The 57,671-nt window shown below is 61.8% G+C and carries 40 protein-coding genes; 26 read left to right on the plus strand and 14 right to left on the minus strand.

Features of this window, described 5'->3' with window-relative positions; genetic code table 11:
* Positions 1–43 precede the first annotated feature (43 nt).
* Positions 44–868 (plus strand): PIG-L family deacetylase, encoded by an 825-nt coding sequence (locus tag K8U03_05675; protein MCE9604379.1) that lies wholly within the window; start codon positions 44–46, stop codon positions 866–868.
* A gap of 22 nt (positions 869–890) precedes the next feature.
* On the opposite strand, the gene rsmA is transcribed toward K8U03_05675, so the two are convergent.
* Together rsmA and xseA are read right to left on the minus strand one after the other, a co-directional pair.
* Positions 891–1,868 carry a 16S rRNA (adenine(1518)-N(6)/adenine(1519)-N(6))-dimethyltransferase RsmA gene (gene rsmA / locus K8U03_05680; GenBank protein MCE9604380.1) on the minus strand — a complete coding sequence of 326 codons (978 nt, stop codon included), beginning with the start codon at positions 1,866–1,868 and terminating at the stop codon, positions 891–893.
* A gap of 101 nt (positions 1,869–1,969) precedes the next feature.
* The gene (gene xseA, locus K8U03_05685) at positions 1,970–3,214 is read right to left on the minus strand and encodes an exodeoxyribonuclease VII large subunit (GenBank protein ID MCE9604381.1); all 1,245 of its coding nucleotides are present in this window, start codon (positions 3,212–3,214) and stop codon (positions 1,970–1,972) included.
* A 347-nt stretch (positions 3,215–3,561) separates the two neighbouring features.
* Here xseA and K8U03_05690 point away from each other — a divergent pair, with 347 nt between their 5' ends.
* Complete coding sequence (locus K8U03_05690; GenBank protein MCE9604382.1) at positions 3,562–3,783, plus strand: hypothetical protein; 222 nt, start codon at positions 3,562–3,564, stop codon at positions 3,781–3,783.
* Here K8U03_05690 and K8U03_05695 read toward each other — a convergent pair.
* On the minus strand, positions 3,780–4,331 hold the full coding sequence (locus K8U03_05695) for a hypothetical protein (GenBank protein ID MCE9604383.1): 552 nt from the start codon (positions 4,329–4,331) through the stop codon (positions 3,780–3,782). The genes K8U03_05690 and K8U03_05695 overlap by 4 nt on opposite strands.
* 590 nt (positions 4,332–4,921) lie before the next feature.
* Between K8U03_05695 and K8U03_05700 the strand changes: the two genes are divergently transcribed.
* The 6 genes from K8U03_05700 to K8U03_05725 all read left to right on the plus strand — a co-directional run bounded on the left by K8U03_05700 (position 4,922) and on the right by K8U03_05725 (position 12,047).
* Complete coding sequence (locus tag K8U03_05700; GenBank protein MCE9604384.1) at positions 4,922–5,830, plus strand: hypothetical protein; 909 nt, start codon at positions 4,922–4,924, stop codon at positions 5,828–5,830.
* A 59-nt stretch (positions 5,831–5,889) separates the two neighbouring features.
* Positions 5,890–6,162, plus strand: a complete 273-nt coding sequence (locus tag K8U03_05705) for a hypothetical protein (GenBank protein MCE9604385.1) — start codon at positions 5,890–5,892, stop codon at positions 6,160–6,162.
* 416 nt (positions 6,163–6,578) lie between these two features.
* The gene (gene holA / locus K8U03_05710) at positions 6,579–7,652 is read left to right on the plus strand and encodes a DNA polymerase III subunit delta (GenBank protein MCE9604386.1); all 1,074 of its coding nucleotides are present in this window, start codon (positions 6,579–6,581) and stop codon (positions 7,650–7,652) included.
* A gap of 240 nt (positions 7,653–7,892) precedes the next feature.
* Positions 7,893–9,593 carry a hypothetical protein gene (locus tag K8U03_05715; protein ID MCE9604387.1) on the plus strand — a complete coding sequence of 567 codons (1,701 nt, stop codon included), beginning with the start codon at positions 7,893–7,895 and terminating at the stop codon, positions 9,591–9,593.
* Between the two features lie 259 nt (positions 9,594–9,852).
* Complete coding sequence (locus K8U03_05720) at positions 9,853–11,085, plus strand: LL-diaminopimelate aminotransferase (GenBank protein MCE9604388.1); 1,233 nt, start codon at positions 9,853–9,855, stop codon at positions 11,083–11,085.
* A 41-nt stretch (positions 11,086–11,126) separates the two neighbouring features.
* Entirely contained in the window at positions 11,127–12,047 is a 921-nt protein-coding gene (locus K8U03_05725; GenBank protein MCE9604389.1) for a hypothetical protein, read from the plus strand.
* 6 nt (positions 12,048–12,053) lie between these two features.
* On the opposite strand, the gene pruA is transcribed toward K8U03_05725, so the two are convergent.
* Positions 12,054–15,131 (minus strand): L-glutamate gamma-semialdehyde dehydrogenase, encoded by a 3,078-nt coding sequence (pruA, locus tag K8U03_05730; protein MCE9604390.1) that lies wholly within the window; start codon positions 15,129–15,131, stop codon positions 12,054–12,056.
* A 248-nt stretch (positions 15,132–15,379) separates the two neighbouring features.
* Between pruA and K8U03_05735 the strand changes: the two genes are divergently transcribed.
* The 9 genes from K8U03_05735 (at position 15,380) to K8U03_05775 (ending at position 27,552) form a co-directional block, all read left to right on the plus strand.
* Positions 15,380–15,967 (plus strand): hypothetical protein, encoded by a 588-nt coding sequence (locus K8U03_05735; GenBank protein MCE9604391.1) that lies wholly within the window; start codon positions 15,380–15,382, stop codon positions 15,965–15,967.
* Positions 15,968–16,032: 65 nt separating this feature from the next.
* Positions 16,033–16,686, plus strand: a complete 654-nt coding sequence (locus K8U03_05740) for a hypothetical protein (protein MCE9604392.1) — start codon at positions 16,033–16,035, stop codon at positions 16,684–16,686.
* 20 nt (positions 16,687–16,706) lie between these two features.
* Positions 16,707–19,541 carry a DUF1549 and DUF1553 domain-containing protein gene (locus tag K8U03_05745; GenBank protein MCE9604393.1) on the plus strand — a complete coding sequence of 945 codons (2,835 nt, stop codon included), beginning with the start codon at positions 16,707–16,709 and terminating at the stop codon, positions 19,539–19,541.
* A 70-nt stretch (positions 19,542–19,611) separates the two neighbouring features.
* Positions 19,612–20,904, plus strand: a complete 1,293-nt coding sequence (locus tag K8U03_05750) for a DUF1501 domain-containing protein (protein MCE9604394.1) — start codon at positions 19,612–19,614, stop codon at positions 20,902–20,904.
* 440 nt (positions 20,905–21,344) lie between these two features.
* The gene (gene ilvB / locus K8U03_05755) at positions 21,345–23,114 is read left to right on the plus strand and encodes a biosynthetic-type acetolactate synthase large subunit (protein ID MCE9604395.1); all 1,770 of its coding nucleotides are present in this window, start codon (positions 21,345–21,347) and stop codon (positions 23,112–23,114) included.
* Positions 23,115–23,456: 342 nt separating this feature from the next.
* A complete protein-coding gene (locus K8U03_05760; protein ID MCE9604396.1) occupies positions 23,457–24,185 on the plus strand; it encodes a glycosyltransferase family 25 protein in 729 nt (242 codons plus the stop codon).
* A gap of 158 nt (positions 24,186–24,343) precedes the next feature.
* Positions 24,344–24,865, plus strand: a complete 522-nt coding sequence (locus K8U03_05765) for a MarR family transcriptional regulator (protein ID MCE9604397.1) — start codon at positions 24,344–24,346, stop codon at positions 24,863–24,865.
* Positions 24,866–24,923: 58 nt separating this feature from the next.
* Positions 24,924–26,213 carry a tryptophan 7-halogenase gene (locus K8U03_05770; protein MCE9604398.1) on the plus strand — a complete coding sequence of 430 codons (1,290 nt, stop codon included), beginning with the start codon at positions 24,924–24,926 and terminating at the stop codon, positions 26,211–26,213.
* Between the two features lie 28 nt (positions 26,214–26,241).
* Entirely contained in the window at positions 26,242–27,552 is a 1,311-nt protein-coding gene (locus tag K8U03_05775; GenBank protein ID MCE9604399.1) for a cation:proton antiporter, read from the plus strand.
* Positions 27,553–27,568: 16 nt separating this feature from the next.
* On the opposite strand, the gene K8U03_05780 is transcribed toward K8U03_05775, so the two are convergent.
* The 3 genes from K8U03_05780 to K8U03_05790 all read right to left on the minus strand — a co-directional run bounded on the left by K8U03_05780 (position 27,569) and on the right by K8U03_05790 (position 29,459).
* Positions 27,569–28,357, minus strand: a complete 789-nt coding sequence (locus tag K8U03_05780) for a hypothetical protein (GenBank protein MCE9604400.1) — start codon at positions 28,355–28,357, stop codon at positions 27,569–27,571.
* 377 nt (positions 28,358–28,734) lie between these two features.
* Positions 28,735–29,100: a hypothetical protein gene (locus K8U03_05785; GenBank protein MCE9604401.1), complete on the minus strand. Its 366-nt coding sequence runs from the start codon at positions 29,098–29,100 to the stop codon at positions 28,735–28,737.
* A 62-nt stretch (positions 29,101–29,162) separates the two neighbouring features.
* Positions 29,163–29,459: a hypothetical protein gene (locus tag K8U03_05790; GenBank protein MCE9604402.1), complete on the minus strand. Its 297-nt coding sequence runs from the start codon at positions 29,457–29,459 to the stop codon at positions 29,163–29,165.
* 552 nt (positions 29,460–30,011) lie between these two features.
* On the opposite strand from K8U03_05790, the gene K8U03_05795 reads away from it, so the two are divergent.
* From K8U03_05795 to K8U03_05820, 6 genes are all read left to right on the plus strand, one after another.
* The gene (locus K8U03_05795) at positions 30,012–32,003 is read left to right on the plus strand and encodes a DNA topoisomerase VI subunit B (GenBank protein ID MCE9604403.1); all 1,992 of its coding nucleotides are present in this window, start codon (positions 30,012–30,014) and stop codon (positions 32,001–32,003) included.
* 61 nt (positions 32,004–32,064) lie between these two features.
* A complete protein-coding gene (locus K8U03_05800) occupies positions 32,065–33,015 on the plus strand; it encodes a nucleotidyl transferase AbiEii/AbiGii toxin family protein (GenBank protein MCE9604404.1) in 951 nt (316 codons plus the stop codon).
* A gap of 43 nt (positions 33,016–33,058) precedes the next feature.
* Positions 33,059–34,255, plus strand: coding sequence for a DNA topoisomerase IV subunit A (locus tag K8U03_05805; GenBank protein ID MCE9604405.1), 1,197 nt, complete (start codon positions 33,059–33,061; stop codon positions 34,253–34,255).
* Positions 34,256–34,356: 101 nt separating this feature from the next.
* The gene (locus K8U03_05810; protein MCE9604406.1) at positions 34,357–35,403 is read left to right on the plus strand and encodes a prepilin peptidase; all 1,047 of its coding nucleotides are present in this window, start codon (positions 34,357–34,359) and stop codon (positions 35,401–35,403) included.
* 211 nt (positions 35,404–35,614) lie between these two features.
* Positions 35,615–36,331, plus strand: coding sequence for a sialate O-acetylesterase (locus tag K8U03_05815; protein MCE9604407.1), 717 nt, complete (start codon positions 35,615–35,617; stop codon positions 36,329–36,331).
* A gap of 97 nt (positions 36,332–36,428) precedes the next feature.
* On the plus strand, positions 36,429–37,712 hold the full coding sequence (locus K8U03_05820) for a PQQ-like beta-propeller repeat protein (protein MCE9604408.1): 1,284 nt from the start codon (positions 36,429–36,431) through the stop codon (positions 37,710–37,712).
* Between the two features lie 100 nt (positions 37,713–37,812).
* On the opposite strand, the gene K8U03_05825 is transcribed toward K8U03_05820, so the two are convergent.
* A complete protein-coding gene (locus K8U03_05825; GenBank protein ID MCE9604409.1) occupies positions 37,813–38,193 on the minus strand; it encodes a BON domain-containing protein in 381 nt (126 codons plus the stop codon).
* 589 nt (positions 38,194–38,782) lie between these two features.
* On the opposite strand from K8U03_05825, the gene K8U03_05830 reads away from it, so the two are divergent.
* Positions 38,783–40,852, plus strand: coding sequence for a heparinase II/III family protein (locus K8U03_05830; GenBank protein MCE9604410.1), 2,070 nt, complete (start codon positions 38,783–38,785; stop codon positions 40,850–40,852).
* Positions 40,853–40,875: 23 nt separating this feature from the next.
* Here the strand turns inward: K8U03_05830 and K8U03_05835 are convergent, their stop codons facing one another.
* On the minus strand, positions 40,876–42,552 hold the full coding sequence (locus K8U03_05835; protein ID MCE9604411.1) for a D-aminoacylase: 1,677 nt from the start codon (positions 42,550–42,552) through the stop codon (positions 40,876–40,878).
* A 191-nt stretch (positions 42,553–42,743) separates the two neighbouring features.
* Here K8U03_05835 and K8U03_05840 point away from each other — a divergent pair, with 191 nt between their 5' ends.
* Positions 42,744–44,297 carry a glycoside hydrolase family 5 protein gene (locus tag K8U03_05840; protein MCE9604412.1) on the plus strand — a complete coding sequence of 518 codons (1,554 nt, stop codon included), beginning with the start codon at positions 42,744–42,746 and terminating at the stop codon, positions 44,295–44,297.
* 51 nt (positions 44,298–44,348) lie between these two features.
* On the opposite strand, the gene K8U03_05845 is transcribed toward K8U03_05840, so the two are convergent.
* The 3 genes from K8U03_05845 to K8U03_05855 all read right to left on the minus strand — a co-directional run bounded on the left by K8U03_05845 (position 44,349) and on the right by K8U03_05855 (position 50,084).
* Positions 44,349–45,614 (minus strand): exo-alpha-sialidase, encoded by a 1,266-nt coding sequence (locus K8U03_05845; protein ID MCE9604413.1) that lies wholly within the window; start codon positions 45,612–45,614, stop codon positions 44,349–44,351.
* A 35-nt stretch (positions 45,615–45,649) separates the two neighbouring features.
* Positions 45,650–49,432: a DUF4838 domain-containing protein gene (locus K8U03_05850; GenBank protein ID MCE9604414.1), complete on the minus strand. Its 3,783-nt coding sequence runs from the start codon at positions 49,430–49,432 to the stop codon at positions 45,650–45,652.
* A 136-nt stretch (positions 49,433–49,568) separates the two neighbouring features.
* Positions 49,569–50,084 (minus strand): peptide chain release factor-like protein, encoded by a 516-nt coding sequence (locus K8U03_05855; GenBank protein MCE9604415.1) that lies wholly within the window; start codon positions 50,082–50,084, stop codon positions 49,569–49,571.
* Between the two features lie 255 nt (positions 50,085–50,339).
* Between K8U03_05855 and K8U03_05860 the strand changes: the two genes are divergently transcribed.
* The gene (locus K8U03_05860; protein ID MCE9604416.1) at positions 50,340–51,527 is read left to right on the plus strand and encodes a thioredoxin family protein; all 1,188 of its coding nucleotides are present in this window, start codon (positions 50,340–50,342) and stop codon (positions 51,525–51,527) included.
* 31 nt (positions 51,528–51,558) lie between these two features.
* Here K8U03_05860 and K8U03_05865 read toward each other — a convergent pair whose 3' ends face one another.
* The gene (locus K8U03_05865) at positions 51,559–55,788 is read right to left on the minus strand and encodes a tetratricopeptide repeat protein (protein ID MCE9604417.1); all 4,230 of its coding nucleotides are present in this window, start codon (positions 55,786–55,788) and stop codon (positions 51,559–51,561) included.
* Positions 55,789–55,830: 42 nt separating this feature from the next.
* On the minus strand, positions 55,831–57,504 hold the full coding sequence (locus tag K8U03_05870; GenBank protein MCE9604418.1) for a protein kinase: 1,674 nt from the start codon (positions 57,502–57,504) through the stop codon (positions 55,831–55,833).
* Positions 57,505–57,671: the final 167 nt, after the last annotated feature.

Here is a 57,671-nt window from a genome sequence, read left to right on the forward strand (position 1 = left end):
TGCCTCGAGCCGTTTTCTTTCCGTCCGCAGCACGAGCCCTTCCATGCCTGATGCTCCTCTCCGTCTCTTAGTCGTCGTAGCGCATCCCGATGACGCCGAGTTTCATAGCGGCGGCCTGATGACGTTGTACCGCTCGCTCGGACACGACGTGAAAATCGTGACCGTCACCAACGGCGACTCGGGCCATCACGAACAAACCGGTCCCGCGCTCACGGCGCGTCGCCGACTCGAAGCCGCGGCCGCTGCCAAAGTCATCGGCGCGACGAGCGAAGTCTGGGACTTTCCGGACGGCCGCTTGCAGCCGACGCTCGAAGTTCGCTTCCGTCTCATCGCCGAGATCCGCAGCTTCCAGCCCGATCTCGTTCTGACGCATCGCAACAACGATTACCATCCCGATCATCGAGCCGTCGGCGACGTCGTGCGCGACGCTTCGTATATGGTCACCGTTCCGAACATCGTTCCCGACGTTCCGATCGTGCGCAAAGATCCGGTCGTGGCATTCGTCCCGGACCGGTTCACGAAGCCGTATCCGTTGCAGGCCGATGTCATCGTCGACGTGACGCGGTGCTTCGAGAAGATCGTCGAGATGCTCGCTTGCCATCGTTCGCAGATGTTCGAGTGGCTGCCGTACAACCAAAACGAATTAGCGGAAGTCCCGCTCGGCGAAGCAGGTCGACGCCATTGGCTGCGCGACAAATACGTGGCCCGACTCCGACCGCAACTCGAACGCTATCGTAGCGAAGTGGTCGCCGCTTACGGTGCCGAGCGCAGCAAGAAGATCGAATGGATCGAGCCGTACGAGATCAGCGAATACGCCGCTCCGCTCACACCGGCGCTGCGCAAGAAGCTGTTCCCGTTCGTGCCGTAAACGAGACTAAGCAAGTCGTCGCTTAGTCGTCATCGCCGTCCGTGCTCGCGTCGCCGTCCGAGCCATCGCTTGCGGGTTCGCCGATTTGCCCGGTCGACCCGTGCTTGGCTTGCGCCCGCTGAAACGCTTCGGCAAGCCGCAGGATTTGTTCGACCGTCAACTCTTCAGCGCGGCTCGTTTCGCCGAAGCCCAGTTCGCGCAGCACCTCGTCGACCTCGGGCTTCGAGAGCGACTCCTTAAACGAGGCGACCAGCGACGAGCGCAGGAATTTGCGTCGGTGCATGAAGAGCGTGCGCGAGAAGCGATGGAAGTATGCGAGGTCGAAGATCTTCGCCCGTCGCGCTTCGTCGAGCGTGATCTGCAAGATCGCCGAATCGACTTTCGGCTGCGGCCAAAACACGCTCGGCGCCATGGTGCGCACGACCTCGGCGGTGCACTGGCTTTGCACCCACACGCTCAGTGCGCCGTAGTCTTTCGTCGAAGGGGCGGCGCAGATCCGTTCGGCGAGTTCTTTTTGAATCGTCACGGTCATCGTCGCCGGCACGAGCGAACCGGCCAACAGATTCGAGATCAGCGGTGTCGCGATGTTGTACGGCAAGTTCGCCACCAGCTTCAGCCGGCGGCGCGGGTCGACCGCGAGCTTCGCCCGCAATAAGTCGAGCACGTCTTCATCGACACGGTGCTTGCTCTCCAGCGCATCGCCGAGATGCAGCGTCACGTTCTCGCAATCGATCAACTCCTCGCTCGCCAATTGATGCATCTGCGGATCGACTTCCACGGTGACCACTTCGGCCACCTGCGGAGCGACGAGCGCCGTGAGTCCGCCGGTTCCCGTGCCGACTTCCAGCACGACATCGGTCGGCTCCAGCTTCGCGGTCGCGGCGATGATACCGAGCAGATTCAGATCGATAAGAAAGTTTTGCCCATGCTTCGACTTCGGCTTAATGCCGACCTCGGCCAAGCGTTTCGATAAGTAACTCAGTGTTTGGCGTTGAGACATGGGGAGAGCAGTGGTCGGTGGTCAGTGGTCAGTAAATGCAAGCCGGTTCAGCCGCGCCGCATCGTGATTCGCTTGCGGTTTCGCGGCATCTCCATCGTTCGTCAAGTCTCAACCTGCTCCACGCGGCTCAGCAATTCTCCGTCGGCGAGCCGCGTGCGAATCAACTCTCCCGGTTGCAGCTGCGCCGCGTCGCGCACCAGCGTCCCGTCAGCGGCGCGCTGCGTCACGCTATAGCCGCGCGCCAACACGCCCAACGGGCTCAACGATTCGAGCTTCCCTGCCCAACCATCGAGCTTGCCTCGTTGGATCTGGAGTCGGTGTTTCATCGCGCGACCCGAACGGAGTCCGAGCTCATCGAGCCGTTGTGCCCGATCTCGAATCCATTCCGTCGGCGCGCGAAAGACGCGGCGCTGACTGAGCTGCGTGAGTCGTTGTCGTGCGGCGACCGCTTTGTTTCGGAGCGCTGCGACGAGCCGCCGCTGCCGTTCATCGACCGCGGCTTGAATCGCTTGTTGCGAGGGAACGACCAGCTCGGCCGCTTCGCTCGGCGTCAGCGCGCGTACATCGGCCGCGAGAGCGCCGAGCGTCACGTCGATCTCGTGCCCGACCGCCGAGACGACCGGAATGCGCGAACCGGCCACGGCGCGAACGACCGCTTCTTCGTTGAAGCACCAGAGATCTTCGAGGCTTCCTCCTCCGCGACCGACGACCAGCACATCGACCCCGAGCGGCAACCGATTCACCTTCGCGATCGCCGCCGCGATTTCCGCCGCGGCCCCTTCTCCTTGCACACGCGTCGGCACGACGATCACATCGGCACCGTTCCAGCGTCGCCGCAAGACTTCGAGAAAGTCGCGCACCGCGGCTCCCGTCGGACTCGTCACGAAAGCGATCCGCCGCGGGAACGTCGGCAAAGGTCGCTTCCGTTCGTGGTCGAACAACCCTTCGGCCGCGAGCTTTTCTTTCAGCTTCCTCAGCGCCAGCTCCAGCGCCCCGATTCCCTTCGGCTCGAGCTTCGAGACGACTAGTTGATACGAGCCGCGCGGAGCATAGACATCGACCCCGCCGAAGCAGACGACTTCGAGTCCGTCGTGGAGATCGAATTTGAGTCGGGTCGCCGTCCCGCGCCACATCACCGCCCGAATCTGCGCCTGCTCGTCTTTCAGGGTGAAGTAGCAATGGCCCGACGACGGCCGCGAGAAGTTCGAGATCTCTCCCGAAACCCAAACGGCCGGAAAGCTCGTCTCGAGCAGGTCCTTCAAGTGCAGCGTCAATTCCCCGACGCTCCAAACCGCTTCCTGCGTCGGGTCTTCGGCGTCGATCGGTTCTTCGTAGGGCTGCGACATTCGCTCGATTCTATCAGTTCGACGGCCTTCTAAGTAGCAGGCACGTTCCACGTGCCGTCCGCCACACCGAACTTCGCGAAACGCCGCACGGCTCTTTTGCCGAACGACGCACGTGGCTACGGCACGTGGAACGTGCGGTAGTGTCCTAATTTGATTCCTGCCGCGTGCGGTTGCGCCTGATGATAGCGCGCGGAAAGACGAGCCGCAGGCAAGAGTTGCGAAAATTTCGCAGTGAAGCGGCATGTAGGTGAGTGAGGGTAAGAGGCCGGAGAAGTGGCGAGGGTTCGGCTTTCGAGATGAGCGAGCGGCATAGAGTGCTGCTCCTAACTACCTCGGAGGGCTGATCTATGACTGCCAACGTATTGCAGATTGCTGGCGACATTCGCGGGGATCGCGAAGACGTACTACGAGAGATTCGCCAAACGGAGTATCCAACTCGCGATCACTGGTTCGGCTTGCTACCGCCAGCAATGCGGGCCGCGTGGAGTGAAATGCCCGAGGAAAGCAAGATCGCGGCCTACGCCGTGGCCTGTCATGTCATGCCGTGGCTGGATCAGTTTCAGGACTAGATCAGATGCGGCAAGTCGAGCGGTTCTTGCGGCTTGATTGCCCAGCGACTCAACCGAACCAGGAAAATAAGCTCGTCGATACTGCGTAAGAAGAGCCCTCTCGCATCCGTTGGCTTCGTACTCCACTTGCGACCACTTATGACGGCATCGACGATCTTGAGTTTCCGGCACAGAGCGTCGATCACAGGGGAAGTGAATTCGATTTTTTTGGCTGGGTCGCCAAGGTCGACGCGGTGTGCGAATTTGTTTCGGATTTCACCGATGACTCGCAAATCCTTGGCTGTGGCCGAGCCAATTAGCCCTAGAGCCTCGGCAAAAATGATTTTCGTGCCCATTGATTGAAGCGCCCTAGCGAAGATCGCCTCGGATGAGTCGCCTGAGGCTACGCCGATCTTGGCCTCTAGTAAGCATCGCAACTCGTCATCGAGATCGGCCGTTGCCAATACGGCAGCCGCTCGATCACACGACGAATCCACTTCATCCCATACACGATGGGTTCTCGTTATCTCGTCACGTATTTTCTGCAATGCATCGGCTGGATTAGTCACGAACCTCTCCTTGGTATCAGCGTCCTGTTGCTGGTGACCATTCTGCCAAACCACCAAACAGACTGCACGGCCGCGCAATTCCTATTTTCGGATTGCGGCCCGCGTCTTGGTGGCGCAGCGGTCTTATAAACCGCCTTAGGACACGGCATTCTGCCGTTGGGTTCGATTCCCCTGCTTTCCGCTCGCCCTAATCCGGCTTAGATTCCCGCCTCGCGGCCCGACTCAATCGGTCGCGCATCCACTCCGCGAGCGGCACGTCAGCCGCATCCGCTGCGTTCTGGTATTCCTCGCGGTCGGCATCGGTCAATCGAATTTGAAATACTCGCCCTTTAGCCTCTCCGGCCGGCAGGGGCGGTCTGCCGATTTGCTTTTTCATGCTGAAATTGTAATTACATAAATCTTTTAAATCAAGCCGATTCCCGATTGACTCGATACTTAATGTAATTACAATAACTCACATAAGAAAAACCCCGTCGAAGCCTTGCAGGGCCGCGGCGGGGAAAGAACAAGTCCGGCGGCTAGCGCCAGAATGCCCTCGACAACAGCATTCTAGCATCGTTAGCCGCCCTTTCAACAAAGGGTTTCCGTATATGGCTAACGTCCTGAAACGTGAGCGGCAGCTAGCCGTTCTCAATCTCCTGGTCGAAGGTTCGAGCATCCGCGCCGCCGAGCGCATTACCGGCATCCATCGCGATACGATCTGCCGGCTCGCCGTGCGGTTCGGTGCGAAATGCCGCGAGTTCCTCGATGATCGCATGCGGAATTTATCGCTGCGGCATATCGAAGTCGACGAGCAATGGACGTTCGTCGGCAAGAAGCAATCACGGCTCACGACCGACGAGCGGGCCGAGCGCGGCAACATCGGCGATATGTACCTCTGGATCGGCGTCGACCAAGACACGAAGCTCGTGCCGACGTTTGCGCTAGGTAAGCGATCGGCCGACATGGCACGGCGATTCATGGTGGATCTAGCGAGCCGCTTGGTTCCGCACGACAACCCACACGCGAGCGATGCGCATGCGTTTAAGCCGGAAGGGTTTCGAGCGGTCACGCAATTGAGCACCGACGGATTCGCGGCCTATCCCGAGGCGGTCGATTTGGCTTTCGGCCCGTATGTGAAGTTCGGGACGATCGTCAAAGAGTACCGCAACGCGAACATGCACTACACGCCGAGCGAAATGGTCGGCACCGAGCGCCGAGGGGTATTCGGCATCGACGGCGGATCGGAGGCGAGTATATGCACTTCGCACATCGAGCGGTTCAACGCGACCACTCGATTGTTCTTGAAGCGATTCAACCGCCTAACGCTGTGCTTTAGCAAGAAGTTGGACGGCCTCGCGGCAGCCGTGGCGATGTACGTCGCTTATTACAACTTCTGCTGGCGCACACGGAAGCCGGGAACGACCGGAAAACGGCGACCGACCGCCGCGATGGCTGCGGGGCTGTCCGATCACACTTGGCGGTTTGCCGAGTTGTTCGAGGCTGTGAACGGAAACTGACGGTAGTCGCCAGTCGCAAACAGCGAATAGAATGCGACAAACCCCCAAAGGAGGCTGATATGGTAGAGCATCTGTTTCGCGTCCGGCTGAATGAACTAATAACCGTTCGCGTGGTCTGCATGAAATGCCGAGCGGCGATCGAGGTAAGCCCTGAAACGCTAAGCCTTCGAGGCGAGCAATGCCGTGGATGCGGTACCGTGCTGGTAGAGCAACGCGACAATCGGCTAGTAAACCTCGGCATGGCAATCCGCGAACTGACAAGCCCGCCCAAAGCGGGGCAACCAGAAACCTTTTACGTCGAATTCGCGGTGCCGATCAAAGACACCGTGTAGCGAGACGACTAAACTGAAAACCGCCCCGGGGATTACCTCGGGCGGTTTTTTCATGCGCTAACGCAGGGGCTTGAATGTCGAATCAAACATGGTGGCGAATCGTAGCGATTACCTGCACAGCTACGGTCTGCTTCACGGCTATTGCTTGCTGCCGGCTACTAAAGACCGAGCCGCCTAGATTCGAGCGACACGCATTGCGCACAACCGATGAAGCAGGATTCGGCATCTTGTTCGACAATCAGACCGGAAAAGCCCAACGACTGCACGCCGAACCGTTCATAAATTGATCGCACCATCCGCCAAAGAGTCTAATTCAAATTAGGACACTATCGAACGTGCCTGCTACTTTGCCGGAGCCCGTCGCTCACCTATAACGGAGTCTCGACCGGTTTTTTAGTCCCTGCTTCGAGTTGTCCGTGGCTGCCAAAGCTTCCGCCGAATCCGCTTCGACCGGCGCGCTCGACTTCCTCGCCGATTCCAACGGCGGCGACGTTCCGGCCGTCGTCGCGCTCTACGGCGACGAAGCGTTTCTCAAGCGGCTCGCTTTAGAACGGCTCAAGCAGCGCATCGGCGGAGCGGGCGAGGCCGAATACAGCGTCACCGAGCTCGCCGGTCCGCAAGCCGTGCCGCGCGACGTGTTCGACGAGCTCAGCACCTTGTCTCTCTTCGGCGGCGGCCGGCGCGTCGTCGTCATCGACGAGGCCGATAAGTTCGTCACCGACTATCGTCCGCAGCTCGAAGACTACGTCGCCAAGCCGTCGAAAGCCGGCGTCCTCATCCTCGACGTCGACACCTGGCCCTCGAACACGCGGCTTTACAAAGCGGTCGCCGCGTCGGGCCTGAACCTCGAATGCAAAGCGCCGACCGGTACGGCGCTCGTCAAATGGCTCGTCGCCTGGTCGAAGACCCGGCATCGGGCCAAGCTCGAAACCGACGCCGCCGAATCGCTGGTCGACTTGGTCGGCGCCGAGCTCGGCCTCTTAGATCAAGAGCTCGCGAAGCTCGCTTCGGCAGCCGGCGAGAAACCGATCGGCGTCGAACTCGTAGATCAGTACGTCGGCACGTGGCGCACGAAGACCGCTTGGGAAATGATTGATGCCGTCGTCGACGGACACGCTCCGACGGCGATCAAGCAACTCGACAAACTCATCGGAGCCGGCGAGCATCCCATCGCGCTCTTGGCGCAAATGGCTTCGACCTTCCGCCGCTTTGCGAGTGCCGTCCGCCTGCTCGAACAAGCGGAGCGCCGCAAGCAACGGGTCGTCGCACGACAGATCTTGGAGCAAGCCGGCTTCAAGTCGTTCGTGATGGAAAAAGCCGAACGCCAGTGGCGACAGCTCGGCCGAATCCGTGCCGGCAACTTGTATCAAATGCTGCTCGAAGCTGATCTCGCCCTGAAAGGCCGCGCGTCGCAACCGGCCCGAGCCCGGCTGGTGCTCGAGCAATTCATCGCCAAACTCTCGACCGCCGGCGACCCGCGCAAGAATTGAATTAACGTAGCAGGCACGTTCCACGTGCCGTAGCCACGCGCGTCGTTCGGTAAAAGAGTCGCGCGGCGTTTCGCGAAGTTTCGTGTGGCGGACGGCACGTGGAACGTGCCTGCTACGATTTCGCCGCCGCTGCTAGCTCTCCGGCCGAGCCATCTTGTCGCGGCGGCGGTTTTTTCGTACTCTCCCGCCCCTTCGCCGCCTCACATCGTTTCTTCACCGCACCTCCGGCTTCTCACTTCGATGAACGGACTCGCGCGCCGCCGAATCGCCGTCGTCGGGCTTTGCTTCTGCATCGCCGGCTGTGCCGCGCACCAACTTCCTCGCGATCCCTTCGGCACCGAGACGACCGACTCCACGTCGCCGGCGGCTACCGAAGCGAGCGCCTCCTCAGCATCGCCCCCGAACGAAAACAATGGCGCAGCGACAGCGAACACGACGCCCGTCAACAACGCATTAGAGTCGACCGTTGACCACGGTCCTCCGCCGACGAGCCCTTACGCGAAAAATTCCGCGACCGCCGCGAACACACCGACTCCGAACCGCGCCGCAACGCCAGTCGCGCCTAACTCCGCCACACCTTCAACGCCGCACCGGCCGGCATCTCCGGCGGTGGCCGACGATGCCGCCTCGCTCGCGAAGATCATGGCCGAGCTGCAAGCGATTGGCCCGCTCGATCCAGCGATTCAAAGTCGGTTGATGGACGACCTCCGGCAGACCGATCCCGCTCTCTGGCCGACCTTGATGCAAACCTTCAAGGCCGGCATCGCCTATCGACAACGAGCCACAGCGACGGCCGCCACGACCGCTCCGGCTGCGACTACAACGCCACCGACTCCGCCGGTATCGACGCCATCGGCACCGACGATCCCCGCTTCGGTCATTTCGCAACTTCGGAATGCCGACTCTCCTTCGCCGTTCGCCAACCTTCCGCTCGATGCGCTCGGCGGCGGAGGGATGACGCCGCGCAACGGCGGTTCGCCGGGCCTCGCCTTGCCGACGCAGACGATCTTGCAAGCCGCGATGGCCGAGGCGCAACGTCGCGATGAAGAACAGTCGCGCGTGCCGCCGAAGATCTCGGTCTCCGCCTCGCTCGTGAAATGCGATCCAGACGAAGCGGCCGCGAAGCCGTCGAAGGTCGAGCTCGTCGCACACACCGAGACTAAAACGGAAACGAAAAGCGATGCGCCGACTCCGACGAACCCCACGTCGCCGAATCCGCCGCCTGGGGATGCCGCTTGGCGCGAGTCGCTCGGGCTCGTCATCACCGGGCTCGAAACGCAAACGCGGGAAGCACCGCACAGCGCCGCGGAAGTCTCGCGGCATGCTTGGCTCCGCATGTTGTATCTCGCGGCCGGGCGACGCGAAGACGCGCTCAAGCCGATCCCGGGCATCGCCGCGGCCGAGCAAGATTTTTGGAGCGAGCAGATCTACGGCCTCGCCACCTATCTCGATACCGAGAAGCTGACCGATCCGGCCCGCCGTTCGGCCGAAGCGCGCAGCCACTTGGCGAAGGCCGAGAAGCGCCTTTCCGAAGCCAGCACGCTCGCCGTCCGGAGCCTCGCGTTTTGCACCGAGGTCTCCAGCTACGGGGTCTACGAGCGGTTCAAAGAGTACCGCTTCAAAGCCGGCCAGCCGTTGATCCTCTATTCCGAAGTCGAAAACTTTCGCAGCGAAGAATCGGCCAAAGGTTTTCACACGGCGCTGCGCAGCAGCTACCAGATTCTCGATCCGCAAGGCCGACGCGTCGCGGAAAACGACCTGGCGCTCACGGAAGAGTTTTGCCAAAACGAACGCCGCGACTATTTCATTCGCTACTTCCTCTCGGTGCCCGAGCGAATCTACGACGGCAAGTACACGCTGCAACTCACGATCGTCGACACGCTGAGCCAAAAGATCGGCCAATCGACGATCGACTTCACGGTGGGCGAAGAGAAGAAGTAAGAAGCAGCGCACAAAGTCGCAGCTTCCAACCACGCCGCTCCGTTCAATAGCCCCGGATGCATATCCGGGGCCGCACCGCACCGCAGCGGCTTTCCCCCCGCGATCGTGCGACTTCCCCGCGGGCATTCATCCGCGGCGATCGGCGTTTCCACGAGCCTGCCGGCGCTCACTCCTTGCAAGGCATCGGGCGTTTGCCTACGCTGATTGGTTCCGCCGAATCGCCGGCGTTTCTTCCTTCTTCCTCTCTCGACGACGAGCCATGACGGACCCTTATTTCCAAGCGCGTTTCGCGGATCGAATCGGCGGCCCCAACTACGGCAAGGGGACCGAAATCTATAAGTTCGAGAAGATCAAGCGCGCCAAACGCAAGGCACTGGCCGAGCATCCCGAGCGCTCGCTCGTCGACTTCGGAATCGGCGAGAACGACGAGATGGCGCCCGAGGGTGTGCGCCGTGTGCTGGCCGAAGAAGTGAACAAGCCGGAGAACCGCGGCTACGCCGACAACGGCATCGCCGCCTTCAAGGAAGCGGCCGCCGCGTTCATGCGCCGCAACTTCAACGTCATCCTCGATCCCGTCAAAGAGATCAACCACTGCATCGGCACGAAGACGGCGCTCGCCATGCTGCCGGCCGCGTTCATTAATCCGGGCGATGTCACGCTCATGACCGTGCCGGGCTATCCCGTCGCCGGCACGCACACGAAATACTACGGCGGCGAAGTCCATCGCTTGCCGCTCTTAGCGCAGAACAACTTCTTCCCGGACTTAGACGGCATCCCGGCCGACGTGCTCAAGCGCGCGAAGCTGCTCGTGCTCTGCTACCCGAACAGCCCGACCGGCAAGACGGCGACCGTCGACTTTTATAAAAAAGTCGTCGACTTTGCGCGGAAGCATCAGCTCGTCGTCATTCAAGACGCGGCACATAGCCTGCTCTCGTACGACGTGAAGCCCTTGAGCTTCTTGGAAGTGCCGGGGGCGCGCGAGGTCGGCGTCGAAATCCATTCGATGTCGAAGGGCTTCCACATGATCGGCTGGCGGATGGGCTTCGTCGCCGGCCACGAGCGGATCGTGCAAGCTTTCAGCGATGTGAAAGACAACAGCGATTCCGGCCAGTTCATCGCCGTGCAGAAAGCTGCGGCCGCCGCTTTGAACGACGACTCGATTCCGGTTCAGGTCCGCGCGAAGTATCGCCGGCGGTTAGTGAAGTTGGTCGAGCTCTTGAAGCGTTCCGGCTTCGAGTGCTCGATGCCCGGCGGAACCTACTTCCTCTACACGAAAGCGCCGCGCGGCTTGGCCGACGGCACGAAGTTCGACAACGCCGAAGCGGCCAGCCAGTATCTCATCACGGAGCATTCGATCGTCACGGTCCCGTGGGACGATGCCGGTCCTTACATCCGTTTCTCCGTCACCTACGAAGCGGCCGATGAAGCGGCGGAAGATGCCTTGATGCGCATTACCGAAGAGCGATTGACGCGCATGAAGCCTGTGTTTTAATCGGTTTCGGTAGCCCGAAGCGTCCGAGGAGGTCTTGGGTCATGGAATCGATATGCATTAAGCGAACGTTCGTCGGCGTCTGCTGCGTCGGCCTGCTGTTCGTCGCCGGTTGCCAAGAAAAAGAAGCTCCGATTCCGACGATCGCGCAAGACATCAATCGCGCGATGATGGAGCCCGACTCGGAAGAGAAGGTGCGCCGCCTGCTGGAACTTTCGGCTAAGGCGCGTGAGATTCATGACCTGCCCGCGACCCGCACGACGCTCGGCTACGCCGTGCAATCGGCAGCGACGATCGACGACCCGGTCTTGCGCGCCGAACTGCAAACGCTCGCGGGCAAGGAGCTCATGCGCGGGAAGTGGGAAAAGGAGGGGCAGAAGGCGATCTCGGCGGCGCGCATCTCCGCGGCGACGATTCCCGATCTCTCGAAGAAAGTTAGCGCGCTGACATCGCTGGCGATCGCGTTGCAGCAAATCGGCGACAACGTTTCGGCCGACACTTCGATTCGCGATGCAGAGAAAACGGTCGTCGGCATCGCGGAGCCGGAGCTGCGCGTGCCGTTGCTGGCCGCCTTGAGTGCGGCGTTCGTGAAGTTCGGCGACCCTGTGCAAGCCGAGAAACAACTGGGGGCGGCGCTGACGCTCGCCGGCACCATCCCGGATAGCGCGAAGCGAACGGCCGCCGAAAGCCAAGCGGCCGTGGCCTGTTACCGTAACGACCGGCCGATCGAAGGCCGAAAGTTCTTCGATGCCGCGATCGCGACGGCGGAAAAGATTCCCGATGCCGCGGCCAAGTCGACGGCGCTGATCGGCATCGCGGAGACGCTGTTGCCGTATCGGAAGCAGGTGCCGGTCGAGCTCCCTTTGAAAACGGCCATCGACGTCTCGAACACGATCGCCAGCGAATCGGTGAAGCAGACGATCCAGAAACGGCTCAACGCCGCGCTGAAGACGAACAACCCGTAGCCGGCGTCACTCGCCGAGCGCTTCGCTTGCCGCGCCGGTCGTCGAGGCCGGCGATTTCACGGGAGCGAAACCGCGCCGAAGCGTGTTCTCCGTGATCGTGCGCGGGAGCATGAACTGCAACAGATAGTCGCCGCCGCCGGCCTGGCTGCCGATGCCCGACATCTTGAAGCCGCCGAACGGCTGCCGCCCGACCATCGCACCGGTGATCGGTCGATTGAGATACAGATTGCCGACTAAGAACTCGCGCCGCGCGCGGCGCAAGTTGGCCGGGCTGCGCGAATACATGCCGCCGGTCAGCGCATAGTCGGTGCCGTTGGCGATGCGGAGCGCTTCGTCGAGATTCGCGGCTCGCAGCACCGCCAACACCGGGCCGAAGATCTCTTCTTGCGCGATCCGCGCAGTCGCCGGCACGTCGGCGAAGATATGCGGGCCGACGTAATACCCTTCGCTCGCCCAAGGACCGACCTCGACGGCGAGCGCCGTTCGTCCTTCTGCGGCTCCGAGCGCGAGATACTTTTCGATCCTCTGCCGCGACTCTTCATCGATCACCGGGCCGATGCTCGACGACGGATCTTCGGCCGGTCCGACCTTCAAGCTGCGAGCCGCTTCGACGAGCCGTTCGAGAAACGGCGCATAGGCCGCTTCGAGCACGATCGCGCGACTGCAAGCCGAGCACTTCTGACCTTGATAACCGAATGCGCTCTTCAAGACTCCGGCAACCGCTTCGTCGAGATCGGCGTCGTCGTCGACGATGATCGCGTTCTTGCCTCCCATCTCGGCGATGACGCGCTTGACGGAATTGCCTCCCGACGTCGAAATCTCTGCCGCGCGGCGATGGATCGCCAGCCCGACGGCGCGCGAACCGGTGAAGGCGATCAGCGCCGTGTCGGGATGTTCGACGAGCGCGGCGCCGGCCGTTTCGCCGAGGCCCGGCAGATAGTTGACGACTCCCGGCGGGAATCCGGCCTCGGTGAGAATCTCCATGAACTTCGCGGCGATCACGGGAGACTGTTCCGCCGGCTTCATCACGACGGTGTTGCCGGTCACAAGCGCCGCGGTGGTCATGCCGCAGAGAATAGCAAGCGGAAAGTTCCACGGCGCGATCACGACCGCGACCCCGCGCGGCACGTACACGAATTCGTTTTCTTCGCCGGCCAAGTCGACGCGATGCGCATCTCCTTCGATATGGAGCGCAACGCGGGCGTAGTATTCGCAGAAGTCGATCGCTTCGGCGATGTCGCCGTCGGCCTCACGCCACGGCTTGCCGCACTCGAACACTTCCCAAGCCGCGAGCTCGTAGCGCCGCTCGCGCATCCGAGCGGCGGCGGCTTTCAGCAACTCCGCGCGACGCTCGACGCCGAGCGCGTTCCAAGCCGGAAAGGCCCGCTTCGCGGCGGCGACGGCGAGCTGCGCTTCGCGCTTGCCGGCCGCGGTCGCGAGCCCGACCGTTTCGTGCATATGCGACGGATTGAACGACGGAATCAAGTCGTGCGTCTCGACTGGCTTGCCGTCGATCACCAACGGATAGTGGGCGCCAAGCTGCCGGCGGACGACGCCGAGCGCGTCGCGAAACCGCTCCCGCTCGGAAGCGATCGCGAAATCAAGCAGCGGCTCGTTGCGGAAGTCGTCGACGATCGCAGGGGCAGCGTCGGGAACGGTCGGAGCTCGGCCGTTCGCTTGGCCGTCGTGGTGCGCGTGGCGACCGTTGTGATCGAGAGGGTTCATCAGCAATACCTCGGTCGAGGCGTGATCGGTGAAAGCGCTTTTCAAAAACGAATCGTTCGACGTGTTTTCCAACAACCGACGGACGAGATAAGCCATACCGGGAATCAACTGCCCGAACGGCATATAGACCCGCAGCCGATAACCCAGCTCGGTGAAAACTTCCTTCTCGAGGTCCCCCATGCCGTAGAGCATTTGGAGCTCGATGTCGGTCGAGGGGATCCCGAGTTGCCGAGCCGCGGCGATGCCGTGGGCGAGCGAACGAACGTTGTGGCTACCGAGCGCCGTGCGCAAGGTCGGATGGTTGCGCAACAGGAAGCGAGCGCAGCGTTCGAAGTTCGCGTCGGATTCCCATTTCCGCTGGAAGACCGGAACCGGCCAGCCTTGCAAGCCGGCGAAGACCGTTTCGTAGTCCCAATAGGCCCCTTTGACGAGCCGAATCCAAACGCTCGTGCCGCGCTCGACGGCCCAATCGCGCAGGCCGATTAAGTCGTCGAGCGCGTCGCGGAGGTAGGCCTGAATGACGATCCCGACGTCGTCGCGGGCGCGGAACTCGTCTTCCATCAACACGGTGCGGAAGATGTGCAACGTCAGGTCTTTCGCGCGATACGATTCCATATCGACATGCACGAACGCGCCGTAGCGCTTCGCCGCGCGCAAGAGCTCGCGCAAGCGTCGGGCCACGCGCTCGGTCGTGCCGTCGAAATCGAGCGCGTCGAACTGGCTATCCAAGGCCGACAGCTTTACGGAGACGTTCACGCGCGGCAACGGGCCGGTCGTGGTCCGATCGCAGAGCGGCACCTCGGGCCAAGCGTTGATCGCGGGCGCGATGCCGGCCAAGAGCTCGAGATACGATTGCAGATAACGATCGGCTTCGCTTTCGCTCGTCACGGCTTCGCCAAGCAGGTCGAACGTGCAGGCCCGACCTTGCTTGCGCTCGCGCTTGGCCGCGGTGAGTAGCTCGGCCGTGGTGGTGCCGGCGATGAAACGTCGGGCGTTGCTCGCGGCATTGCGGCGGGCAGCCATCGCGACGGCGCGGCCGGTGACGCTCGTGGCCGAGGCCGCGGTGAGGCCGAGACGGACCGCGGTCGGCAGATGGTCGTCGACTTCGTGGAAGTATTCTTGCAGATGCCGCACGACCGACTCGCTCGTGCCGAGCATCGGGAGCACGTCGACGAAGCGAAACATCTGAACCTTGACCGATTCGTCGGCCATCGCCCAGGCCATGACCTTGTCGTCCCACCAGCGGCGGCTCAGCAGGTTCGGGCGGCTGCGCGAGAGATGCTCGAAGACGTAGCGGCCGACCTCTTGGGTCTGCGCTTCGATGTGAGCCAGCTCAGCGGTGGAAAAGTCGTCGACCACGGGCCCTCCCGTTGCGCCCTACCTGGAAGGCGGAACGCTGCGCAATACTACGCCGCCGGCGGGCCGGGTCAAGCGATTCGGCGCAGAGTTCGTTTTCGCAAGCTTTTATTTTCCAACTAGTTGCGTTGTTCACCGCGGGTTTGATGCCGCGAGAAAAAATAAAAGTGCAGTCGCCAAATAAAGGAGACTCCCGGCGCATCTATGTAGTTGCAGCCATGAATCACGCCGGGCCTTGCACAAGAACCGTTATGAATCGACCTACGGACGAACTGTTGTGGACCGCCTACCGCTATTCGGCGGGGGAACTCTCGGAAGCGGACTCGACCGAGTTCGAGACTCTGCTGGCCGACGATCAAACGGCGCGCGAAGCGCTGGCCATGGCCGTCGGCCTGGCGGAGACGATTCGCGCGGCGGAGCAAATGCCGGCTGCTCGGCCGGCTACTTCACTTTCACCGACCAGCATGCCGGCTTCCGTATCGCGCGCGGCATGGCAGCGGACAGCTGGTTGGGTCGCGGTCGCCGCGGCTGCTTCCGTGGCGCTGCTGTTCGCCTGGCAAGGTTTGCAGCACGAAGGAAACCCAGCTCAGCCGGCGAGACCGGTCGCCGAAGCCAACCCAGCCGACGACGAATCTCGGCTGCTGCTGGCAATGATCAACCGCCCGCAAGCCCAAGAAGCGATCGAGGAAGCGCTGGAGGAAGCTCCGTCGGCGCTTGTGCCGAGCGTGGCGCTCGACGACGGCGACGACTTGAGCGAGCTTGAACCATCAGCGACGCTCGACGAAGCGAATACTGCCCCCGATTGGTTGCTGGCGGCCGTTGCGGAATCGAAACAGTAATAGTTATGGAAGCGGTAATAGTGATGATGATGAATCGCAGCTACGCAGTCCGATCGGTTTCGACGATGCTCCTCATCGCCGTGTTCGCCTACGGTGCCGCTACGGCAGGGCCGAACCGGGCGGGTGCCGCACCACCCGTCGCGACGGCGACCGGCGCGGCTACCGCGAAAAACGGCAAGAACTTGCGCGCCGCGGCGGGGTTTACTCCCGAGCGGGAAGCGGCGGCGCTGACGTTCGTGCGGACGCATCATCCGGAACTGGCCGACTTGCTGGAGCGCTTAAAGGAGCGCCGGCCGCACGAATACGAAAAGGCGATTCGCGATCTGTTTCGCGTGAGCGAGCGATTGGCGGTGAGTCGCGAGGAGTTTCCGTTGCGATACGAATTGGAGTTGAAGCAATGGAAATTAACTTCGCGGATCCAAGTGCAGACGGCCCGACTGGCGATGGGACGGACTCCCGAACAAGAGCAAGAGTTGAAGCAACTTTTGGCCGAACAGCTTGCGGCGCATCGTGAGTTGCTCGCGTTGAATCTCGAACGGGCCACGGCCCGCGCGGCGGCCTTGTCGCAGGAATTGGCGGACCTCGACGGGCGGAAGCAAGCGATTCTCGACGCGAAGTTCGAGAAGGCGCTGAAGTCGACGGAGAAGAAAACGAACGTGAAGCCCGATTCGCAGACTGAAAAGACGACGACCGAAAAAACACCGGCCGACAAACAATAGTCCGACAAAGGAAGCCTGTTATGCAGCGCACTCTCTTTCTTCTCACCTGGACGATCGGCTCCGGCCTGCTCGCGCAAGCTCACGCCGAAACGATTCCCAATGCCCATGCTCAGGCCGAAGCGCCGCTGGTCGCTCCGGCCGATAGTCGCTTCGCCGCCGATTGCGAGGAGGTGCCGAGCTTGCAACGGCATGTGTTGCCGCTGATGGGGCGGCTCGGCTGCAACGGTCGGGCCTGCCACGGCTCATTCCAAGGCCAAGGTGGTTTCCGCCTGTCACTCTTCGGCTACGACTTCAAAACCGATTACGAAGCGCTCGTCAAAAGCAAAGTGCCGCGCGTCGACCCGAAGAACATCGCGGCCAGTATGATTCTCGCCAAGCCTTCGTCGGACGATAAAGACGAGCATGGCGGAGGGAAGCGGATCGAGGTCGGGAGTTGGCAATACCGCCTGATCGCGAACTGGATCAAAGCCGGAGCGCCGGCGGTCGACGAGGCGAAAGATCCGCAGTTCGTGCGAATGGAAGTGACGCCGACGGAGATCGTCTACGACAAAATCGGTGCAGCGACCCAGTTGCACGTCGTCGCACATTGGTCGGACGGCTCGCGCGAAGACGTGACGCCGCTCTGTCGTTTTCAAACGCAAGACGACGCCGTCGCGAAAGTCGATCCCGCCGGCAAGATCACCTGCGTCGGCAAGGGAGACACGCATGTCGTCGCCTTCTACGACAACGGCGTCGTGCCGGTCGGAGTCTTGCTGCCGGTGAGCGACCGGTCGGGCCCGGCCTATCCCGACGTCGCCGCGAAGACGCGGATCGATCAACTCGTCGTAACGAAGCTCCGCAAACTCGGCGTGGTGCCGTCGGAAGTTTGCTCCGACAGCGAGTTCCTGCGCCGCGCGAGCCTCGACATCACCGGCCAGCTGCCGTCGGCGGCGGAAGTCGAAGCGTTCGCCGCCGACACAGCGCCGAACAAGCGGGCGAAGAAGACGGACGAGCTCCTCGCTCGGCCCGCTTACGCCGCGTGGTGGAGCACGAAACTCAACGACATTCTCGGCAACAGCGAAAACCAACTTCGCAACGGCGCGCACTCGCGAGCAAGCGAGCTCTGGTATCGCTGGATCAACGGCCGCCTCGCCGACAACGCTCATTACGACGACATCGTCGAGGGGATCGTGCTGGCGACGGGCCGCAGCTCCGCAGGGCAAACCTTGGCGGAATATAGCGCCGAGATGTCGTCGTATGTCCGCAACGATAGTCCGGCCGACATCCACGAACGGGCCACGATGCCGTTTTACTGGATGCGGCAGAACATGCGCACCCCGAACGAGAAGGCGTTGTCGTTCAGCTATGCCTTTCTCGGCGTGCGGCTGCAATGCGCGGAATGCCACAAACATCCGTTCGACCAATGGAGCCAGTACGACTTCCAGCACTTCACGGCGTTCTTCAACCGCGTGAGCTCCGGCCTGAAGAATAAGCAGGAATACGAGCAGATGGTGGCCGCGCTGAAGCTCGAAGTCGATCCGAAAAAGGGAGGAGGACAAGTTCGCCAAACCCTCGACAAGCTGGCGATCGACGGCAAGGTCGTGCCGTTTCCCGAGGTCTTTATCCAAGACGCCAAAAACGGCAAAGCGCCGGGCAAGGAGAACAAAGGCAAGTTCGTCGCCGCCGGCCGCGTGATCACGCCGAAGGTGCTCGGCGGCGAAGAGATCGTCGACCGGACGTACGACGACCCGCGACAACCGCTGATGGATTGGTTGCGCCAGAAAGACAATCCTTACTTCGCAAAGTCGTTCGTCAATCGGGTCTGGGCGAACTACTTCAACGTCGGCATCGTCGAACCGGCCGACGACATGAACCTCGCCAACGCTCCGAGCAACAAGGAACTGCTCGACTACTTAGCCGCGGCGTTCGTCGAACACGATTACGACATCAAATGGCTCATGCGCGAGATCGTCGGGAGCGAGACCTACCAGCGCTCGTGGCACGTTAACGCCACGAACGAACTCGACCTGCGCAACTTCAGCCGGGCCGTGCCGCGGCGATTGCCCGCCGAAGTAGTCTACGATGCCGTCGTCAGTGCGACGGCCGGCGACGCCGAGTTGAGCGAGCGGAGCGGCGATCCGATCACGACCTGCGCGATCGGCCTGGGGCTCGGTTACACCACGCGCAACAACGGCGGCGGCAAAGGACGCTCCGCGAACTACGCCCTCAGCGTCTTCGGCAAACCGAAGCGCGAGACCCCGTGCGATTGCGAGCGCTCGAACGAGCCGTCGCTGCTGCAAACCGTGTTTCTCCGCAACGATCAGGAAATGTTCTCGCTGATTACCCGAAGGAACGGCTGGCTCGATCTCGCCGTCGGCAGTTCGACGAAACCGATGGTCGCCGAAGCCGCGGGCTCGGCATCGGAACCGATGAAGAAGATCGGCCGGGAGCTGGCTACACTCCGGGCCGAACAAGAGCGGCTCGCCGGCTTGTTGAAAGAAACCGGAGACAAGAAGCCAACCGCCGAGAAGCGGAAGAAGCTGGAACAAGAACAAGCTTGGAACGCGCTCCGGCTCGCCGAGCTGCGCAAGGCCCGCTTCGCCGGCGAGGCGGGGGGCAAGAACAAACCGGGCGCGAACGGCGGTGCATCCGGTGCGGTGGTCACGCAGGCGACTACAAAGGCAGCCACTCCGACGCCGAAGACCGACGCCGAGTTGATTCGCCAAGCGTACTTGCGCACGTTCAGCCGCGAACCTTCGGCCGCCGAACTGGCGAACGCCGCGACCTACGTGAAGGAATCGACCGACCAAGCCGCAGGAATGCGCGACCTCGTTTGGGCCTTGATGAACGCAAAGGAATTCGTCGTCAACCACTAAGACGAACCTCGCACGGCCAACCAAGAACCAAGAACTACGAACTACGAACCGAGAAACAAGGAATCTTCCCATGTCGTTGCATCGCTTTTGTGACGGAATGAAGCGTCGCGATTTCCTCAAAGTCGGCGCGCTCGGCACGGGCTTGAGCTTGGTCGATTACTTGCGCTGGGCGCAGGCCGGCGAAGTGCGACCGGAAGCGAAGGCCAAGGCCGCGATCTACATCCGGCTCGGCGGCGGGCCGACGCACTTGGACACGTTCGACATGAAGCCGGAAGCTCCGGTCGAATACCGCGGCAACCTCAAGCCGATCCAAACGAACGTCGCCGGGATGGAGATTTGCGAGAAGTTCCCCCTCTTGGCGAAGTGCGCCGACAAGTTCACCATCTTGCGCGGCGTGAGCCATACGCTGGCCGCGCACGAGCTCGGCTCGAAGTATCTGCTGACGGGCAATCGGCCGCTGCCGTCGATCGAGTTCCCCTCGATCGGCTCGGTCGTGAGCAAGGAGCTGGCGTCGCCGATCGATATGCCGCCGTTCGTCGCGATTCCCAACTCGCCGCAAGGGGGCGGCTTCCTCGGTCTGCAATACGGTCCCTTCTCGACGAACGCGCAGCCGAAGCTCGGCCTACCGTTCAATGTGCGCGGCATCGGCCTGCAAGGGGGCATGACGTTGTCGCAAGTCGATCGCCGCGAGAAGCTGCTCGCATCCGTCGACACGACGTTCCGCGAGATCGAAGCGAAGAGCGACGTCCTGAGCGGCCTTGATGAATTCTCCGAGCAAGCCTACGCGATGATCAGCTCGCGCCGCGCGCGCGATGCGTTCGACATGAGCCGCGAGAAGCCGGAAGTCTCGCAGCGTTTCGGCGAGGGAGAGGTGAACCAGAGCGCGCTCTTGGCGGTGCGGCTCATCGAAGCCGGCGCGCGGTTCGTCACCCTGACGACCGGCAGTTGGGACATGCACAACGATATCTACACGCGGCTCGACAAGAACCTGCCGATGGTCGATCAAAGCCTGTCGGCGTTGCTCACCACCTTAGAAGAGCGAGGCCTCTTGGAAACCACGGCCGTGATCATGACCGGCGAGTTCGGGCGGACGCCGAAAGTGAATGCCCGCGGCGGGCGCGACCATTGGCCGCGCGCGATGTTCGTCGTGATGGCCGGCGGCGGGATGAAGACCGGGCAAACGATCGGCGCGAGCGACGATAAAGGCCAAGGCCCGCTCCACGACGCGATCACGCCCGACGATGTCGCGGCCTCGCTCTTCCATAGCCTCGGGATCGACTCGCATAAGGAATATCAAACCAATACGGGCCGGCCGGTGATGATCTCGCGCGAGGGGAAGCTGATCTCGCAACTGTTCGCTTAAGAAACCGTTCGCTTAATCCGGGGGTCCGTGCCGAGCTCTGCGCCCTTTTCCGACACAGCCGGCATGCACCAAGCGCGAGTCGAGAGTTTCACGCTCTCGGCTCGTGCTTTTTTTTGCCAAACTTTCGCTGCCGCAAGCCGAACCGGTCGGCGGCGCGATGTGTCGTGTAGGCCGACCGGTTCGGCTGCGAACAAGCTGCAAAACGGTGATTCGCACGGTGCAATCCCTACAATCGATACGACCGGCAACAATCCGACGAACTCGGAACGCCTCGGCCGATCTAACCCAAGCTGCCGGCGTCGGTTAAATCTCCACCGAGCGCCGACAACCGGTTGTCAATTCGGGCCGTGCGGCTTATTGTAAATTGGTTACGACTTTGCGCCGGGGCCTGCTCGAAAGCCTCGGCCCGACACTTATTTCCTTCAGCGAGAACCCGACCCGTGGCCACGATCGCCAAACCTGCCGCCGCTACCGACCTCGTTTGCGGTGCCGACATCGTCGTGCAGTCGCTCATCAACCACGGCGTCGATGTGATCTTCGCTTATCCGGGGGGCGCGAGCATGCCCCTGCATCAGTCGCTCGTCAAATACAAAGACAAGATCCGCACGATCCTCCCGCGCCATGAGCAAGGGGGCGGGTTCGCCGCGCAAGGCTACACGCGCAGCACCGGCAAAGTCGGCGTCTGCATGGGCACGAGCGGCCCGGGAGCGACGAACCTCGTCACCGTGATCGCCGACGCGAAGCTCGACAGCATTCCGCTGGTGATTCTCACCGGCCAGGTGAAGACGCCGGTCATCGGCAGCGATGCGTTTCAAGAAACGCCGATCGTCGAAGTCTGCCGCGGCATCACGAAGCACCACTACCTCGTGACCGACATTAAAGACTTGGCCCGCGTGATGCGCGAGGCGTTCCACATCGCCACGAGCGGCCGGCCGGGCCCGGTGCTGGTCGACCTGCCGAAAGACGTGCAACAGTACGAGACGGTGCCCGACTACGACGCCCCGATGAACCTGCCGGGCTACCACATGGAAGACCGCCGGGCCTCGTCGGCGCAGCTCAAGGCCGTGGCCGAGCTGATCAAAGGGGCGAAGAAGCCGATGGTCTATGCCGGAGGCGGCATCATCGCCGGCGACGCCTCGACCGAACTCCGCGCGTTCGTGAAGAAGACCGGCATTCCGGTCACGATGACGTTGATGGGCCTCGGCACGTTCCCGGCCGACGATCCTCTTTGCTTCGACATGCTCGGCATGCACGGCAGCGTGTATGCCAACTACGCCGTCGAGCAGTGCGACCTGCTCCTCGCGTTCGGCGTTCGGTTCGACGACCGCGTGACGGGCAAGCTTGCCGAGTTTGCGAAGCATGCCAAGATCGTGCATATCGACATCGACCCTTCGGAGCTGCATAAGAACAAGCTCGCGCTGATCGGCATCATGAGCGACATCAAGTTCGCGCTCAAGGAACTGAACAAGATCGTCGAAGCCCCGTCCGACCTCAGCGGCTGGCTGGCGCAGCTCAACGAGTGGAAGAAGACCTATCCGTTTAAGTACGACAAAACTTATCCGGGCATCACGCAACAATACGCGATCAGCGAGCTCAATCGTCTGACGCGCGATCGCGACCCGATCGTCGCGGTCGGCGTCGGCCAGCATCAGATGTGGTCGGCCCAGTGGTTCAAGTTCAATAAGCCCCGCACTTGGCTTTCGAGCTCGGGCCTCGGCACGATGGGATTCGGCCTGCCCGCCGCGATGGGCGCGAAGGTCGCGAATCCGGATCGTCTCGTCATCGACATCGACGGCGACGGCAGCTTCCAGATGAACATCCAAGAGCTCGGCACCTGCTTCTGCGAAAACATTCCGGTGAAGGTGTTGTTGTTGAACAACCAGCATCTCGGCATGGTCGTGCAATGGGAAGACCGCTTCCACGACGCGACCCGCGCGCACACCTACCTCGGCCCGATCGACCACCCGGAAGCCTCCGGCGCGGGCGACGGCTACGGCAATCCGTTCCGCTATCCGAATTTCGTCGGCATCGCGAAGGCCTACGGCTGGGGCGCGAAGTACGTGAAAGAGAAAGCGGACCTGACCGCGGCGCTGCAAGAGATGATCGACTTCGACGGCCCTTACTTGCTCGACGTGCAAGTGCCGTACACGGAACACGTGTTGCCGATGATCCCGGGCGGCGGCACCGTGCGCGACATCATCAACGACTAAGCTCGTCGCGCGACTCACACTCCCGATCGAAACTCACGACTCCGCCTCCTCGCTTCTCCATAGAACGAGGAGGCGGATTTTTTTCGTAGAGGCGAAGCACCCGCGCAACCCTCTGCGCCGCGGTTCGCTTGCGGGTTCGCGAGCGAACCGCTGCGACCCCTAAGATCGTTACTTTCGCCAAACTCACTCCGTGGTCACCCGCTTTTTATTCCCTGAGCGGCGGAATCGCTGGACTCGGAGCGGCGGCATAGCAGGATTGAACGATCGGCCGCAGGTGCGTGCAACGTGCCCGATGCCGAGCGTTTCCGCCGGAACCAGACCCTATTCGGACTGCGCCTGCTCATGCTTATCGATTGCCCTGCCCAGCGGCTGCTCGCCGGCTTCGAACGGATCACGGTCGTGAACTTGCCCGATCGCACGGATCGGCGGCGCGAGATGGAGGAGCAGCTGCAGGCGGTCGGCGTCGAAGCGCACGACGCCCGGCTCCGCTTCTTCGCGGCGAAACGTCCGACCGAAAAAGGAGATTGGCCGAGCCTCGGCGCGCGGGGCTGTTTCCAAAGCCATCTCGAAATTCTGCGGCAAGCGCTCGACGACGGTCTCGGCAACGTGCTCGTCTTAGAAGACGACTGCGACTTCACGCCGCATCTTGAAGAACAACGCGAAGCCCTGCTCGGTGCGCTGGAGACCGCGAGTTGGGATCTCTGCTACCCGGGCCATCCGGAAGCGCTCGCCGATGCCGAAGCTGGCACCTGGGTCGCGCATGCCGGATCGTTTCAGCAATCGCATTGCTACGCCGTTCACGGTCGGGCCCTGCCGCGATTGGTCGAGTTCCTCGAAGCGATCACGCGCCGCGCCGAAGGGCATCCGCTCGGCGGCCCGCAACACTACGACGGCGCGTTGAATATGTTTCGCGCACAGAACCCGGACATCGTCACGCTGTTGGCAGCGCCGAGCTTGGCCCATCAGCGGAGCTCGAAGAGCGACATCTTCGAGCATTGGTACGACCGCGTACCGGGGGTGCGCCAGTTGTTCGCACTCCGCCGGCAATTAAAGAAGCGCCTCCGGGGCTAAGTGCCGGCCGTTCCTCCGCTGGCGGGTTCGCGAAACCGCCCGCGTTGCCCCGGAATCGTCCGAAGAAAATTGCATTTTCTCGAATAACACGTCGAAACAATACTTGTTCCAACAACAATTGTCTTGACGTCCTTTCGACCCGGCTTTATAGATAAGGCATGGCAGCCTCTTCTTCCGCAAACGTTCGTGCGACCCGCACGCCTCGCCGCGCTTCCAAGTTCGACTCGCTCGAACAGGAAGCCTATCTCCAGCTCTGGCGGACCTACGACCGTCTGAAGATGCTCGAAGATCGCCTCTTCGACGAGGTCGAGATCTCAGCGCAGCAATACAACACGCTCCGCCTGCTCCGCTCGGTGCGTCCCAAGACGATGCCGACCTCGGCCTTGGCGGTGCGGCTTGTGTCCCGCGCGCCCGACATGACCCGCCTGCTCGACAAGCTGGAAGAACGAGGCCTCGTGCGCCGCGAGCGCAAGGCCGCGAATCGGCGGGTCGTCGAAGTCGGCATCGCCGAATCCGGCGTGGCGCTGCTCGATGCCCTGGCCGAGCGAGTTCGTCGCTGCCACGCCGAGCAACTCGGCCACCTCGGCGCGAAGGCGCTCCGTGAGCTGATCGGCGTGCTGAAGGAAGTTCGCCGCCCGCATGAAGACGAGGCCAGCTTGTGGCCCGGCAATCAGCCTTAGATTTCACCCTCCCTACTCCGCTCTCGAACATTCTCCTCTCGCATTTGGAGCACGCCCCATGATCCAAACCGCCTCGTCCGCAGCTTCGACCTCCGACGCTTCTCGGCCGCATGTCATCGTCATCGGCGGCGGGCCTTCGGGCGCGACCGTCTCGACGCTCATAGCACAGCAGGGCTACCGCGTGCAACTGTTCGAGCGCGAGCGCTTCCCGCGCTACCACATCGGCGAGTCGCTGATTCCCGAGACGTTTTGGGTGCTCGAGCGCTTGAAGATGCTAGACAAGCTGCGCGCCAGCGCGTTCGTGAAGAAGTACAGCGTGCAGTTCGTCACGGACAAGGGGAAGCTGTCCGAGCCGTTCTACTTCATGGACAACAAGCCGCACGAATGCTCGCAGACGTGGCAAGTCTATCGTCAAGAGTTCGACTTGATGATGCTTCGTAATGCCGCCGAGCAAGGGGTCGACGTCCACGAAGGCGTTCGCGTGCTCGACGTAATCTACGAAGGAACGCGCGCCGTCGGCGTGAAGATCGTCGACGAAGGGGGCACTCATCGCGAAGTCCGCGCCGATGTCGTGATCGATGCGGCGGGCCAAAGCTGCCTGATTCAAGATCGCCTCGGCTTGCGCGAATGGGATCCGGTCCTCAAGAAAGCCGCCGTGTGGACCTATTGGAAAGGGGCCTATCGCGACCAAGGACGCGACGAAGGGGCGACCATCGTCATGCAGACGCAAGGCCGGCAGGGTTGGTTCTGGTATATCCCGTTGCACGACGACGTCCTGAGCGTCGGCGTCGTCGCTCCCTACGATTACCTCTTCACGAATCGCGAGTCGAAGGATTTGGAAAAAATCTACTTCGAAGAAGTCGCCCGTTGCCCGGGCCTGCAACCGCGCATCGCGAATGCGGAACGGGCCGCTCCGTTTCGCGCCGCGAAGGAATACTCGTATCGCTCGAAGGAAGTCGCCGGCGACGGTTGGGTGTTGGTCGGCGATGCGTTCGGGTTTCTCGATCCGCTCTACTCCTCGGGCGTGTTGCTCGCGCTCAAGTCGGGGGCGCTCGCAGCCGACGCCGTGTGCGAAGGGCTCGCGAAGGGAGACACCTCGGCTGCGCAACTCGGCAAGTGGGGGCCCGGATTCATCGAAGGGATGGAGCGGATGCGCCGGCTGGTGTGCGAGTTCTACGACGGCTTTAGTTTCGGACGGTTCGTGAAAAAACATCCCCATCTGAAAGGCCATCTCACCGACCTGTTGATCGGCGACCTCTTCACGGACGCGGTCGACGACGTGATCGCGCCGATGGATGAGATGCGCGCCGAATGGGAAGCCGAGAAAGCCGCGCGAGCGGCGCAATAGCTTAAGCAGACGCCGAGGAACTTCGCTCGTGAGCGGAACGCCGTTCGTCACCTTCGCCGTCGGAATCGCGCTGATGCTCGTCTGCGGCATCGGGTGCGGCTACGTGATGCGCCGGCTGCACCAGCCGGCCGTCCTCGGCGAAATGCTCGGCGGCATCATTCTCGGGCCGACGATCTTCGGCGCACTCTATCCCGAATGGCAAGCGGCGCTCTTCCCCAGCGTCGGCAACGTCGCGGCCGTTCGCAACGGCACGATCAAGCTCGGGATGCTGTTCTTTCTGTTCACCGTCGGGCTCGAGATCGACCTGCGGAGCCTGCGCCGCCATGGCTTGAGCGCGCTCTTGATCGGCACGATCGGCACGGCCGTACCGCTGCTGGTGGGAACGGCCGTGGTCTATTTGCTGCCGAGCTTGTTCCCCGTGCCCGATGAAACGCTCCGGCTGCCGCTAGCGCTCTTTATCGGCGCGTCGCTCGCCAACTCGGCGAATCCGGTGCTGGCCCGAATCTTGCTCGACCTCGGGCTCATGAAAGATAAGCTCGGGACGATTCTGATGGCGGCGACGGTCGTCGACGATCTCGTCGGCTGGTCGCTGCTGGCGATCGTGATGGGCCGCGCGGCCAACGGCGCCGCCGGTTCGACCGCGGCGGCGGCGAGCGCCGGGCAATCGTCGCTATGGGGCGGTGTCGCGACGGTCTTCGTCTTCTTCCTCGTCACGATGGCATTGGGGCGCTGGTTCGCGACACCGCTGTTGCGCCGTGCGAGGCGGAAGTTGAATTGGCCGTCCGGCTTCATCGGCACGGCGATCGTGCTGGTCTTGGTGAGTGCGGCAGCTTCGGAGCATTTCGGTTTACATGCCTTCCTCGGCCCGTTTCTGCTCGGCATCGCGCTCGCTCCGACGACGGCCGAGCGAGAAGAAGCGTACGGAGTGATGGAACACTTCGTACTGAGTTTCTTCGTGCCGATCTACTTCGTTTCGATGGGGCTGACGTCGAACTTCCTCACGCAGTTCGACCTCTCGGTCGTGCTCGTGATTCTCGTCACTGCCTGCGTGAGCAAGATCCTCAGCGCGTATGCGGCCGCGCGCCTCGGCGGGCTCGATTCGCGCACGAGCTGGGCCGTCGGCTGCGGGATGAATGCTCGCGGGGCGACGGGAATCATCCTGGCCGGCGTCGGGCTGGAAAGCGGCGTGATCGACCACCGCATCTACGTGGCGCTCGTGCTGATGGCGCTCATCACCTCGATGATGGCCGGCCCGCTGATGAAGCTGTTCCTGGCTGCGCACGGAGCGACGTCGGAAAGTTTTAAGGAAGCGCCGCTCGCGGGGGAGCGGCCGGCGTGAGGCGCGGGCGAGAGTCTTACTTCTGCTTCTCGCTCAGAATATTGCGCACCTGTTGCTCGAGGCGCGCGCCGGAGTCGGCGGTGAACGAGCGCGCCGCCGCGGCATTGCGAAACTCTACGGGGACCGTTCGCGGCGCGCCTTGCGGAAGTCGGGTCGAAGAGAAGGCCTCGGAGTTCGGCGCTCCGAACGTAATCTGATCGCCGTCGACGTGCATCTCCCAATCCATCAGATGATTCGGCGGCAGGACCCATAACGAGTCGCCGAAGAAGCGATGCCCGTCCGGGTTCGCATCGAGCACCCAATAGGCCGTCTCGACATCTCCATCGGCGGGATCGATGAGCGAGAGATACCGGACCACGATCGGCACGCGCTTCTCGTCGCGAAGGAAGAACATCGTAAAGTCGAACATCGCCATCGTCGGCGAAGCGCCTGGCGAGCGCACCGTGGCGAGCTCTTTTTCGCGCTCGGCGAGCACCTTGCGCTCGAACAGCCCGAGGCTGACGCCGAGCTGCTTGGCCGAGTCTTTCGTGATGACCAAATCTCCCCCGTCGCCGGGCTTGCCGATGCCGATGCTGTATGCCCCGCGGCGAAACCGGCCCGGCAGATTCGGGTCGGGCTCACTCTCGACGAGCACCAGCGTGGTGTACGACTCGAGCGCCTCGCGAATCGATTTCCCAACCTTGTCGACGCTACCGGAGGTCAGTTTCGGATGACTACGAAAGACCAAGTGCGTGCGCTCGGGAAGCGTCTTGGGATCGATCCGCGTGCCGGGCTTAAGCGGCGCGACGGCCACGGGCTCCGGCAAGGGGCCATCTGGAATCGAACCGTTTGAAGCAGCACCGGCTTGAGCGGAAGCACCCTGAGCGGAACCGCTTGCAAGAGTTGCTTTCTCAGGCGGCGCTTTTACGGGAGGCGTTTCCGCCTGCGGCTGACAAGCCAATGCCGAAACGGCAACCGCAGTCGCAACGGCCGCGACTAAAAAGTTCGTCGGCCGCATAGGGCACCCCCGAGTTATCCATATCGCGACGCGCTCTCACCATATCGGTAGCGTCGTAAAGGGTCAAACCACATCGACGACTCGGAACGATATGCGATGGGAATCGGTTGATGCGAAACGCAAACGCAAACGGCCGGCTTACGCCGGCCGCTCGCCTCAGAGAGATTGTGCGTTCGCGACGCGACTTACTTGCGCGGGCCGCGGATGTAGTAGGTCCCCATTTGGTCGGTATGGGTCGGTTGCACGGGAGCCGGTGCGAACGAGCCCGCCCCGCCGGTGAAACCGCCGTCCCCTTGATAAGGACCGTATTGATGAGGGATGCGGCGCAGCTCGGTGCCGGAAGCGCCCCAGCCGTACTTGATCTGACGATGCACGGTCGGCGGCACGATCAACGCGTGCGGCGTGCCGGCCCATTGCGGATCGTAGTAGTTGCCGTGCCAAAGGGTCGATCCGTGCCCGCCGAAGCGGCCGAAGCCGGCGGCTTGCGTGGCGTTCGACCAGCCGCCGCAAACGACGGCCGCGACGGCGATGCTCAACAGAAATCGTTTCATATCCCACGCTCGCTTAAAGAACGAAAAATCAAAGTCCCGACGACGCCACACTCCGCCACGGCTTACCAGTAGAGGGCCCGCGTCGTCGTGGCACCGCGACGATAGACGTCGTAATGCGACCAGAGGTGGTTGTGGGGATAGAACGGCTCATAGGTGTAGTTCGTGTTTCCGACCCAGGCCGGCACCGGCAGCGGCGAGGGATACATCCGCGAACCGATCGTTCCGTGGCTCTCGTAGAAGTTTTGTCCGTAGTTGCGCCGCGCGGCTAAGGGCCCGGCGGCACGAGCCTCGTCGGAAAAACTACCCAGCAACGTGGCGGTCGCGAGGGCCGCGAACAGGAACACTCGGGAGGCGAGCATGGGAACAAACTCCTGAAACCGAATCCGCAACCGAAGGAAATCCGACACCTTCCGCGATGCCGATCGGCCCGAAGACGCACTGCGCGACATCAGGCCCGATCTTCACCCCTTTTTTCGTCGACCCATCGCCCCCTGCCGAGCCAATCTTTATCCTTGGCCTATAACAACCGGAATTGCCGTAATCGATCGCTGCGGGAATAAGACGTCTTGGGAAGTTGGCCGGCGCGACGTTATAATCGCCGCACTTTATCCAACTTGCAAGAGAGTGCGGATCGAGTCATCGAACGAGCCAGGGCTGGGCGACTCGCACGCGCGCCCGGTACGCTCCTCGCGCACGCCCCTTTCGCAAACGCCGCAAATGTTTACGGAGAACCGGTTTTGAAACGCCCGCCCGAGAAGTCGGCTTCGTCTCGCTCTAAGCCCAAAGCAGCGGCCAAGGAGCCGGAAACGGAAGAAGAGGTTGCCGCAGAGAGCACTGAAGAAGTCGCCGTGAAGTCGTCGGCGGCAAGCAACGGCCATAAGCCCGCCAAGCGCCGCGCCACGGCCGAGACGATGGCCGCCGGGCAGCGCGACATCTCCGTCAGCGAGTTCTTCGCTAAGAACCGGCATCTGCTCGGCTTCGACAACCCGCGCAAAGCGCTGCTGACCAGCGTGAAGGAAGCGGTCGACAACTCGCTCGACGCTTGCGAAGAGGCCGGCATCTTACCCGAGGTTTGGGTCCATATCGAAACGACGGGCAACAACCGCTACAAGGTCGGCGTGCAAGACAACGGGCCGGGGATCGTCAAAGCGCAAATCCCGAACATCTTCGGCAAGCTGCTCTATGGCTCGAAGTTCCACCGCTTGAAGATGAGCCGGGGCCAACAAGGAATCGGCATCAGCGCGGCGGGCATGTACGGAGTGCTCACGACCGGCAAGCCGGTGAAGATCGTGTCGCGCACGGAGGCGAAGAAGCCGGCGCACTACTTCGAGCTGCAGATCGACATGAAGAAGAACAAGCCGGAGATTCTCAACGGTAAGGGAGAAGGGGAAGACATTCCGACCGGCGAAGCGGAGTATGCGAAGTTCGTCGAGAAGCGCGGCATGGAATGGATCGACACGGCCGGCGGCAAACCGGTCGCGCACGGCACGCGCGTGACGATCGAGATGGAAGCGAAGTACCAACGCGGGCGCGGCAGCGTCGACGAATATCTCGAACAGACGGCGATCGCCAACCCGCACATTACGCTGCACTACATCGATCCCGACGGCAAGACCTACGACTACTCACGCGCCACGGACATCCTGCCGGCCGAGCCGAAGGAAATTCTTCCGCATCCCTACGGCATCGAGCTCGGCAACCTCGTGACGATGCTGCAAGCGACCAAAGCCCCGACGTTGTCGCAGTTCCTCACGTCGAGCTTCTCGCGGGTCAGCTCGAGCAAAGCGTCCGACGTTTGCGAAGCGGCCAAGCTCAGCACGCGGGCCAATCCGGCCCGGATCGGTCGCAACGATAGCGAAGCGCTCTATCGTTCGTTGCAAGAAGCGAAGATTCCCGCACCGTCGACCGATTGCATCTCGCCGATCGGCGTGCCGCTGTTGCTCAAGGGGATGCATCAAGTGGTGCCGGCCGAGTTCTACGTCGCCGAGACGCGTCCGCCGGCCGTGTATCGCGGCAATCCGTTCCTCATCGAAACGGCCTTGGCCTTCGGCGGCACTTCGGCTGCCGTGAAGATCTCGCTGGAAGCGCTGACCGAGATGCTGCACGAAACGGACGCCCGGACGTTGCGGCAATTCCTCATCAACGGCTTCAGCGGCATCGGCGGCGACGCGGCCGATAAGATTCTCACGGAAGCGGAGTTCGGCAATCGGACCTCGCCGGGCAAGCTCAAGCCGGCCGAGATCGCGAAGCTGCATGCCGCGATGCGGAACGTGAATCTCGAAGAGGGGCAAACGATGAACGTGCTGCGCTACGCCAATCGCGTGCCGTTGCAATTTCAGCCGGGTGCCTGCGCGATCACGCAATCGATCGTCGGCACGAATTGGCGCGCGTACGGACTCTCGCAATCGCGCGGCGGTCTGCCGAGCGGGCCGGTGACGATCATGGTGCATATCGCGAGCGTCTGGGTGCCGTTCACGAGCGAGTCGAAGGAAGCGGTCGCTTCGTATCCGGAGATTCAAAAAGAAATTCGGCTCGGCTTGCAAGCGGTCGGCCGGAAGCTGGCGATGTTCGTGCGGAAGCGAATGAAAGTGAAACAAGAAGGAGAACGGCGTAACATCTTCTTGCGCTACTTGGGCGAAGTGGCCGAGGCCGTGCATACGATCAACGGCAACGACAAGAAAGCGCTCTACGATCAGCTGCTGAAAGTGGCGAAGCGCAAGACCGCCGAAGCCGACACGAAGCTCGACGACCAAGGCCGCAAGATCAAGCACGACGACGAAGACGATTTCGGCGACAACGTCCTGATCGTGAAACACGAAGACCCGACCGACGCCAAGGGCAAGCCGACGAACGCCGCCGGAGATGAGCTGGCGCCGATCAAAGCGAAGAAAGGCTCGCGGTAGTTCACCAGTCTCGATTTCTGTCGGTCATTTATTCGACAAAACTATCGGATAGAATGAGGTTATGGCAAACATCATTCCTGATTCATCGTTCCCTTCCATAGGTTCCACAGCTTCAGTCGCCGCGACGACCGCCGTCGTGCCGTATGAGACACAGATGGACCAAGACCTGAGGTTCGCAATGACCGAAGGAAGCATCTTTTTCGAAGGTCGTGGCAAGGTTCAAGAAAGCCTTAGCCGTATCGCCAAGAGCCTAAACGAATTGGGAATTCCATACGCCGTGGCAGGAGGAATGTCGCTCTACCTTCACGGCTATCGGCGTTATACCGAAGACGTGGACATCATCGTAACTAAGGAAGGAGCAAAGAGGATTTACGCCGAGTTGGAAGGCCGCGGTTATGTGCGACCTTTCGAAAAGAGCAAAAATCTTCGCGACACTCAAACTGGCGTGAAGATTGAGTTTCTTATCGCCGGAAGATTCCCGGGCGATGACAAGCCGAAATCGATTTCATTCCCGGATCCCGATACCGTCTACGAATTAAAGGATGGAATTCGAGTTCTTAATCTACCAACGATCGTCAGTTTGAAACTTGCTTCTTGGATGACTGGTCAAGATCGAGCCAAAGATTTGGGAGATGTTCAGGAGTTGGTGAAGACATTCGATCTGCCTGAAAGCTTTGTCGATTCGTTGCATCCTTACGTTAAAGAAGCGTTCAGTGACATGTGGCGCAAGATGCATGTTTCATCTGTTCGATACATGACGATCTGGCGTAATAAGTGGTTGACGAGCGAGGCCAAGACGATCGACGAAATGATCGTAATGCTTCGAGAAGCTTCCAACGAGTTGGAGGCGATGCGAGCGGAAGGCGTAGTTCTAGACGCCAATGACGGCGTGTCTGATGACTATGCGTATCTCTATACGGAAAACAAGTCGGTTGCAGACAAATACGGCATGCAACCGGAATCTGAGTTTTTCGACGACGATGAGATCGATGATGAAGCGCCGAAGAATTAGCGATTTATTGTACATTTGACACGGAAGGCTGCGGCATCTGATCATGACGAAGAAACCTGCGAAGTCCGGCTCCTCCTCTTCTTCTTCGGCTCCGGCCGCTACGTTGAATGCGAAAGACAAGAAGACGCTCAACTCGCTCGGCGAGATGGCCGGTAAGGTCGTCGATAGCGCGCAGAAAGGTCGCGCGCCGCAGCTCGATATCCCCTCGCGCTCTCTCTCCAACGTCCGCTTCAACAAGACGAAGCGGTTCCTCGAGATGGGCTCGGGCACCAATAGCCGCGAGTTGTTCAACCTCTCGCAGGCGAAAGCCTACATGCAGACGCTGCTCATCGGCAGCGGGTGCAAACGGCTGATCCAAGAAGGGAAGACGACGAGCTTGCGGGGTCTCTATTACATGCTCAAGCACACGATCGAAGGAACCAAGGAAGAAACCTTCGACGGCCAGGAAGACTCCGACACGATCATCGAAGACGTCGAAGTCACGCTCAACTCGCTCCGCGAAGAGATGCACCTCTATGCGAGCAACCGCGGTAACTTAGTCGGCCCGTTGACGCTCGTCGACAACGGCGACACGATCGACTGCACGCGGATGGGCTCAGCCGGCTACAGCATCCCGTCGATCTGCGAGCCCGACGTGATCAAGTTCGACGATTGCTCGGCCGATTTTATCCTGCATGTCGAAAAAGATACGGTTTGGCGCCGCTTCTCCGAAGACAAATTCTGGCGCAAGTACAACTGCATCGTCACCCACGGCGGCGGGCAACCGCCGCGCGGCGTACGCCGGTTGCTGCATCGATTGCACAACGAACTGCAACCCGGCGGCAAGAAGCGCACGAGCGACGAACAAAAGAAAATCCCCGTCTATTGCCTCCTCGATAACGATCCCTGGGGTTACTACATCTATAGCGTGCTCAAGCAAGGCTCGATCAACCTCGCGTTCGAGAGCGTGCGGATGGGGATTCCCGAAGCGAAATACATCGGGCTGCGCAGCAAAGATTTCGAGCGCTGCCAACTCTCGAACAGCGTGAAGATCAACCTTAACGATCAAGACGTGAAGCGGGCCAAGCAGATCGCCGAGTACCCTTGGTTCAAAGATAAGAAGATGTGGCAGAAGGAAATCGAGCTGATGCTCAAGAACGGCTTCAAGCTCGAAGTCGAATCTTTGATCTCGAAAGACATCAGCTACGTCACCGAGGAATACGTTCCGGCCCGGCTGGAAGAGAAGGATTGGCTGGATTAACACAGGGGTCAGGGGTCGGAGGTCAGGGGTCGGACTTGCGTGTCCGCTTCTCTTTCCCAACCTCTGACATCCGACCCCCGACCCCTGACCCCTGATCTCAAATGCCCTTCTTACCGCTGGCCCATCTCGCCGTGTTTCCTTACGAACCGCCGATCCTGACGGCGGCGGTGCTGCTTTTGTTTTTGATGTTCCTCGGCGGGTCGATCGGCAGCTTTCTCAACGTCGTCATCTATCGGCTGCCGGCGGGCCTGAGTATCGTGAGCCCGCGGTCGCGCTGTCCGAATTGCTTCACGCCGATTCTGACGCGCGATAACCTGCCGGTCATCGGTTGGCTCCTGCTTCGCGGTCGCTGCCGCGCTTGCCGCACGCCGATCTCGATGCGCTATCCGCTCGTCGAATTCACGGCCGCGATGATCTTCACGGCCCTGGCCTGCGGCGAGCCTCTGTTTCAAGGTTGGTCGTTGCCGATTTCGCTCGACGACGCCGATCGCTATCCGCTGTTCGGCATGTGCGTCTACCACTTCGCGCTGCTCGCGGGCCTCGGTGCCGCGACGATGATCGTGTACGACGGCGCCGTCGTGCCGGTGAAGTTTTGGCGCTTGCTGCTGATCCTCGGTTTCATGCCGCCGCTTATTTGGCCGCTGCTCCGTCCGGTGCCGATGCCGATCGTCGATCTCACGTTCGGCCGCATCGCCGTCGGCCTCGTCGAAGGAACGGCGGGCCTCCTCCTCGGCCTACTTCTCGGAGTCGCTTCTTGGCCGGCGGCGTCGCACAACGCGCGGGCTCGAGCAGGCCATGTCGATGCCGCGGCGATGCTCGGCGCCATCGGTTTGTTTCTCGGCTGGCAAGCGGTCGCCGGCATCGGCCTCGCAGCGGCTTGCGCTTGGAGCCTGCGACAAATCATCTATTGTCTCGGCCTGAAGCCACGAGTCCCTTGGCAAGCGTATCCGGCCGTGGCGGCGCTCGGGTGGATACTCTTGTGGCGGCCGATCGTCGAACGGGCTCTCTTTTCGGAACGCAGCTTGTTCGGTGCCGAGGCACCCGTTTGGGTCGCTCCGGCTGCGCTAGTGCTGACGTTCGCGGCATCGCTCGCGGGCCGCAAGCTCGGCGAAGTCGCAAGCCGCGAAAGCCACTCCGCGGCGAGTTAACGAGCCGCGCCGAGAGGCCGAACGTTCTGCCATTCGCGACGACGTTCATGCCGGTGTTCGTGCCGGCGCTCGGAAAAAATCATCCTCGGCGATCGAATTCGAGTAGGGACGTCGACTCGGCAATCGATTATTCTGAAAAGCGGAATTGCCGACCATCCGGCTCCCTTTCGCTTTCCGCTTCGACCCTAGCCCTGCTTTCGAGACTCTCCCGATGACGCGCTCGCTTTCGGCATCTGTTTGGTTGCTCCTGTCGGCCCTGGTTTGCTTGCCGAGCGGCTTCGCATCGGAGGCGCGTGCCGAGGGGCCGAAGCCGATCGTCGCGGCCGATTATCCCGGCACGATCCAAGTCGCTTGCATCGGCGACAGCATTACCCAAGGGATCGGCTCTACGAAACCGTGGGTGAAGATGCTCGGCGAGGCCTTCGGTTCGAAATGGAAGTTCCACAATTTCGGCATCAGCGCTCGTACGTTGCTCACCCACGGCGACTTTCCTTACGTCAAGGAAAAACAGTGGCCGAAGGTTCTCGAACTGAAGCCCGACGTGGTGCTCATCGCCCTCGGCACGAACGACAGCAAGCCGCACAACTGGAAACACAAAGCCGAGTTTGCCGGCGACTATCGCAAGCTGATCGACGACCTCCGGCTCGCGAATCCGAAAGTGCGCATCTATTGCCTCCTGCCGATCCCCGCCTATCCGGCCAACTTCGGCATCACCGACGAAGTGATCTCGAAGGAAGTGTTGCCGCTGGTGCGCAAGGTCGCGGCCGACGCGAAATGCGACCTGATCGATCTCAATACGCCGATGCTCGAGAAAGCGACGTTCGTTCCCGACAAGGTCCATCCGAACATCGACGGACATCGCCTGATGGCCGGCACGATCTACGAAGCCCTCGCCGGCACGAAAGCGCCGACCGACGCGATTAAGTAGCGCGACCCTTTGCAATCCACACATTCGACCGCACTTATTTTCTCTCATGAGCATAGCCATGATTCTCCGCTCGCTTCCGTTGCGTCCCGTCTCGGCGATGTTGCTGCTCGCACTGTTGCCGGGCTGCAACGAAAGCAAAGCCCCCGCCGCACCGGTAGCTCCCGTCGTGTTGACGACCGATCCGATCACGTTCGGGCCGAACGATTGGCCCTGGTGGCGCGGTCCGAATCGCGACGGCATCGCGATCGGGAATCAGGACCCGCCGCTCACTTGGAGCGAGACGGAAAACGTGATCTGGAAAACCCCGATCGCCGGACGGAGCCACGGCGCGGCGACGGTCGTCGGCGAGCGCGTATTTCTCGCGAAGGCCGATGTCGAGAACCAGTCGCAAGCGGTTCTCTGCTTCGATCGGCAAACCGGCAAGCCGCTCTGGGAAACGGAACTCCATCGCGGCGGCTTCGACAAAAAAGGAAACCAAAAAAGCTCCCACGCTTCCGTGACGCCGGCCTGCGACGGCACGCGCGTCTTCGTCAACTTCCTGCACGACGGGGCCGTCTTCGCGTCGGCGCTTTCCGTGACCGGTGAGAAGCTGTGGGAAACGAAGATCACGGACTTCGTCAACCATCAGGGCTTCGGCTCGTCGCCGGCGATCTATCAATCGCTCGTCATCGTGACGGCCGACAACAAAGGGACCGGCGCGATCGCGGCTCTCGACCGCGCGAGCGGAGCGGTCGTCTGGAAGCAAGAGCGGCCGAAAGTTCCGAACTACACTTCGCCGATCATCTTGAAAGTCGACGGCCGCGAGCAACTCTTCATCACCGGTTGCGATCTGGTGAGCAGCTTCGATCCCGCGACGGGAAAGAAAATCTGGGAGTTCCCCGGGGCGACGACCGAATGCGTGATCTCGACCGTCACCGACGGGAAAGCGATCTTCACCAGTGGCGGTTACCCGAAGAACCACTTCGCGGCGGTCCGCGCCGACGGGTCGGGCACGGTCCTCTGGGAAAACAAGTCGCGCGTGTACGTGCCGTCGCCGCTCGTGCGCGACGGCTATCTCTACGCCGTGATGGACGCCGGCGTGGCGATGTGTTGGAACAGCGCGACCGGCGAAGAGATGTGGAAGGGGCGCCTCGGCAGCGACTTCAGCGCCTCGCCCGTGCTCGTCGGCGATAAACTCTTCGCGGTGAGCGAAAAAGGAAAGACCTCGATCCTGAGAGCGACTCCGAAGGAATTCGAACTGATCGGCGAAAACACGCTCGGCGACGAAACCTTCGCCACGCCGACCTTCTGCGGCAACCGAATTTACATGCGCGCCGCCACGACGACCGACGGCAAACGCCAAGAGACGCTGTACTGCCTAGGGAAGCCCGACGCTAAGTAGCGGGCGGAAGCGGCGATTAGGGATCGGTGGTCCGTCGACGCCGTCACCTTGCCTGTGATCGACGCGACGAACCACCGACCACCAGGCGCCGACCGGATCTTTACCGCAGGCGAGACGGGATGCTCGGCGACGAAAAGCTCGGAGCATATTGGAGCTCGGCGATCGTGATCTCTTCGATCACTTTGACCACGCCGGGGACGCGCTTCGCGTTCGCATGCGCCAGTTGGCGCTCGTAATAGCTTCGCACCCGTCCGCGAAGCGTAACGTTGCCCGCTCGAACCGCGATCTCGAGGGTTCTTAAGATCGGCACATGCAACTCCGCCAAAGCATGGGCCACGCGGAGCGCGATGGCGCGATCGCTTGCATTCGGAGTTGCATCTTCGGAGTCGGATGCGACCTCGATCGGCGGAAGCGCCGCGGCGGGAGGAACCTCGAAGAAGGGAACGAACGTCACGGAAACCGTATTAGTGAAACCAACCATGGTAAAAGCCTTTGAACGAATGTGTCGGAGTAACGAAAGCAGCGAACTCGTTGCGCATCGAATAAGACCGACTACATAGGCAGCGACGCATGACGTACTCCATTCGGCTGGGTGACTTGGTTCGAGGGTCGGACTAGGTGCCGCGACCGCCGGAGAACTTTCCGTTTCCCGTTGCGACACGCGCCGCGGTACTTTTCTCCGGCGGTACGCGACGACCATGCCCTGCCCTCGGCAGACGTGTGCAGGAAACGCTTCCGTCCCTCGCGAGCATTTCGCAAACCCTGCGCCGATCGCGTCGAAATCCGGCGCCTCGAGCCCGTCGCCCGGTTTGCCGCGGAGTTTTCGCGCCGCGACGAAAGCCCATCCGTAGCGGGAAAAATCGAACGCTCATACGGCGCCCGTTGCCGTCCGTGCCCGCTAGGGGGCGCCGCGGAAAATCCATCGCATTTCACGGAGCGCGTCGATATCCCGCTGCCTCAACGGAACCGCGGCTTCCGTCAACCGTCGCGAGTTCGTCGTCTGCGCAGGCCTCGATCGATTATGATGCTCATCGAACCCACACGGAACCAACCTCGAGACGGCGGTCGAGATGAAGCTACGCGTCGCGCCTACCTTCTTCGGTCTTGCTGCGATGCTCTGCCTCGTCGGCATTGCGCAGGGCGGCGATCCGGCGCCGAATTTCAAACGATCCCCCAGGCTGGCTACGACTCCCGAAGAGTTGGCGGCCGAGTGGAAGAGCCCCGGCTTTCCGGCTCGACGGGAAGCCGTGTTGAAGGTGGCCGAAGGGCTCGTCGCCGATCCCCCGCCGCTTCCTACAGGCTTCGGCTCGTGGACGTTCTACTACGCCTGCCCGGACGATGGCACCGACTTGCGTCCGCTCTCGCCGCTGGAACACGAATGCCCGAAATGCAAGAAGCGCTATGGCGACGAGCGGACCGTCGCCGCGTATCGCGGGCGGATGCACTACCGGCTCGACGACGCCGCGCTCCGGCTCGGTTGGGCCTATGCCTACACGCACGACGAGCGCTTCGCAGCCGGTGTGCGGCGAATCTTGCTTCATTTGGCCGACGCATACGATGCGTATCCATCGCGGCTCGATCGCTGGGGGCGGCGCGGTTGGTTCGCGCCGTTGGGAGGGAGGCGCTATGTGCAAAGCCTCGACGAAGCAGTCGGCGTGATCGACTTGGCGAAGGCGTACGATCTCACACGCGAGGCCAAGGCTTGGCAAGCGGCCGATGCGGCGCATGTCGAAAAAGATTTCTTTCGCGCTACGGCCGACACGCTCCTGTGGTTCAATCAAGGGATCAACAACCATCAAACTTGGTACGACGCCGGACTCATGGCGATCGCCTCGGTGCTGGCCGATGCCGAGCTGGTAGAAAAAACGCTCACGATGCACGGCGGATTCTACGACCAACTCCAGCGCAGCTTCGGCGACGACGGTCTGTGGTACGAAGGGGCGATGGCGTATCAGAACTACGCCCTGCAAGCGCTCGTCGCTACGGTCGACGCCGGCCGCCGGCTCGGGCTGCCGCTACACGAGTCGCCGCGCTTTCGCTTGTTGATCGCGAGCTCGTTGAAAGTCGCGTATCCCGACGGCACGTATCCGGCCATCAACGATAGCGACCCGAGCAGCTTTCGGAGCTTCGCCTGGTCGTACGATTGGGCTTGGCGCATCTACGGCGAGCCGCGCTTTGCGCAAGCCGCGGCTTGGGGAGACCCGCGAAAGCTGGCCGAAATGTTGGGTCCGGAAGCCAAGCCCGAGTGGCCTTTGGAAACGAAAACGGTCGATCTCTCCGCCTTGGGGATCACGATTCTCCGCGCAGGTTCAGGCCCCGAGCAGGCTTGCGTCTTCTTCGACTACGGCAAGCATGGCGATGGGCACGGGCACTACGACAAGCTCAACATCACCTTGTTCGCCAACGGTCGCGAGTGGCTGCTCGATCCGGGCCGCATCGGCTACAGCCATCAGGAATACAAGACTTGGGTCAAGCATACGGTGGCGCATAACACGGTCGTCGTCGAGGAAGCCGATCAAGCGGCCACGACCGGTAAGTTGCTCTGGTTGAAGGTCGACGACGCAGGAACGACCTGCGCCGCCGAATGCCGCTCGGCGTATTCCGGCGTGACGTTGCGCCGCTCATTGCGTCTCACCCCGAAGATGCTCGTCGATCTATACGAAGTCGCGGCGGATCGGCCCGTGCAACTCGATTGGCTCGCGCATGCGAAGAGCGCGACCGTCGAACCTGTCGCAGCAGCGGAAGCAGCTAAGCTCGCTGCCACGCCGATCGAGTCGCTCGGCCGCGGCGTCGGCTACCGGCATCTTACGGCAGCTCGCAGCTGGCCGAGCCGCGCGACTTCGACTTGGGATTTCACCGCAGACGCCTTGAAGTTGCGCGTGTGGTGCCGTGGCGATGCGGCCGAAGAAGCGTTTACCGCCGTGGGCATCGGGCAGACCGTCGATCAGAAAACACCGACGTTGCTACGTCGCCGACGGGCCGCCGAACAAGCCCGCTTCGTCACGGTCTACGATCTCAGCGGCAACGCCGGTTACGTCACGGGCCTCGAACCATCCTCCGACGCCGACCCTGACGAAGTCGTCGTGCGCACGACCGACGGCGTGTCGCGCATTCGGTTCGCGAAGCCGGAGACGAAGTGACGCACGCGTCGGTCTAGTTCCGTCTAGTTCCGTTCGGATTCGCGTTCCGGCAATGGTCGACCTGGAAGGTTACCGGTCATGCGGCCGGCGTGGAGCACGAAGCGGCCCCGAATCAACACCTGGTCGACGCCGATGGAGTATTGGTGCGGCTCCATGAATGTCGCTTTCTCGGCGATCGTCTTAGGATCGAAGACGACCACATCGGCCCAGTTGCCCGGCGCAATCGTCCCCCGATCTTTCCAGCCTAATCGCTTGGCGGGAAGCGACGTCATCTTGAAGATCGCCTCTTCCAGCTTGAGCACGCCGCGCTCGCGAACGTAGTGCCCGAGCACGCGCGGGAAGCAGCCGTAAGACCGCGGATGGGGATTGTCTTTGCCGAACTCGTAGACGTTGCCGTCCGACGCGATCGATGTGAGAGGATGTTGCATCACGCGATCGACATCGCCGCCCGGACGGTCGTCGATCGTGTGGTTGATGCCGATCGCCTCGCGACCTACTAAGTCGACCAATACTTCGGCGCCGTTGCGCACGGTCACTTCGAGGCCGCGCAGGCGCAGAATCTCCGTCAGGTTCTTGCCTGTCAGGGGTGGATCTTGCGGTGCCCGAGCTACTTGAACGCGAGCCAGCGCCACGGCGATGTGCAGCGGATCGTTCGAGCGTTGGCCGGTCTCGAAAAGTTTACGCAGGAAGACTTCTTCGACACCGGCCACGACCGCGGCGCGCTCCTTCGGATCGGCGATGCGGCGGCGATAGGCCTCGAGCCCGCCGGAAAGAGAAGCCTGCGGGACATAAAACGAAAGACTCCCGCTCCCGGCGGCATAAGGATATTGGTCGAGCGTGACGTCGAGCCCCGAGGCCCGCGCCTCGTCGATTCGCTGGAGCGTGAGCCGCGTCAGCCCGAAGACGGAGACGGCCGAAATCTTGTGATGCGAGATATGAATCGGCACTCCGGCCTCGCGGCCGATCTTCAAAGCCTCGTCGAGCGCCTCGAAGACCTTGGTCCCTTCGTCGCGAATATGCGTGACGTAGATTCCACGAAACGGAGCGAGCTCCTTCGCCAGTTCGATCAGCTCTTCGGTCGTCCCATAAGCGCTCGGGCTATACGTTAAACCGGTCGACATGCCGACCGCCCCGCTCTGCATCGCCTCGCGTACCAACTTCTTCATGTGAGCGAGTTGCTCGGCGGTCGGCACCACGTTCAAAGTGCCGACCGCTTCGCGTCGCACGGTCCCATGGCCGATCAACAGCGCGATGTTCGGGCCCGTGCCGCCGTCGCGCAGCCGGTCGAAGAACTTAGCGATATCGGCCGGCGAGCTGCCGCAGTTGCCGCACACCAGCGTCGTGACACCTTGCCGAATGTAGTTCTCCGCGGCGCGGAACTGCACGATGCCCGTATCGGCGTGGCTATGCAGATCGATGAAGCCCGGGCAGACGATGCGGTCGCGCGCGTCGATCGTTTCCTTAGCCGCAACGTTCAGCTCCGTCCCGACGGCCGTGATCCGTCCCGCATCGATCGCGACATCCGCCCGCACACCGGGACGCCCCGTACCGTCGACGACGATCCCGTTGCGAATCAGCACCTCGACCACGGTGCCGGGCTTCTCCGCCGGCGGTCGAGGTTCGGCGGCGGCTGCGGATCCGCAGACGATTGCCAGCGTCGCCGCAATCCACACCGTAGAGATATTGAGTCGTCGCTTCATGATCGTTTCCGTTCCGGCGAATGCCTGGCTCTCTCGACCGACTGCGACATAATAACTCACCGGGTTCACGATCGCCGGCAATTGCTTGACGCCCGCACGATTCCTCGTTGCGGCGGAAGCGTTATGATAACGACACCGAACCTCGCCGTGCGGCAGCCGCATCGCTCCTGCTTTCTCCCGGAATGCGCCTTATGAAAACGTCGTACTCTCCGCTGAATCGAGGCTTGTTCCTCTGCGTCGCGCTCACGACCATTTCGCGGAGCCTCGCGGTCGAGCCTTCGCCGCTGGAGCTCAGCCTCGTCGACTTCGAGGATCCGCGGGCGATTCGTCTGTCGTCGAATCAGGCGGAGTCGCAGATCGTGAAAGTCGCCGGCGGCGCGGCGCTCGAGATTGCGACCATGGCCGATGCGCAGTACCCGAGCGTGCGCGTCGAGCCGGTTGCCGGCAAATGGGACCTTTCGGGCTACGAGGCCGTTACGGCCGAGGTTCGCAATCCGGAAGACGCGCCGCTGCGCGTGCTGCTCGCCGTCAACAATCCCGGGGCCGACGGTCGCAACCGTTGCAGCACGGCTTCGCTTGCGCTCGGGCCTCGCGAGACCGGGACGTTGACCGTCTCCTTCGGCAAGTGGCACGGCGAGGCTAGGCCTTTCGATTCGTCGAACGTCGTTTCGTTCGACATCTTGCTCGATCGACCCGGTCGTGCGCACCGTTTCACGGTCGACAACGTGCGCGCGGTACGCAGCGAGCGCTTTGACCTTCGGCGCGCGATGGCCGATCCGTTCTTCCAAACGCTCGCGCTGCCCGAGGGGCGCAGCATCCATCTCGGGCGTGGAATCAATCTCGGCAACGCGCTCGAGGCTCCGCGTGAAGGGGAATGGGGCGTGACGCTCGAAGAAGAGTACTTCCGGGCGATCGCCGCCGCCGGCTTCGATTCGATTCGGCTGCCGGTTCGTTGGTCGGCGCATGCCGCACCGACCGCGCCGTATACCATCGAGCCGGAATTCTTCGCGCGGGTCGATTGGGCCGTCGAACAAGCCTTCTCGCGCGGCCTAGCCGTCGTGCTCAACGTGCATCATTACTCGGAAATGGATGAACGGCCCGACGAACATCTTCCGCGCTTGCTCGCTCTGTGGCAGCAGATCGCCGAGCATTATCGCGAACTTCCGCCGACGCTGGCCTTCGAGCTTTTGAACGAACCGCACGACAAGCTGACGGCGGCAAAGTGGAACGGGATCTTGAAAGACGTTCTCACAGTCGTTCGCCGAACGAACCCGACCCGAACGGTCGTCGTCGGCCCGGTCGCTTGGAACGGCATCGGCGAATTGAAGTCGCTCGAGCTCCCCGAGGCCGATCGCCATCTGCTCGTCACGGTCCACTACTACGGACCGTTCGCGTTCACGCATCAAGGGGCGCACTGGATCGATGCGAAGTCGCGGCCGCCGATCGGAACCCGCTGGTCGGGCACCGAGGCCGAGCGCGAGGCCGTGACGCGCGACTTCGATACGGCCGCGCTGTGGGGCTTGAAACATCGTCGGCCGATCTATCTCGGCGAGTTCGGCGCGCTCGGCAAGGCCGATTTGGAAAGCCGCGCTCGGTGGACGAAGTTCATCGCCGAGGAAGCGGCGAGCCGGCGGATGGGGTTTGCGTACTGGGAATTCTGCTCCGGCTTCGGGGCCTACGATTCCGCGCGCCACGCCTGGATCGAGCCACTCCGCGAAGCATTGGTTCCGACGACGAAGAAGTAACGGGCCACACGAGTCATGAGAACCGAATGCCGCTTGCTCGATCGTCGGCGATCAGACCAAGCGATTCGGGCGCGACCAGCGGATGCGTCCGAGCAACAAGTCGCCGCGAAAATGGCGCTTCGGCAGCACTTCGCCGTCGCAGACCCACGACTCGTCGGGCGTAATGTTGACCGTCTGATGGTTGCCCATCAAGGCCACGTCGTCGGGCGCGTTTTGGCCGTCGCCGACTAACGGGAACACGACGCGCTCGGTATCGCGGATCAAGCGCAGCGTGGCAAGATCGACTTGGGCGATAAACATCGGCGAGCGCCAGACGATGACCTTCTCGTTCGCTGCATCTTTGCGAGTGTAAACCAAAAACAGTCCGTCGGAATGGGCGAGCCAATGCTGTTGCGTAGACGACATCGTGATCGGCTCGCCGTCGTCCCACATCCAGGGGCGCTTGTCTTGGAAATCGAGCCCGTCGTCGCTCGCGGCTACATAACCTCGTTGATCTTCGGCCCGCAGGGTGACATAGAACGTATCGCGATATCGGATCAGCGACGGCTCGAGCAAGCCTCGTCCGGCGGCTTGTTTGATCTCGCGGCCGACGCGGTCGATCGCCAACGTCCGGCCGTCGAACTTGCAACGGACCCCGATCGCCGAACGGGAAGTCGTCTTCGGGCCGCACGACATCACGAAATGCACGTCGCCGTTGTCGAGCGTGACGCGCTGGCAGTTGTTGTTCGTATAGATGAACACGCCGCGCGGATCATCCCAGGCGAGCGTGCGCTTCTCGGACCACGTGCCGTCTTTGTAGGTCGCATAGACGATCGAGCGCGGCGGCTGGTCGTTGAAGAAGCGCCCCTGGCGATAGAACATCGATTGACCGACCGCGAGCACCGAGCGGGTCGGCGGATGATACTCGGGCACCACGTCGCACACCGCTTCTTCCGTGCCGTCGGCCAGCTTGGTGCGTCCGAGCGAGGGGATTATCTGCGGCTCGGTCCAGGTGCGGCCGATGTCGGTCGACTCCATCCACTGCACGGGCCCGAAGTAGTCGGAGCCGGAAATCGTCTGCAAGGTCATGAGCACGCGCGGCCCTTGTGCGCCGGGCTCTTGTTTACCGGGAATCGCACAAGGTCGCGGATGAAACCAGGTCGGGCCGGAGCCGTCCCGTCCGCGGCGAAGCGTCGTCTTTTCGATGTCGGCGATCAGTTCCTGGTTCGGTGCCGCCGCCGAAGCGAGGCGCGGTACGGTGCACGGCAAAGCGACCGGCGCTGTGAGAGTAGCGAGGCTTTGCGCAACGAACCGGCGACGTGAAAGAGACATGGCGATGCATCACCCGATTGTTGCTGGGAACGTGCCGATCGTCATCGTGCGGCCTCGGAAGCCTGGGCTTCCACGGCATGGAGCGGACGCCAAATGCCCCCGGCGCCGACTTTATTATGCACTCGCACATAGAGCACGTTCTGCTCGCCGAGTTTCAGTTGACCGGCCGGTACATCGACGATGAACGGCTCGTCGTAGAGCGCGGTGAAAGCCTTCTTCTCGGATTTTTCGGAGTGCTCGCCGACTAACTTGCCGTTGAGATAGATCCAAGCCTGCTCGTCGACGCCGGCGAACATCAGGCGCAGCGTTTTGTCTTGCCAAGTCTGCGGGACCGCAAATGGGACTCGATACCAACCATCTCCCAACAGGTTGCCGATAGCCTCGTTCTCGGCCCAATACGAGGGAACCTGAATCGGAATCCAGTCGGCCTCGGAGTAGCGAGCCGGCTTGAACCACTCTTCTTGCTCCCCGATCTCGCTCGGATCGGCTCGGAACTTCCAATCTTTTAAGACGAGGCTCGGGCCCTTGTCGATCCGCGCTTTCCATTGGTCGGGAACCTCGAAGGAATCTCGATAACCTTTTTCCCGGATCAGCTTCAGCGGATGCACCGCCGACGATGCCGCTCCGCCGTCGACGCTGAACGACAGCTCTCCGTTGCTGCGTGGGTCGTCGAAGGGGGTGCCGCCGGGAATGAGCGACCAGACGTAGGTCTCGCCCGGCACGGATTCCGTGGAAGTCGTGCGTCGGAAGTTGACGAACCAATTTGTGCCCTGCTTGATCGCCGCGGGAGGGATCGAACGAACGGGAATGGTCATCAGCACGGTCAAGCGATGGGCCTGAGGATCGTAAGCGGCGGTATGCGTCCACTCGCCGCGCCACAAGGTGTCGAACTTCCCGTAGCCGAGGTTCATCAAGTCTTCGATGAGCCCCCGTGCGGCCTGGGTGCGAGAGTCGGGCTTGAGGCCGGCGGCGAATCGATAGGTGACGGGGGAGCCCGCGACGGGCATCAGATACGCTTCCATTCGCTCGCGCTCGACTGCTTCCGGCGCGGCACCGGCCGGCAAGTCGCTTTCGAAGCGGAGATACAGCTGACGATCGTCGTACAAGGCGCGAACTTGCGTGCTGAGAGGCTTCGCGTTCGCCGCATTCGTTGAGAGAAGCGGTTGGGCCGCGACGCTCTCCCAACGAGGAGAGTCGATCAGCACGGTTTCCTTAGCGGCAGCGGCAAGCAACTGCTTCGCGTTCGGCAGCGGGGCTTGTCGCTTGGCCGTGGTGTCCCAATTGAAGAAGCTGCTCTTATAGGGCTCTTGATAGCCATCGTACGTGAGCTTCAGCATGGCAGCCCCGTGGCCCGTGGGTGGGAACAGCGTGTACGGCCAAGCCTGCGGCCCACTCCCCTTCGCGAAGAGCTTGTCGACCTCGGCGCGGAGAGCGTCGATCGAACCCAGCAAGCGATCCAGCGAACCAGTATCGGGCGAGATTTGATAAGCGTTGTAAAGGTGAACGGCTTTGACCACTCCCTTGAGATAGTCGAACTCTTTCCGGACGAGCGCCAAACGCGTTTGAACCTTGGGGCTCGCGTCGGCCTTCTCGGCTAAGGCCAACTGTTTCTCCAGCGCTTGAACGAGCTCGACGGGGTAGAGGAACGCGATCACCGACTCGGGGCTGGAGAGATGCTTGTGGCCGCGACCATACATATCTTTGAAGGCCCAGCCGTCTTCGCGCGTCGCCATGTAACTGGAATAAATTTCCAGCGAACGATAAAGCTGATCGTAGAAACTCATCATGGCGGGAGCCGATTTGCCGAAGGCGGCACCGACATACTCGATGACGAGGCTCTTGGCGGAGTGGGCGTCGCGGCCGTCGAACATCTTCCCCATCGTGTAATAGGTCGGCCCTTCCAGTCCGTACGCGATGCCGCCGTTGCCGTCGCGCGTGATCGAGTGGACCTCGGCTGCCATCAATCGCTTGGCCGCTTTTTCGACGTAGAGCGGCGTCCGCATCGGGAAGTAACGGGGCATCATGTTCGGGCACCAGTAATAGAGATACGTGGTGAACCCTTGCGGTGCGCCGAAATTTTTCCACGCGGCGATCTCCGGATCGCGGGTGCCGCACAGACCCAGCCGGACGTTGGGCGGAAACGAATCAAACGTCTTGGGGAGGGTCTCGGTAACCGCATAGACGGCGATCGTCACGATCCGATCGGGATATTCGCGCTGGGCTCGTTCGGCGAGCCGGCGATGCAGAATCCAGATCTTCTCGCTCCAGTCGGAGCCCGTTCCGAAAAGCTTCGTGCAAGCCTCGCACTCGCAACCTCGAAAGCCGTCGGGCTGTCCGATGTCGACGTTGCGGAAGCCTTGCTTGAAATGTTTTTCCAAATCTTCGTACAGCAACTTCTGCACTTCCGGATTCGAAATACAGAACTGCACTTGGCCTCCGCTGCCGTTAAGAACGCGCTTCCCGCCGAGCAAGGCGAAGTGTTCGGGATGCGCCGCGAAGGCCGCTTCGTCGGAGGGGATCGCGCGGTGCCAGGTGTGTCCGCCGAACGTGGTGTTGATTACCGGGAAGCGATTCTGCGCCAAGTTGTAAAAGCTGACCGTCGGCGGCCAAGTGATGTCGTAATCGAGCACCGGCAGCTTCTTCACATCGAGATCGGGCGGCACCGCGATTCTCGTCGTCGGCAGATACTCGATCGTGGGCGTGGTGAGCAAGTCGACGGCCGAGGTCTTGCCCAGCGCCAAAAAGCTCCGATTCTCCGGGAAGAGAAAACGGGTGCCGACGTAGAGTTGCAAGAAATCGACGACGGCTTTGGCCGTGCCGATGCGATCGAAGCCGGGACCGTTCTTCGTGTTCGGTCCTCGGCCCGGCGCGGCCTCATCGCAACCGGCGAGGATGATGTCGCGCCCGATCGCTTTGTGGACGTAGCTCCAGTCGTTGCTCTGCGACATGTCGACGCCATGCTTGCGCGCGAAGGCGGTGTTGCCGAGATAGAGCGCCGGCTTGGCGACGTCGCGAGCCGATTCGGTCGTGACGGCCAACTCGGCACCGTTGGCCTTGAAGGCGGTTTGCAGCAGACGCGCCACCTGCTGCATGTCTGCGCCGATGTCGGGAGTCGGGTAGTTGTCCGGCAGGACGATCTGATAATCGCTCGCTCCTTTTTCAGCGATCGTCAGCAGGGCCGTGCCGAGTTTTTCGTTAATCTGCTCGTTCAGCGCGCGCATCTTATCGCCCCAGATGGGAGCCATTTCCAGCAGATCGGAGCTGTCGTAGCGCTCCATGACCTGCTGCGCCTCACGATGTTTTCCTTGCTTGAGGAGAATCGTCGCTGAATGGATCGTCGCGCTGAGAGGGAGCCAGCCTGAAGATTTTCCTGCGCACTGAAACGACTTTTCGTAAGCCTCCAGCGCCGGCTGCGCATTAGTGGGAAGACTTTCGTAGAAAGTGCCCAGCTCGTGCCAGTGCTCTCCGTTTTTCGGCGAGCGCTCCACGGCCAGCTTCAGATCCTTCTCCGCCCGCGCCACGTCTTTCACGACGGCGTAGGCCTTGCCGCGCAGGCCTGCCGCGGCCGACACCTTCGCAGGGGCGACGTTCTTCCAGGCGGCGAGATCTTCGTCTTGGAACTGCCCGATCAGGTCGTTCCATTGACGAGCCGAGACCAGCGCGCGCATTTTGGCGAGCGTTGCTTCGACGTTCGCCTCGCCGTTCGCTCCAGCTTGGGAAGCGGCAGGCTTCCCCTCGTCGGCCGATGAGGAGCCGACGTTGGATACGACCAGGGCTAGCGCTACAAGAAACAGTGCGAGGAGCTTACGATTCGGCATGTTCATTCGGTTTTCCGAGGTGGGATGGCGGCGCTTCGAGAAGCAAGGCGGGGACGGCGTTTTCATCGTTCGGCGCCGGCGGGGTAATCCAGTTCCTAGATTCTAATTCGTCGATCGTCTCTTGTGGTGGATTAATTGCGCCTTACCGTAACGGGCGAAGGCCGCGAGCTTTTCGCTCCGTGCCGACCCAGTGCCAAGCCAAAGGCGATTGTTGCAGGAAGCGGGCCAGTTGGGTCGTCGAAACATGCAACTGCTCGGCAGCGATCTTCAAATCAAACTCGCAGCCTGCGACTCGATCGAGAGCTTCCGCTAAGAGAGACGGAAAATCGGCGTGATCGTCGCTCACCGTGAGTTTCCGGCGCGGCGTTCGGGACTGCCACAGAGCGCTCGGCGGTCCATCCGGCTCGATCGGTCGGCGGAGTTGCTCGGCGAGCGACTGGCGGAGGCGAAAGATCGCCTTTGCCAGGTTTTGCGCTTGGCTGCGAGTCTCATTGGCCTCGGCCCGAATGCCGGTCGGAATGTGCGTGAGCACGACGGCCGTTTCGACCTTATTGCGATGCTGCCCCCCTGGCCCGGTGCGGCGCGTGTGCTGTCGTGAACATTCGGCGAGAAGCTGCTCGCTGCCGAAGGTCGCGGGGTGAGGCACCGAGGGAGGCATGGCAGCGATTCCGATTCATCGGGGCGGGCGTTTTCGCGTGTCACTGCTTCCAACTCTAAGCCTTGGCCGCTGCGCATCAAGCACCCGAGCCTCCGGGGTCGCGATTGCAGGCCTGCACAAGAAAATCGACAAAAAGAGGACCCCGCAATAGTAGTGGTGCCAAGTGGAGGTGATAGAATCACGCCCTGCGTTTTCGGTATCGTTCCTCCGGTCGACCCGATCGAAGTCAGCAATAACTCGCTCAGGAATTCTCCCATGCTAAGCCAGTGTGCCGTTCGGATCGCGATGATCTTGTTCATGGTTTGCGTCGGTTTCTGCGACGCTACGGCACGTGCCGAGGAAGGCCCTTGGCTGACGGACTTCGAGGCGGCGAAAGCGCAAGCGAAGGCCGCGAAAAAATTGCTGCTGGTCGATTTCACCGGTTCCGATTGGTGCCCGCCGTGCATGCGGCTCAAGGCCGAGGTCTTCGACGGCGAAGCGTTTAAGACCGCAGCTCCCGAGCAGTTCGTGTTGGTCGAACTGGACTTCCCGAACAAGAAGGTCTTGTCTGACGAACTGAAAAAGCAGAATGCCGAGTTGGCGAAGCGCTATGAGATCTCGGGCTACCCGACCGTCCTGTTGCTGGACGTCGAAGGAAACGTCGTCAGCCGAACCGGCTATCGTCCCGGCGGTAGCGAGGTCTACGTCAAGCATTTGCAAGACTTGGTTTCGACCTACGAACAGATCGCGAAGCTCAAGAGCAAGCTGGACTCCGTCGCGGGGCTCGACCGCGCGAAGCTGCTCGATGAGATCGTCGCCGGCTGCGAGAAGCTCGACGCGAAGAGCGCGGAAGCGGAGAAATACGGCCGCGAGATCGTCGCCTTGGATTCGGACAACAAGGCCGGCCTCAAGGTCAAGTACACCTACCGAGGGTTGATGACCGACGCCGCGAAGATGCTCGCGGAGAGGAAAGCCGCCGAAGCGCGCGCGGCCTACGACAAAGCCATCGAATTGTCCGGCATCACCGAAGTGCAGAAGCAGAATGCCTATTTCGAGCAAGGAGGCTGTTGCTTCGCGCTCAAGGATTTCGCGGGGGTCGTGAAATGCTTGGAGCAAGCCCTCGCCGCCGCTCCCCAGAGCGACCGGGCCGCATCGATCGAATCGACCTTGAAACGATTCGCCCCCCTCGCCGCGGCGCAGTCTACGATCGCCAAGACGCAAACCGAATTGGAAAACGCCACGGGTGTAGGTCGCGCGAAACTATTGGATCAACTCATCGAAGCTCACAAGGTGCTCGGCCCAGCCGTTCGCGATCCGAAGCTGCCGGCCCAGATCGAGAAGTGGTCGCAGGAGATCGTACAACTCGACCCGGAAAACCAAGCCGGCCTCAAGGCTAAATACGATAAGACTCCGCCGGCGGCTCCATCCAACCCGGCTCAGCCGAAAGCGGCGACGGAGAAGTAGATTCTCGCGTTTGCCGAGCAGCCGGCAGCCTTTATTTGCCGGAGCCCGAGAGTTGGAACGCGGCCCAGCGACGGACGTCGGCGCGGGCCGGCGCGACGGAAGCTGCGCTGATGCGTCCCCCGTCGGGCAGAGGCTTCGCCGCCCCCGGCGCTCGGCCGGCATACGCGCGGATCTCCGTCGGATTGCGCAGGATCGTCAATTGCGCGTTGCGTAGCGCCTCGAGCGGGCGTTGATTCTTCCGCCACAGGTTCTCGTAAAAGAGCCGCATCAAGGCCGAGGTCGCTTCGTCGTCGACCTTCCAAAGACTCGCGACGACATTGCGGCAACCGGCCACGTGAAACGCGCGCTGCAATCCGAACACTCCTTCGCCGCCGGCGACTTCGCCTAGGCCCGTCTCGCAGGCCGAGAGGACGGCGAGCTCGAGCTTCGAGAGGGGGAGACCGGCGATCGCTTCGGCAGTAAGAATGCCGCCGTCGCCTTGGGGTACGCCGGAATCGTCGAGCGGCCGGGGCAAGTTCGCACCGGCGAAGACGAGCCCCGACAGCAACAGCGGATTGCGGCCCGTCAAGTTGCTCGCAACATCGGGCAAGCGATCGCGAAACGACGACTCGTCTATCTGCATCGCGCTGCGCATGGCGGGATCGGCGAAGAAGCCGTGCGTGGCGAAGACGGCCCAGCGGGCCTTCGGCAACTCGGAGATGACGCGCGCCGTACCGGCTGCGTTGCCCGTCAGCTTCACGACCGAACGCTCGCCGACGAACCTCTCGATGCCCGTCACTTCGTTCGCCGTGCCGGGGAGCTCGGGCCAATGCAGCGTTTGCTTTTCATCCGTGGCGGCGGCACGAAGTTTCGCGATCTGCATCGAGGTCGAAGCGTCGATCGGAGCGACGCCGTACTGCACGCCGCCGACGGCCAGCAGCGCGCCCTCGGAGGTCGGGGTCGATGGACGCTCTAAATGATCCAGCAGCACTCGGCCGTTGGGCACGATCGCCAGTGCCGTTTCTTCTAGCAACACCGTGCCCGGCTTACTGCCCGGAAGCGCGGCCCAAGGGAGCGACGTCAACGGTCCGTCGGGCACGAGGTAGACCGTGTTTACGTCGGCCGGAAGCGCGGCGTGGAGCGGCTGCCAAACGAGCCGGCGCAGCTCCTCGACGGCCGTGGCGGACTTGCCGCTGAGCATCGCCTCGCGCCAGGCCTTGGCTTGAGCATCGATCGGCGCGGCAGGACCGAGATCGATCCGTTGCAACGGCCCGTCGCGAGTGACGACGAACGCGACATAGCTCGGGATGCTGTAGTTCGCCTTCGAAGCTTCGATGTTCGGGTCGTGAATACAGTGCTCGAAACGAAGCAGATCGATGAACACGGCATCGGCCGGCAGCGCGTGAGCCAGATCGGTATGCGGCCGACGCCGTTGCGCTTGCCCTTGCGCAATTTCGGGGACGAACGCCGCCAACCGCCGTTCCAACTCTTCCTTACGAATCGTCGTTTGCCGCAGCAGTTCGCGACGAACCGCAAGCCGCTCGGGATCGGCGGCGTTCATCGGCGCCAACGTGAGTCGGGACAGTTCTCGACGCGTTTCGAGCCACGTGCGATAGAGCGGTTCGACTTCCGGCGCCAGTGAATGTGCCAATGTTTGGCAGCGATCGGCGGCAAGTTGAAACACCGCGGCCCGTCCCGGCCAGATGTGGGCATAGAGCTCGTTGTTCGCCTGTTCGGTGTTCTTCGAAGCGGTGATCAGCACATCCAGCGGCCAGCGGAATTTCGCCACGAGCTTTAAAGATTCGGTTTCCGAAGCGACGGCGAACACTCCGTCTTGCACGACCTGGCGAATCCCGATCCCTTCGGCTAAATACTTGATCGCTTGATCTACTTCACCCAAATCGAACAGGATCGTCCCAAGGCTGATGAGGGAGTCCGCCGTACTAGGATGTGTCGGTCCTAAGACTTCTCGCTCGATCGCCACGGCTTGCGTGAGATGAGTCCGCGCGGCCTCATATTTTCCTAAGGCCCGGCATGCCCACCCTACGCTCGAGTGCGCCTGAGCCGTACTGGGATGCCGAGCTCCCAAAGACTCTTTACAAATTGCGAGCGACTGTTCCTGATAGGGAAGAGCCGCTGCTTGGCCCTCTTGCACCTTCAGTACCGCGGCGAGATTATTCAACGAGACCGCCATCTCGGGATGTTTATCTCCTGTGAGCGCCTTGAAGATCGCGAGGGATTGTTCATGACACAAGCGCGCGTTTTGGAACTCTCCCATGGCGACGAACGACTTACCCATGGCGTTGAGTGCGATGGCCGTATCGGGATGTTTATCGCCGTAGTATTCCTTTTTGATCGCCAGAGCCTGAACGAAGTAGGGCCTCGCGGCTGCGTGGTCCCCCAACGATGTGAGAACCCCCCCGATGCCATCGAGAGCATGTGCGGCGTCCAGACTTTTCTCTCCGAGAACTTCTTTGCGGATCGCGAGCGAGCGTTCGAAGTAGCGCCGAGCCGTTGCCTCTTCCCCGAGCGATTGAGATACGGAACCTAGATTGCCGAGCGCGTTGGCCGAACTTTGATGTTTTTCTCCATAGACCTCGAGATAGATCGCGAGTGCCCGCTCGAAGTAGGAGCGTGCCGTTTCGTATTCCCCCATCGATCTCAGCAACACGCCCAAATGGTTGAGTGCTACGGCCGTATCCGGATGCCGAGGTCCGAGGACTTGCGTCGAAATCTCCAAGGCCTCTTCGTAGTAGGGTCGCGACTTTCCGTAGTCCCCCATCGCTTTGAACAAGCTGCCGAAGCTAGTAAGCGAATCGACCGTTTCGAGAGTTCTATTCCCGAAGGCTCGCCTCCTGCCCGCCAACGACTCTTCGTAGTAGGGGATCGCCTCGGCATACCGCGTGAGGCCTAAGAGTTGGGCTCCTACGTTATTCACCGCTTGAGCCGTGCCGGCGTTATCATTGCCGAGCACCTTGCGGCGAATCGCCAAGCATTCTTCGGCCAGGGGCAAGGCTTCGCGGAATCGGTTTTGCTTGTAAAGCGCGACCACTTCTTGAGCCAATCGGTTCGCCTCTTGGATCTGCGCCCCCTCTGCGGGCGTGAAGTTTTTTGCGGTCAGATCCATCGACGTCAACTCGATCGGCGGAGAGTTGGCATGCTTGGCCTTCAGGCCGGCTTTGTTCTCGGCATCCAATGCTACGATCTCTCGCGACCAAGCTTCGAAACTTCGAGTCGGAGTGATATCGGGAAGAGCGCGCTTCAAAATTCTCTGCGCTTCGAATAACCGATCCAACAACACGGCCCGCTCCAGCCCCGTCGCTTTTCCGAGACTTACGTTGACTTCCGCGATGATCTTCTGGGCCGCGGCGAACGGAGCGCTTTTCTCATAACGCCCGTAGATCGACTCCACTCGGTCGCTCCGCGGAGCCGCCGCGCGGGCCTGCTCTAGGCCGGCGATGACGCCCCGAAAATCTCTCATTTCGAAGTAGCAGCCCACTTGGTCCATGTAGGCGGCTTGCTTCTGCAAAGCGGTGATTCCGGGAAGCGCGAGGATGCGATCGTAGGCCGCGAGCGACTCCTGAATCTTGCGTTGCTTCAATAACTTATCTGCGTCATCCATCGCGATGCGAAAAACGTGATTGCCGTTTAAGCCGGTTTGGTTTCGGGGGTCTAAGTCGAGGATCTCTCGGCTCAGCGCCAGCGCGATCTCCTTGTCGTGGCTGAGCGTGTCGTGGCAGCGAACCATTTCATCCAGGAGCTTCGCGCGCTCGAGACCTCGGCTCTTCGGCAACTCGCCCTGTAAGACGATCGAGCGTGCATAGGCATCCGTCAGCTCGCGCAGATGTGCGACGTACTTTTCTCCGCCGCCGGTCCGATACCCGGTCTTCGTGATCACCGCGCCGTCGGGGGCGATCAACAGCACGATCGGCACTTGGGTAACACCGTACCTGCGCGAGAGCTCGTCATTCTGTTTCTTGACCGCTGCGGGGAGAACCTTCTTGCCAGGAAAGTCTACCTCGACCAAGACGAACCGCCGGCGAGCCTCGGCCTCGAACGCCTCGCTATCGAACACTTCCCGCTTCATCGTCATGCACGGCGGAACTCGATCGGAGGCGGTGTAGTAGAGCAGTAAGACTTTTTTCTCGGTCTGCGATTGAATCTTCGCCGCCTCGAAGTCGGTGCGCCACAGGTCACCCTCGGCACGAATCGCACCGCCGTGAAACGTCAGACAAACCAGCAGCGCAATCGCGGCGCAGCGAACCGGATAACTACTCGACATGCATCTGTTCCTGAGAAGCGTTGCGCAGCTTTTCGTGCCGCGCTATCGATGAGCGAACCGCACGGCTTTCACCAGATCGAAGCGTTCGCGAAGGCGCTCGAGCGACTGAATGACCGGATCGTCGATCGTTTGGATCGAGCCCGGCCCGCGCGTCCCGGCGGTTGCGTCGGTCACGACGACATCGAGCGACGACGCAGCGGCGCGCGTGCGATCGATATCGAAGGCGACGAAACCGTCGCCGGCCGCAGGGCCTGTCGCCGGCAAGGTGCCGATCAACTTCGCCAAGTCCAAGCCGTCTTCCGGCCGCTGCTCGGCGGCTAACAAAACGATCGTCTCCAGGCCCGGCGCGCCGACCATCTCCCAGCCTTGATCGAGCTTGGCCGGGCTATGCAACTCGCTGCGCGGCGTCGCTCCGCCGGGTCCGACGTCGTCGAGCCGAGTCACTTTCCCTTCGGAGTCGATCCAAACCAGATAAAGATAAGCGGCACGATTGAGCGACACCTCGAGATGGACCTGCTCGCCGTTGCGAACCGGCAGCGCGTTCGGATCGGCGATCGAGATGCCTCGCTTCGTGTTTCCGGCAGTGCTCCATACGCGCACCTTCAACTCTCCGGCAAGCCTTGGGGGTACCGCATCGGCCACCGGCGAAACAGCCGGGACTGCTGCGACGCTCTGCCCAGTCGCGTCGGGCCTGACGAGCCAAGCCACGGCGGCAACCGTAGCGACGAGCATCAGGCTCACGACGGCGGCAGTCCTCCGTTTCAGCTTCGGCCGCTGGAGGTAATTGCGAAGCGCCCCTTCCAATTGGCCGGCATTGGCGAAACGATCCGCGGGAGATTTTGCCAGGGCCCGTAGGACGATCGCTTCGAGTTCCGGAGGAATGTCGGCACGAATGCTGCGCGGCGGCGCGATCTGCCCGAGCTTGACGACCTCGAAGGCGCGGCTCAAGGCGCACGCACCGACATCGTGCGGAGGTCGACCGGTGAGGAGTTCGTAGAGAATTGCACCGAGCCCGAAAACATCGGTCCAAGGCCCCAGCGTGCTTTCAAGCCCTGCGGCCTGCTCCGGAGCCATGTAGGGGAGCGTCCCGGAAATGCCCGACTCGGTTGCGCGGGCTTCGGTCCAGATCGACGACGAAGTGCCGAGGCCGAAGTCGAGCACGCGAACACGGTCTTGCGAGTCGATCAGCACGTTGGCCGGCTTCAGATCTCGATGCAACACTCCGCGGCGATGCGCCGACTCGAGCGTATGCGCCAAGTCGGCCACGATCGATACGGCCCGAGCGGGAACGATCGTCGTTCCGTGCGCTTCATCGTACAGCGTGCGACCGGCGACATACTCGAACACGATATACGGCCGACCTTCGGCGAAGTCGACGTCGTACACCTTCACTAAGCCGGGATCATCGAGCTCGGCGAGAATCTTCCCTTCGGCGAGGATCGATTTTTGCAACTCCGGAGGAAGCTCCGCGTTCGCCCATTTGATGACTACGTCGCGCGACGAAAGTTCGAGATGCACTCCCCTGTAGACCGTGGCTTGCGATCCTCGGCCGAGAAGTTGCACGATGCGATACTTGCCGATCTGCGCCGGCAAGGTCGCCTCGCCGGCATGCTGCGGCACCGTCAGACGAATATGTTCGATGGTGGGAGCCGGGCGAGCAGCGATCGCGCCTGAAACGGACGTCTTCGATAATTCACCCACAGGTCGCGCGCTCATGAGCTTGTTCCCGCATAGGGCCTGATCTCTCCAGTGCGAAAATTATAACAAGAATCCACCACGGTTGTGATTGCGTATCGTCGTGAATTAACGTCGCCGTATTAAATATCGGGGGAAATCGACTTTCGGCCCGTCGATCCCGAGCGATACCGTAACGATTCCTCCGC

The organism is Planctomycetia bacterium (assembly GCA_021413845.1).
GTDB lineage: Bacteria > Planctomycetota > Planctomycetia > Pirellulales > PNKZ01 > PNKZ01.

Excerpts from the sequence above, each read along its gene's own strand:
- K8U03_05835 (MCE9604411.1), bottom strand. The coding sequence starts at position 42,552 with ATGAAGCGACGACTCAATATCTCTACGGTGTGGATTGCGGCGACGCTG.
- K8U03_05675 (MCE9604379.1), top strand. The coding sequence starts at position 44 with ATGCCTGATGCTCCTCTCCGTCTCTTAGTCGTCGTAGCGCATCCCGAT.
- K8U03_05700 (MCE9604384.1), top strand. The coding sequence starts at position 4,922 with ATGGCTAACGTCCTGAAACGTGAGCGGCAGCTAGCCGTTCTCAATCTC.
- K8U03_05800 (MCE9604404.1), top strand. The coding sequence starts at position 32,065 with ATGGCAAACATCATTCCTGATTCATCGTTCCCTTCCATAGGTTCCACA.
- rsmA (MCE9604380.1), bottom strand. The coding sequence starts at position 1,868 with ATGTCTCAACGCCAAACACTGAGTTACTTATCGAAACGCTTGGCCGAG.
- K8U03_05795 (MCE9604403.1), top strand. The coding sequence starts at position 30,012 with ATGGCCGCCGGGCAGCGCGACATCTCCGTCAGCGAGTTCTTCGCTAAG.
- K8U03_05825 (MCE9604409.1), bottom strand. The coding sequence starts at position 38,193 with ATGGTTGGTTTCACTAATACGGTTTCCGTGACGTTCGTTCCCTTCTTC.
- K8U03_05860 (MCE9604416.1), top strand. The coding sequence starts at position 50,340 with ATGCTAAGCCAGTGTGCCGTTCGGATCGCGATGATCTTGTTCATGGTT.
- K8U03_05745 (MCE9604393.1), top strand. The coding sequence starts at position 16,707 with ATGCAGCGCACTCTCTTTCTTCTCACCTGGACGATCGGCTCCGGCCTG.
- K8U03_05735 (MCE9604391.1), top strand. The coding sequence starts at position 15,380 with ATGAATCGACCTACGGACGAACTGTTGTGGACCGCCTACCGCTATTCG.
- K8U03_05820 (MCE9604408.1), top strand. The coding sequence starts at position 36,429 with ATGTTGCTGCTCGCACTGTTGCCGGGCTGCAACGAAAGCAAAGCCCCC.
- K8U03_05785 (MCE9604401.1), bottom strand. The coding sequence starts at position 29,100 with ATGAAACGATTTCTGTTGAGCATCGCCGTCGCGGCCGTCGTTTGCGGC.
- xseA (MCE9604381.1), bottom strand. The coding sequence starts at position 3,214 with ATGTCGCAGCCCTACGAAGAACCGATCGACGCCGAAGACCCGACGCAG.
- K8U03_05705 (MCE9604385.1), top strand. The coding sequence starts at position 5,890 with ATGGTAGAGCATCTGTTTCGCGTCCGGCTGAATGAACTAATAACCGTT.
- K8U03_05850 (MCE9604414.1), bottom strand. The coding sequence starts at position 49,432 with ATGAACATGCCGAATCGTAAGCTCCTCGCACTGTTTCTTGTAGCGCTA.
- K8U03_05750 (MCE9604394.1), top strand. The coding sequence starts at position 19,612 with ATGTCGTTGCATCGCTTTTGTGACGGAATGAAGCGTCGCGATTTCCTC.
- K8U03_05715 (MCE9604387.1), top strand. The coding sequence starts at position 7,893 with ATGAACGGACTCGCGCGCCGCCGAATCGCCGTCGTCGGGCTTTGCTTC.
- K8U03_05720 (MCE9604388.1), top strand. The coding sequence starts at position 9,853 with ATGACGGACCCTTATTTCCAAGCGCGTTTCGCGGATCGAATCGGCGGC.
- K8U03_05760 (MCE9604396.1), top strand. The coding sequence starts at position 23,457 with ATGCTTATCGATTGCCCTGCCCAGCGGCTGCTCGCCGGCTTCGAACGG.
- K8U03_05725 (MCE9604389.1), top strand. The coding sequence starts at position 11,127 with ATGGAATCGATATGCATTAAGCGAACGTTCGTCGGCGTCTGCTGCGTC.
- K8U03_05855 (MCE9604415.1), bottom strand. The coding sequence starts at position 50,084 with ATGCCTCCCTCGGTGCCTCACCCCGCGACCTTCGGCAGCGAGCAGCTT.
- K8U03_05690 (MCE9604382.1), top strand. The coding sequence starts at position 3,562 with ATGACTGCCAACGTATTGCAGATTGCTGGCGACATTCGCGGGGATCGC.
- K8U03_05810 (MCE9604406.1), top strand. The coding sequence starts at position 34,357 with ATGCCCTTCTTACCGCTGGCCCATCTCGCCGTGTTTCCTTACGAACCG.
- K8U03_05865 (MCE9604417.1), bottom strand. The coding sequence starts at position 55,788 with ATGTCGAGTAGTTATCCGGTTCGCTGCGCCGCGATTGCGCTGCTGGTT.
- K8U03_05830 (MCE9604410.1), top strand. The coding sequence starts at position 38,783 with ATGAAGCTACGCGTCGCGCCTACCTTCTTCGGTCTTGCTGCGATGCTC.
- K8U03_05815 (MCE9604407.1), top strand. The coding sequence starts at position 35,615 with ATGACGCGCTCGCTTTCGGCATCTGTTTGGTTGCTCCTGTCGGCCCTG.
- K8U03_05870 (MCE9604418.1), bottom strand. The coding sequence starts at position 57,504 with ATGAGCGCGCGACCTGTGGGTGAATTATCGAAGACGTCCGTTTCAGGC.
- K8U03_05740 (MCE9604392.1), top strand. The coding sequence starts at position 16,033 with ATGCTCCTCATCGCCGTGTTCGCCTACGGTGCCGCTACGGCAGGGCCG.
- K8U03_05770 (MCE9604398.1), top strand. The coding sequence starts at position 24,924 with ATGATCCAAACCGCCTCGTCCGCAGCTTCGACCTCCGACGCTTCTCGG.
- K8U03_05840 (MCE9604412.1), top strand. The coding sequence starts at position 42,744 with ATGAAAACGTCGTACTCTCCGCTGAATCGAGGCTTGTTCCTCTGCGTC.
- K8U03_05765 (MCE9604397.1), top strand. The coding sequence starts at position 24,344 with ATGGCAGCCTCTTCTTCCGCAAACGTTCGTGCGACCCGCACGCCTCGC.
- K8U03_05790 (MCE9604402.1), bottom strand. The coding sequence starts at position 29,459 with ATGCTCGCCTCCCGAGTGTTCCTGTTCGCGGCCCTCGCGACCGCCACG.
- K8U03_05805 (MCE9604405.1), top strand. The coding sequence starts at position 33,059 with ATGACGAAGAAACCTGCGAAGTCCGGCTCCTCCTCTTCTTCTTCGGCT.